This is a genomic window from Streptomyces sp. NPDC046985, assembly GCF_040644415.1.
In the GTDB taxonomy this organism is placed as follows: Bacteria; Actinomycetota; Actinomycetes; order Streptomycetales; family Streptomycetaceae; genus Streptomyces.
Window position 1 is genome coordinate 9120 of sequence record NZ_JBEYWK010000006.1, and the last position, 57671, is coordinate 66790.

Consider the following 57671-nt stretch of genomic DNA (forward strand, 5'->3'; position numbering starts at 1 on the left):
GGGTCCGTGGGGGTTGAGCGCGCCGTTCCCCGCGCCCCTGAAAAGCACCCGGGCTCGGGTGTGGTGTGACCTGCGGGTCCGTGGGGGTTGAGCGCGCCGTTCCCCGCGCCCCTGAAAAGCACCCGGGCTCGGGTGTGGTGTGACCTGCGGGTCCGTGGGGGTTGAGCGCGACGCCTGAGAGGACCGTGGGTTTCAGGGGTGCTCTGTCTGCTTGATGGCGTCTCTGTAGGTGCGGGCTGCTGCTCTCAGGGCTGCTTCTGGGTCTACGCCCTGGGATTCCGCGTGGGCGGCGAGGGTCAGCAGGTCGTAGCCGATGCCCTCGCCCTCGGGGAAGGGGACCTTCAGGCCCGCCGTGCGCACGCGGGAGGCCAGTTTCGCCGCCAGGGCCAGTCCGGGCTGGCCGAGGGGGACGCCGTCGGTCACCGAGGCCCGCTGCTTCTCCTCGGCCTTGGTGCGCAGCCAGTGCTCTTTGACGTCCTCCGGCGTCGCGGCCGTCTCGTCGCCGAAGACGTGCGGGTGGCGGTGGATCAGCTTGGCGACGATGCCGCCGGCCACGTCGTCGACGGAGAACGGCGCCTCGGGGTCCTCCTCGGCGATGCGGGCGTGGAAGACGACCTGGAGCAGGACGTCCCCCAGTTCCTCCCGCAGCTCGTCCCGGTCGCCGTCCTCGATCGCCTCGACCAGCTCGTACGCCTCCTCGATGGCGTACTTCGCCAGGCCGTGGTGGGTCTGCCGGGACGACCAGGGGCACTCGGCGCGGATCCGGTCCATCACCTGCACGAGGTCGAGCAGCCGGGCGCCGGGCAGGTCGTAGGAGGCGGGCAGCAGCTCCAGCTCCGGCATGGCCACCCGGCCGGACCCCGCGAGCCGGGCCAGACCGTCGGTCAGCGCGGGCTCGCCCTCGCCGGTGGCCACGACCACGACCGTGCGGCCGCCGGCGCAGGCGTCCACCAGTTCCTCGGCGGTCGGCGACGCCTCGGCCACCGCCACGCCCGCCTCGCGCAGGTACGGCGTCTGCGGGTGGGCGCCGTCCGCGCACAGCACCCGGTCGGCCGCGCGCAGCGCCTGCCAGGCGGGCCAGGACAGCAGCCCGGGGGCCACCCGGTGGCTGGTGGTGAGCAGGACGATGCGGCCGGGGGCGGCGGCGCCGGGTGCGAGAGCCTGGTCGGCGGTGGTGTTCACGCCTTCGAACGTAACGCACGGCGCCGACGGCCCCCGCGGTCGTCCACAGGGCGGGTTCGTCCCCAGGAGGTTGTCCCCAGGGGGCCGTCCACAGGACGCGGTCGTCCACAGGGCGCGGTCGTCCCCAGGGTGGGGACGCCTCACTCCCGGCGGCCTGGGGACGTCAGGTCGTCCGCTGCGCCGCCGAGACGTCCCGCAGCCACGGCGTCTTCGCCGCGACGCCGCCCTTCTGGACGTCCCAGGCGCCGTAGCGCGGGTTGAGGTCGATGTGCAGCTTTCCGGACTCGGCGGACAGCGCCTTCCAGAAGGCGGGCTGGCTCGTCTCCGTGTGCAGCCGCGCGGCCAGCTTCTGCGCCTCGACCTGGAGGCGCAGGCTGTCGTCGAGGCGCTGCGGCGGCACTCCGTACTGCTGGAGCCAGGCCGTCTCCAGGCCCTTGGCGCCCCCCGCCTGCTGTTCGAGACCGGCCCGCAGGGCCTGGACCTCCCGGCGGGTGGCGGTGACGCCCGCGTCTCGCGCGGCGCCGTCCAGCACCCGGTCGAGCACCATCTGGTGCAGGGTGTCCCGGCCGAGCGAGCCGGTCCGGGCGACGGCCTGCTGGTACTGCGTCTCGTCCGGCACCGCCGCCCGCTGCGCCCGGCGCACCTCGTCCACCCGGCTCTGAAGCTGCGCGACGGTGATCCGCTGGCCGCCCACGACCGCGGCCGCGCCGGGATGCGCGGCATCGCCGCAGGCGGTCAGGGCGGGGGCCGCGGCGGCGATCACGGCGGTGAGGACGAGCGCGGTGCGACGGCGGCGGTGCAAGGAAGCCTCCCGAGGAGATTGTGCGGCGGTGCACAAAGTCTTGCGGTGATCGATGGTAGGCAGCGGCCGTGCTCCGGCCAACCCATTCGACCAACGATTCCCCGGTGTTTCGGGCACTGCCTCGGCGTCGCCCCCGGCGCCGCCCCTGCTGCCGCCCCTCGGGATCCTCGGTCCGGCCTCCTCGACTCCGGTCGCGCACCGGCTCTCTCCGCCCCGGTCGCGCAGGGGCTCTGTCAGCTCCCGTCGCGCAACAGCGCGCTCAGCTCCGGTCGCGCACGGGCTCTGTCAGCTCCGGTCGCGCACCGCCCGTTCGACCGCCGCGGTCACGTGGTCGCGCAGGCCGTCGCCGACGGCGACCGTGGTCACGTTCCGGCTCGCGTGGCCGCCGCCGACCAGCACGAAGGCGACCTTGCCGTGCTGCGGCGCCGTCTGGGCCGCCGCCGTGACCTCGGGGCCGCCGACGGCGAGGACGACGTCGCAGGACCGCTGGAGCATCCCGTTGAGGAACGGCCGCGCGTTGCCCGCGCTCTGCTCGCCCGTCACCGCGGAGTAGCTGACCCGCGCGTGGGTGGCGCGGGAGGCGTCCTGCATGCCCTGCCAGACGTCCGCGGCGGCGCCGGCGGCGATGCCGCTCTGGCCGGTGAGCAGGCAGGCGTCGGTCTCGGTGTAGTGCCGGGCGCGGGTGTCGGGGATCGGCGGCCGGTCGTCGTGCCGGGACAGCAGGACGGCGGTCACCACGAGCGCGCCGACGACGGCTACCGCGGCCGCCGCGAGGGCGATGGCGCGCCCGCTCAGCGAGCGCAGCCACACGACGGCGGCCCGCCCCACGACGGCGAGCCGTCCGCCCGCCGAGGACTGCGCCTCCCTCGTCGGGCGCGCCTGCGTTACCTGCCTGACCTGCTTGGCCACGTCGTCCTACTCGCTCTCGTTTCCTACGCCGGGGGCGGCCCCGCTGTCCGTACGCGGGGGCCGTCCGCCGGTTCTCACCGCTCACCCCGGCGCCGCTCACCCCGGGGCCGCTCACCCAAGCGCCGCTAGCCCCGCCGCCGGGCGGCCGGACCGGGGCGCCCGGCGAACGGGGCGATCGTCGAACAGGGCGCCCGTCAGCCGGTGCACCGGTCAGCCGGTGCGCCCCTTAAGCCCGTACGCCCTCAGCCGGTGCGCCTCGTCAGCCGGTGACGGCGACGGGGCCGTCCCACGCGTCGCGGTCGACGGTGAGGGTGACGCCGCCGTGCGCCTCCTTGCTGTTCACCATGTACTGGTGGGCCCGGCTGTGGTCGGTGAACTGGGTGGCGCCCCAGGGCCAGTCGGCCGTGGTGGTGTTGTTGCTGTCCCAGAGCGCGTACCAGAGGTTGCCGGGCAGGTCGGTCTTGTTGCTCGCGGTGGCGATGGCCTTGGCGCTGGAGCTGGTGAAGCCGTAGTAGGCGGCCCGGTAGGTCTTGGCGCGCAGTTGCTTGTCGAAGGCGCGGACGTAGGTGAGCACGGCGTCGTTGCACGACGTGTCGGCGGTGTTGTACGGCTCCATGTCGAGGTAGAGCGCGCTGCCGGCCTTCATGCCGAGCGCGGACGCCTTGGCCACCGCGTCGCTCGCGTCGCTCGTGCCGAGGGAGGCGGCGGTGGACGTGCTCAGCTTCTCCGGGTTGGAGCCGGTCTGGCACGGCGGCTGGGCGCCGACGTAGATCGGGATGAGCTTCCAGCCGCTGGAGCTGACCGACTTCACCCAGGAGGCGGTCAGGTTGGGCTGGGCGCAGCCGCGGTTGCGGCCGCCGACGTAGACGGCGGCGGCGCCGTAGAAGCCCGTGTTCCACGCCTTCATGGCGGACAGCGAGGGCGCGGTGCAGGTGTCGAAGGCGCGGCCGGTGAACGTCTTCTGGGCCGGCCAGGAAGTGGCGGCCATCGAGGTCTGGGCCGCGATCCCGGCGCCCGCGAGGACGGCCGCGCCGACCACTGACCACGTGACGTACCTGCGCTTCTTGGACTGCCGGTGCTCGGCCATCCCCACCCCTTGTCATGTGCGTCCGCGCGCTCGCGCGTCCGTGCGTCGTGCTTGAAGCGGCGCACGCCGACGTCGACGGCGTCCGTCCGCTGGATACGTGTGAATACGGTGCTGGCGCCCCGTGAGCGGCGCGCGCGGTCGTGTCGCCGACCGCTCCCCTGTCGCCGCGAGAGCATCGCACGGTAACCGACGCCGCCTCCGCACTAGGAAAACGGAGCGCCACGATCATCACATGATTCCCTCAAGCAACGGCAAAGCATCTGTGTCACACGCGGCGGCCGCACCCCGCGTCCGTCGACTCCGCGCTCTTGACCGGGCGTTGACCCCTGCCTGACCCGGACATGACCGGTCGGGGCGCCGGGCGTCGTATGGTCCGCTGGCCCCTCCCCGGCTCACCGGCCGTCTCCGGCCCCTTGCGAAGGACTCAGATGCACATCCCGTCCCGCGCCGTCCGCGCAGCCCGTCTCCTCGGCGTGGCCGCGCTCCCCCTCGCCCTGGCGGCCTGCGGATCCGCGGACGCCTCGTCGGCCACGGCCCCGGCGTCCCCCTCCTCCGTCTCCGCCGCCAAGGACCCCGACGCCGGTCTGCTCACCGGCGCCCAGTTGAAGAAGGCCCTCGCCCCGGCGTCCTCCTTCGCCGCCGGCTTCACGCTCACCCCGGGCGGGGCGCGGGACACCGGCGACACCTTCACCTCCCCCTCGTCGGCCGCCGCCGCCGCGCCGGATTGCGCGAAGCTGAACGGCACCGGCTGGATCGAGGTCACCGGGGTCTCCGGGGTGTCCTTCGCGCAGAACGACTACGTCGACAAGAACACCTCCGAGGACGTCGCCCAGGAGATCGACGCCTACCGGGGCACGGCGTCGGCGGACGTCCTGAAGGGCCTGGCGCGGAAGGCCGCGGCGTGCACGGGCTTCACCGACTCCGACACGCACTCGAAGGTGAAGGTCGCCGGGGCGCGGACGCCGGGGGTGGGCGACGCGGCCTACACGGTCACCCTGACCGACTCGGCCTGGGAGAACGGCGCCACGCTCATCGCCGCCCGGGTCGGCACGAACGTCGTCAGCGTCATGTCGACGGACGGCCACGACGACGGGGCGGCCACGGCGCGGAAGCTGGTGCGCGAGGTCGTCGCGTCGCTGAAGTCGCTGCCGCAGACGTCCTCCTGACGGCTTCGGCTGCCCTTGCGATGTCCTACTCTGGCCCTCTGCACTGCCGTTGGGGGCGGAGATGGACACGACCGAGAAGCGCCTGGAGGCCGGCTGGCTCCAGCGGATCGCCTGGGCGGCCCTGTCCTGCGGCTCCCTGGGCCTGCTGGTCTGGGTCCCGTTCCTGTACGCGGCGATCCGTCGCGGCCGCGCCTCGGACTGGGGAGCGTTCGCGGTCTTCGTCTTCTACGAATGCGTCACGCTTCCCTGGGGCGCCCGGACATCGCGGGGCGACGGCGACCCGATCCTGGGCACCGTCGCCTTCCTGTGCCTGCTGACGGCGTCGGCCATGCTGCTCTTCGCGGTCTTCGACCCGAAACGGCCGGTGCAGGCGGCCCGCAAGGCGCCCGCGGGACACGGCTACGGGACGGCGCCGACGCCGCCCGGACCCGCGCAGGGCGGGCCGTACGGGTATCCGTACCGGGGCTAGCGGGTGCCGCCTGCCGCCCGTTCGACGGCGCGGCCGTCAGCGCGGCCGTCACCAGGCGGGGAGCGCAAGCCGGTCGCCGGGGCGCGGGCCTGATGGCAGTCCGTCACCAGGCCCGCGGCACGGGGTCAGCGTCTGCGGGACCACCCCGCGCCGATTCCGGCCACGTGCAGAGCCAGAGCCATCAGTCCGAGCAGCATCACGTTCGTCGAAGAGAACACGTGGTTGGTGCTGAGGTCCGAGGCGTTGATCAGAAACGACACGAAGAACAGCACCGCCGCGACTATGCCGAGCATGAGTCAAGCTCCTCTCATAGGGGTGAACCCCGTATGCCCGGCCACCGTCGCCGTAGACATGAGACCGCGTCCGCGAGCGCGGCCGGATTTCCCAGACCGCCCTCCTGCGGCGCCGCCTCATGAGACCTCGGGCGCCACCGCCGGTGGGGCCGCTCGCACGCGCCGCTACAGAGCGTACGCGCGCGGCGCCGCATCCTCGAGATACCAGTGCCAGAACTCCCGCCGCTTCTCGGAGTCCCCGGACTCTTCCCACACGGCGCCGCCGGCCATGGCTACGGAAGCAAAGAAAGACGGATCCCAGTCCTCTGAATCCATGTCCATTTCACTGAGTTCCGGATCGGCGGAGAATTCCCCTACGAGCGCGTCCCGGTTCACCGCCCAGCAGGCGAGGCCCGCCGCGACGGCCGGGAAGTACGCCGGCCCCAGCAGCATCTTGTTGTCAAGAAACGTGTTGAGGGAATTCAGCTCACTTCGGTGTTCAGTCAAGGAGAGCACCGGACTCTCCACAGTGGCATCCGGCCGAGGCGAGGCGAACGGGAGATCTTCCGTGAAACGACTCCTCCACACCGGCCAGACCTTGACCGCACACGCAGCGGACAGCGCCACATACGACCGCCACTGATCATGACCAGCGAACTGCTGAAGCTCGGCGTGGAGTCGGCGCCTCAATGAGTGCTCCAGTTCTCCCTCAGCCGACACTCCCTCAAGGTACTGGCGGCAGATGTCTCCCACGGTCCTGTCAGGCATGCGTTTCCCTTACGATTGCGTCCAGTGCCCGTTGACGTCAAAGTGATTCACGCCGCTCGGATCTGTTACTTCCTGCGCGACTCCTCGATGCTTGGCCAGCGCTCTGAACCAGTCGACACAGTCGTCGCACATATCCCGGTCGACCTCAATCGGCTCATTCGGCCGAGCGACCGCGGCCTGCCTCTCGGCATGAGAGGCGAAGTAGCGACCGTCCACCCCATGGTCCCTGAATCCGGCTGGTGTTCGCGCCGCTCCGATCTCCTCCGTGACCCCGAGCACGTCCTCGGGCGGCACCCTGGTGTAAGCCGGGTCCACCTTAGTTTTGGTGGCCCATCCGCTCAGGAAGCTAGCGTCGTCCCCGCCGCTGCCCGTGAACGTAACCTCGCACAGCCGGGCGGCCACCTGCTCGCGCACGATGCTGAACGCCTCCTGGATCGCCTGGTCGCGTTCGCGAGCGTGCGGGGACCACATCGCCGGCCCAGGCGCCGACTCGTCAGCGTCCGGAGAAATCGATCACCAAGTCGCGCTGTTTGTCCAGCGCTCGTCGGCAGTTCTCATTCGCACGTTCAGCGTCCGGGGTAACCCTTGGAATGCGCTCTTCGTTGAGGATCGCCTCGTAGCAGGACGACAGAATGCCCAGGACCTCACGGCTGCCCAATGGGCGATTCCGCAGACAGTCCGCATACTCGGACACAGCCATGACGAGCGCGGCGAGGCCCGGCGCCGGGTCTTCGCCGACCAAGTCGTGGAGGACGTCGAAGAACCCCTCCTCATCTCGAACTGCGACGCTGAGGCCAGGGTTCCGCAGGTTAGCTCTGAAGTCTCGCAGGGCATCCCTGATGAAGCTGACAGTATGAGCGGAGAAAGACGCCTCAAACGAGGGATGAAAGCTCTCCACCGCCTCTTCAACGCCCCTCAGGGCCAGCTCCCTTCGCTTTTCTCCCGACATGCCGGAGATCAGCGAATCCCAGCCTGCACTCTCATCATCCCACAGCAGCATCGCTACCTCTTGTCGTGAATCAAATAATCGGCTCCGGGTGCGCTCATACCCCAGCTTCTCCGCCAAGGCTCGCATCTCGGGAGTGGTCGCGTTGTTGCTCACAGGAGCGGGCGGCGGCCCCACAGGGCCAGAGCGCGCGCGGCCCGCGACAGTGAGCTGCCCTGATCACCCTCGGCCGCGCGCGCCGCATCCCGCCCACGCGCTGGCCGACTTCATCCGCACCGCCTCGACCAGGAAGCCGCCGCCTGATGACCACGCCCCGCGACACTCCCGCCTCCCGCCGCACCCGCGCCAACGGCGACGGGACCTTCACCAGCGCAAGGGCAGCCGCGGGGAGGTCGCCGGATGCGTCCTCGCCCCCGGCAACACCCGCAAGCGCATCCGCCCGACCTTCTTGGCCGCGCCCTTGACACGCCATTTCAGATGAGCCTATTTTGCGAGGCCGATGCTCCGTTGCCCACTCCACGTGGAAGCGAATTCAAGCGTCAACGGCTCAGCGCTTACTTCCCTGCGCTCCCGATCGGATCTCCGGGAACATCTCCGACTACGCCATCCGAAAGTGCAAGGAACCATGACGGAAGAGTTCGCTCCGAAACACCTTCCCTCTCAAAGTCGACAGACCCGGAGATCTCAACAGCTCACCAGCAGGCCAAGCAGGGCGATCGGGAACTCCGACGGGCTCCGCCTCAAACGGCGCCCCTCACTTGCAAGATCGTAACGACGAATCCAGTTCAAGATGCCTCTCGCCGCTTCATCTGGTTTCCTGCACCCTCCCGCACAAGCTCGTCCTCCGAACCCAGAAGCTGCCTCAACTTCAGCTCAGCTTCGGAGCCGGGCGTTCCACCAAGCGCCCAGATCGCTTTTGTGGCCAGTGCCCGATTTTCATCGTATTCGAGATAATCTGGAATCCTCTGCGCACCTGGTCACGTACCCTCTCCCGATGCTGCTCGGCCTGGCGGCCTGCTGCGCGGAGTGCGCTCGGTGCGCGGTGTCATCCGCTGGGCGAATGGCCAGGGCGCCGGCGTCCTGGCCGCGCTCGAAGTCCCCGGCGGGGATCTGGCGCGGTTGCCGGCGGCCACCACGCTCACCCGCACCCTCGCCCGGATCGACGCCGCCGCACTCGATGCGGCCGTCGGCGCCTTCGTGCAGGCCCACGCCGCCGACCCGCGGGCCGGGATCGCGGGGGATCCGCCCCTGCTGCAACTGGCCGCGGACGGCAAGACGGTTCGCGGCGCCCGCGACGCCGACGCCCTGCAACTTCACCTGCTCGGTGTCCACCAGGTCGACCCCGGTGTGATGCCCGCCCAGCGCGAGATGCGCCACAAGCCCCACGAGACCGTGCACTACACTGCCGCCCTTGACCTGATCGCCGACATCACCGGCCCGATCGTGACCGCCGATGCCCTGCACACGGTGGCCGATCACGCCCGCTACCTGCACCGACGCGGTGCCTTCGGCCTCTTCCCGGTCAGGGAGAACCGCGCTGCCCTGCTCGCTCGGCTCGACGCGCTCAACTGGGACGAGACCACGAACCCGTAGATCAGCATGGTCCGTACTGAGGAGACCAACAGCGGCCGCCACGAGACCCGCATCGTCCGGGTCCAGGCACTGGAGAACGGCCAGGTCAACTTCCCGCACGCCACCCGGGCTCTGCTGGTTGAGCGGTACACCACCGGCCGGGGCGACGGACATGTCTACGCGGACGCCGAACTCGGCATCACCACCGCACCCGTCCAAGCCGCCGACGCGGCCACCCTCGCCCGCTGTGTGAGAGGCCAATGGGCCATCGAATCCCAGCATTTCGTCAGAGATGCGACCTTCGGTGAAGACGCCAGCCGGGCCCGTGCCGGCAGCCTTCCCCGAGTCCTCGCCACCTTCCGCAGCCTGGCGATCAGCCTCACCCACCTCGCCGGATGGAAGAACAACGCCGCCGCACACGACCACTACCGAAACCACCCGGCCGACGCCCTACGCGAGCTCGGCCTCGCGGGCTGAGCACGCATCACACCTGACGCCACCGCAACGACGGTGGATATCGTGCAGATGGTCGGGCGGGCGCTGCGCATGGCACCGGGGGCAGAGAAAATCGCCACCCTGATCGTGCCGGTATTCCTCGGTCGGGACGAAGACGCAAACGAACTGCTCAACTGCGGGCATCGGCCGGCCGATCCGGCAGTCAGAAGTGACTGAGCTGATAGACGAGGGTGCCGAATCCGATGACAGACATGATGCCAGCCACAACCCTGAACCGGTCCGGCGTCATTCTCGAATTTCCGACAGCGGAGGTCGACTGGCCCAGCAAATCGTAGACCCGCAGGCCGAAGTTGCGGTAATCGAATGCACCGAGAAGACCGAAGCTTGTTGCAACAACGATACAAACAAGCCTGAAAGCGAAACCTGCCCAACCCGTGGACGCGGCAGCCGATGCGACGGCGGATATCACAGAGTCTCCCACATGATCACCGACTCCTGTCCGCATAGGATGCCGAGCGTTGCTGAATCACATCAATCTATCAGCCCCCGACGTCGCTGCATCGATCGCGGTGGAGACGCAGGGGGGCCTAGTTTAATTACTAAGCGGCGGCACTGTCTAGAAAATTGACTCGTAGAGGTTGGCCACACTCGACGGCATATCGGCGATTCTGGTAATATCGGTCGTCCCTGAAGCGAAACTTGCACCGAATGCCTCTGCCACACCCCAACCGGCGGAGATGGAGTTCACCGCGTCACCTCTGGAATTCTTCGTCGCGTATGTTCCGCGCCAGCCGCCCCTGAACGGCCCGAACGCTCCATCGATCCCGGATCCTGCCCCTCGAAGTTGTTGCAGGGAGTCGGCGTTGCTGAACAGACCGTTTGCCGTTAGCCCTGCTCCGATACCCGGGCCTCCGAACGCCGCATCGCCCTCCCCACCCGCTGCCTCCACTCTCTGAAGCCCCACCACGAACAACAGCAGCGCGAGCGTGAGGCTGCGGGCACGGCGTGGCGGTACAGCGGCCACCTGTTCACTACCGCGCTGGGCCGACCGATCGACCCGACCGACCTCACCCGCACCTTCACCGCGCTTCTCCGCACGGCCGGCCTCCGCCGCATCCGCTTCCACGACCTCCGCCGTTCGACGGCAACTCTGCTCCTGGAGCAGGGCGTCGAACTCGTCGTCATCAAGGAACTTCTCGGCCACGCCCACATCAGCGTCACCGCCACCGTCTATGCCCACGTCCGGCTCCGCCTCCAGCTAGACGCCATCGACACCCCCAGCACCGCGCTCGACGGTCCTGCTGGCTACGAGCCGACCCGCGACGACGCACTGTGTGGAGCCATTGTCCGCTGACGTTGCCGTCAACTACTGCCGTCAAACGGCAAATCAGCCGTCCGCGAAGACGACCTGCCCTGCAACGTCGCCCGCAACATCAAGGCCCCCGCACCCCGCCCTCGGCGCTTCAAGCCCTTCACAGCGAGCGAGGCCCGGCAGTTCCTCCACGCAGCCAGCAACGACCGGCTGAACGCCCTGTACGAACTCGCCCTGCGCACCGGGCTCCGCAAAGGCGAACTCCTCGGGCTGCACTGGGTGGGAAGACCTCGACCTCGACGGCGGCACCGCCAACATCCATTGCTCCCTCCAGCGCACCCCCACAGGCGGCCTGACCATCCTGCACACCAAGACCCGCGCCGCCGAACGCCGCATCGCCCTCCCCACCGAATGCATCAACTCCTTCAAGACCCACCGGGCACGACAGCATGAAGGACGCGAAGCTGCCGGAACAGGCTGGACAGACAACGGGCTCGTCTTCACCAGCCCCACCGGTAGACCTCTCGATCCCACCAACCTCACCCGCCGCTTCCGCCGTCTCCTCCACCGCGCGCAGCTCCGGACCATCCGCTTCCTCGACCTCCGACACTCAACCGCGACCCTGCTCCTGGAACAGGGCATCGACCTCGTCGTGATCAAGGAACTCCTCGGCCACGCCCACATCGGCCTCACCGCCGGCGTCTACGCCTACGTAAGGCTCCGCCTCCAGCGCTAGGCCATCAACACCCTGGGTGACGCCCTCAACCGAACCGACACCGACGACCCACCCGCCACAGCCGCCGTCCGCTGACGTTGCCGTCAAGAACCGCAGAAGCCTCGCCAGATAACTCTGGCGAGGCTTCTCGCTTTGCATCTGACTTTCAGCTTCAGTCAGACTCCCGCCAGCGCGTTACGGCCCGCTGACACAGGGCGAATGCGAAGGACCCGAAATCATCCCCAAGCCTCTCCATGCTCTCGCGATCCACAACTCCAGGATTCCAGACGAAGACGGGGTACTCGCCTTTCTGATTCACACGAGAGGAATCGAGGACGACCAGGCCACCCATTCCATCGAACATGACAAAGATCAGATCGGATGGCATTCCATATTGACTGCGCGCATCCAGAGTCTCCGCTACGGAACCCAACAGTTTCAGCCCCATTGCGGGTGTCTGATACACGCCGGGGAATTCCTCACCAGCGATATCCCAGGTCCCGAACTCTTCGATCAGACGGCGGTACGAGGGAGGGAAAGCCACACCCAGATCACTCTCGGCGGCGACCATCGTCCCTGCGTCACAGCCGTCGGCATGGTTCGCGATGTCATCGTTCCCGCGAACCAGCTCGATCAGTCGCTCACTCGCCTCGACAGCGTCCATCATCCACCAAATCCTGCCGCTCGGTCCTTCCAGTACTGGGATTTCCAAGCGTTGAAGGCATCTCGATCGATTCCACTGGGGATCTTGGTGCCTGCCTTCCAGTGCAGCTGATTGTAGTTCCCAAAGTGCATCGAGTGCGTCACCTCGGCGATCGGCCCGTCCTGCGTCTGGAGCATGTGATGAAGGTTCAGCGGCTTCCCGTCCGGACCCATCGGGGCCAGCCCCTGCTGCATTCTCTTGAGATTGCTTCGACCGTACTTGTCCGCAGGCGAAGAGTAGTCCGGATTCACCAGATCATCCCGCTGATAGATACGCTGACCGTTGTATTCGGTCGGCGACCAGAATTGGCAGTTTGAGTTGTGAACCAGGACCGGTGTGGCCCCAGCCTGCACATAGTACGTATGCAGGCTGCCGACCGTCAGGTCGTAGGTCGTGGTGTTCGCGTGGTAGAGGCGGACGCCGGTGACCTCGGTCGTGCCGGTGGGCGTCTGGAGGACGTCGCCCGGCTTCAGGTCCTTCGCGTCGACGAAGGCCGACTGGGTCTTGTCGTAGAAGGGGTGGTGGAAGGTCGTCGTCAGGTGGGCTTCCCGGGCGCCGGCCTGCGCGGCCTGGGCGCCGGTCCGCGTCTCCCGCGTGGACGGCGCCTGGGCGACCGCCGCCACCGGCGCCGTCGCCGGCTGGTGCGCGGCGCCGTGGCCGTGGGCGCCGGACAGCGCGCCGAGCACCGCCGCCGAGGCCGCCAGGCCGAACGCCGCCTTGCGGGCCGCCTTGCGGGCCGCCTTGCGGGCCGCCTTCTTGGCGACCGACGCGGCCGCGGCCTTCATGCCCGCCTTCACGCCCGCCTTCGCGCCGGACTTACCACCCGCCTGCGCCGACCTCGCCGTGTCCTTGACCGTCACGTCCACGAAGTCGTGGTCCGTGTGCGTCACGATCACGTCGGTGACCTTGTGGGCCTCCGTGCCCGCGGCGCCCGGCACCGCGTTCGCGATCGTGTCGCCGACCTCTATCTGGTCGATGGCCTTCGTCGTGCCGTCGGCCATCAGCACCCGGGTCGCTCCCGTGAAGCTGTGCGGGATCGGGCAACTGCCGCCGGACTCCTCGGCGGGACCGCCCGCCTCGTCCGAGTGCGACTGGGTCCGTGAGCCCGCTCCCTCCGAGTCCGCCCGTGAGGCGGCCGCCTCCGTGGCGTCCGTGGCCGCTGACTCCTCGGCTTCCGCCGCGCCCTTGCCGAAGAGGCCGCCGACGACCTGCATCGCCTTCGGGGCGACCTTCGCCAGGAGCTTGCCGCCCAGGCTGCCCAAGGCGCCGCCGAGCGCTCCGGCGACCGCGCCGGTCAGCGCCGACTCGCCGAACGCGCCCACGCTGCAGTCGCCGCCGCCGTTCTCGGCGCACTTGAAGCCCTGCTCGACCAAGGCGCCCGCGGCGCCCGCGGCCGCCGCGCAGCCGATCGAGCCGACGCCGGCCGTGACCGCCTCGCAGCCCGCGAACACCGCCGTGGACACCACGAAGGAGGTGATCGCCGCGGCATGGTGCTTGACGAACTTCGCCGCCGACTTCGCCGCCTTGACCGTGGCGTGGTAGGCCGTCCTCGCCGCGTGGGCGACCGCGTGCGCGGCCTTCCTGACCGCGTGCGCGACCTTGTGCGCCGCCTTCTTCACCGCGTGCACCACGCGGTGCACCGCGCGCGAGATCCGGTGGTAGGCCGAGTGCACCGCGTGGACCACCCGGTGATACGCCCGTCTGACGCGCCGCGCGGCGTAGTGGTACACGCGCCGCACCGCCCGCACCGTGGCGTGGTAGTAGTCCCGCACCCGGTGCGCGATCTTGTGGGCGGCGTGCTTGACCGCGTGCACGATCTTGCGTGCCGCGTGCTTGACCGCGTGGTAGACCTTGTGCGCCGCGTGCTGGACGGCGTGGCTCACCTTGTGCACGGCCTTCTTCGCCCCGCACACCACGTCATACCAGGAGCAGTTGCCCGACTCGTCGGTGCCCGCGAGCGGGTTGTCGTCGACGTAGGCGAACGGGTTCGCCGCCACCGAGTTCGGCACCGCGTCCAGCGAGACGCTGTCCTTGTTCAGGAACTGCCCGGTGCCGGGGTTGTACCAGCGCGAGGCGGTGCCCACGTCGCCGGAGCCGGGCTCGGTCCAGCCGGACTGGAAGCCCAGATGGCCGGCGACGGTGTCCGTCGGCGAGACCACCTTGCCCAGCGGGTCGTAGGACGCCGATCCGGCCAGCGAGGTCGCCCCCGCGGTGAACGTGCCGACCACGTCGTTGTGCTGGTCGGTCAGCGCCAGCGCGCCGCTGCCGCCGCCCGCCGGCTTCACGCCGACGACGCCGCCGGAGGGGTCGTAGGTGTAGGTGCTGTCGCCGTCCGAGGCGATCGTGTTGTCGGCGCCGGAGTAGGCGAACGTCCGCGTGGAACCCGGCTGGGAGGTGTCCCGGTCGGAGACGTTCCGGCCGAGCGCGTCCAGCGTGTACGACTGGGAGCCGGCGGTGATCTGGCCGCCGAAGGCGTCCGTGCGGAAGGCGTTGACGCCGCCGCCCGCGGACGAGTCCCGCGTCATCGTGCCGCGCGCCGAGTAGTCGTAGGTGTGCACGCCGTCCGACGTCAGCTCGTCGCGTTCGTCGTAGGTGTAGACGTTCGCGCCGTTGCGGACGCGGTTGCCCGAGGCGTCGTAGGCGTACGACGTCGTCTTCGTGCCGTCGTTCCACGACGTGAGGCGGTTGGCCCAGTCGTAGCCGTAGGTGTTGGTCGACGCGCCCGACACGCCCGTCGTCTTCTTGTAGGTCAGGTTGCCGTTCTTGTCGTAGTCGTAGGCGAAGCTCGCCAGGGTCGACGCGCCCTGGGTCAGCGCGTCGCTGGTCAGCTCGTGCGCGCTGTTGTAGCCGAAGGTGCGGGTCTGGCCGGTCGCGCCGTACTTGACGGTCTTGATCTGGTTCAACTGGCCGTAGGTGTAGGTGAGCTGGTTGCCGGTGGCCGCGTCGTTCAGGGTCGACAGCCGGCCCGCGGTGTCGTAGCCGTAGGTCGTCGTGCCCGCCGCGTCGGTCCGCGAGGTCATCGCGCCGTCGTCGTTGTAGGCGAAGCCGGAGGCGCCCGCCGAGCCCGACGCGGTCAGGACGTCGCTGCGGTCGTCGTAGGTGAACGCGTCGTGCGTGGCGTCCTGGTGGTCCGCCGCTCCGGCGATGCCCGCCTCATCGGTGTCCGCCGACAGCACCCGGCCCGCCTGGTCGTAGCTGAAGCTCCGCTTGGCGGTGGCCGCGTCGGCGCCCGAGCCGGACATCGTCTTGAGCTGGCCGTCGACGTCGTACGTCAGCGCGGTGGTGACCCCGCCGGGCAGCGTCACGTTCGTCATCTGGCCGTCGGCGTCGTAGGAGTACGTCGTGGTCGAGTCGGCCGCCGAGGTGTACTTCGCGGTGGTCGGCTCGATCACCTTCTCCTGCTGGCCCCACGGGGTGTACGAGTAGCGCCAGTTGTTTCCGCGGCCGTCGGTGAAGCGGGTCCGGTTGCCGGCCGCGTCGTAGCCGAAGGTCGTGGTGATCGACGTGGTGGCGTCGACCGGCTGGATCTCCTGCGTGATGGTGCCGGCCGCGTCGTAGGTGAAGCGGTTGGTGTGGCCGTTGGCGTCGGTGGCGGCGGTCATGTTGCCGACGCCGTCGTAGATCTGCGAGTTCTCCCACAGCTTGGAGCCGAGCGCGTCGTAGGACCGGGTGGCCGTCGGGTCGCCGTCGGCGTTGTAGTCGGTCGTGGTGTACGTGCCGTCGGCCAGCGTCTGCTTGGACCGGTTGCCCTGGAAGTCGTAGGCGTAGCCGGTGGTGTTGCCCGCGCCGTCGGTGACCGAGGTGACGTCGCCGGCCCGGTTGTAGCCGTACGACGTCTTCACGCCGCCGGGGGACGTGGTCGACGAGGCGTGCGCGCCGTAGGGGTTGCCGGCGGTGACCGCGTAGGAGGTGGACGCCGTCAGCGTCCGCGTCGAGGGGTAGCGCTCCAGCGTCGTCTGGGTGAGCTGACGGCCCAGGAAGTCGTACGTGGACTGGGTCTGCGCGCCGGTCGGGTCCGTCGCCGAGAGCTGCTCGCCGTCCGTGTCGTACACGGCGTGCGTCTTCGTGGTGTCCGGCGCGGTGCTCTGGACGAGATCGCCCAACTGGTCGTACAGGTAGGCCGTGGTCTTCCCGCCCGGCGTGGTGACGGAGGTCTGGTTGCCCTCGCTGTCGTAGGTGTAGACGGTGGCGCCCGCGTTGGGCGTGGAGGCGCCCGCCGGGGTGTAGGGCGGCAGGGTGTCGGAGACCTTGTTGCCCTCGGCGTCGTAGGCGGTGGTGGTGACCAGGCCCCTGGGGTCCTGCTCCTCGACCGCCTCGCCGAAGGTGTTGAAGCCGCTGGTGGTGACCGGGCGGACGGTGCTCGCCGTGGTGCCGTCCGGCTCCGCCTGCACGGCGGGCGCGGTGGTGACCACGAGGTTGCCCGCCTCGTCGTAGGCGTAGTCGGTGGTGTGCTGCTCGGCGTCCGTCATGGACGTCGGCAGACCCCGCTTGTCGTAGGCGTACTTGGTGGTCTGCGCGTCGGAGGAGCCGACCGTGCCGCCGGTGCGGCCCTTGCCGTAGAGCGAGGAGACGTCGGCCGCGGACAGCGCCCGCTGGTAGACCTGCACGTTCCCGACCTCGCCGGCCGTCACGTCGCCGGTGACGCCGCCCGCGGTCTTCGTGCCGCCGATGGACAGCGGACCGGTCCCGGTCCACGGCGAGGGGTCCGTCGCCGACCCGGACTGCGCGCCGTTGACGTACAGCTTCATCGCGCCGTTGCTCGCGTCGAACACGCCGACCAGGTGGGTCCAGGTGTTCAGCGGCGCCGCGGTGGACGCCTTCGCGTCGTAGTAGGCGGACGGGGAGACGGCGTCGGAGCTGGCCGCGTGGAAGCGGAAGGCGTTGTCGGCCTTGGAGTACTGGAGGTAGAACGAGGCCCGGTTGGCGCCGCCCTGGGCGACGAAGGTGCGGTACGTGGAGGCGTCGGCGAGGTTCACCCAGGCCGAGACCGTGTACGAGGCGCTGGTGTCCAGGACCGGGCTGCTGGTGGCGATCACGTCGCCGGCGCCGGTGGCGGAGCCGCTGAACTGGGCCGCGCCGTCCGCCCAGGTCACGCCCGAGCCCACGGTGGCGGTGGCGCCGCTTCCGGAGGCGTCGGTGACCTGGCCGCCGGACGTCTGGTCGAGCTTCCACCAGGCGGCCGGGTGACCGGAGGCGTCCCCGTACAGCGTCTCGCTGAGCAGGTTGCCCATGTCGTCGTAGGTGCTGGTGGTGGTGCGGTCGTAGCCGCTGGCGTCGTGGTCGTTCTCGCTGGCGACCTGGTCGTCCGGCGTGTACTCCAGGGTGGTGACGCGGTCCACGCCGGTCGGGTCCAGCTCGCTGGACGTGGTCCGGGAGGCGGCGTCCACGGTGTACTTGGCGACGGTCTCGCCGTTGTCCGTGGTCGACTGCAACAGGTTGCCGGCCGCGTCGTAGGAGTCGGACTCCAGCGCGTACGTGCTCTTGCCGTCGGCGCTGGTCCGCTTCACCGTCGCGGTGAGGCCGTCGTCGGTGTAGGTGTACGCCGTGGTGTTGCCCATCGCGTCGGTGATCGACGCGAGCCGCCCGGCCGGGTCGTAGGCGCGGGAGGACTCGGTGAGCAGCGCCGGCGCCTGCGGGTTGGTCGGGTCCCCGGTGTACATCAGGCCCTGCGTGAGCAGTTCGCCGTTGTCGTCGTACGTGTACCGGGTCTCGTTGCCGGCGCTGGTGACCTCCTTGGTCTTGTTGCCGGAGAGGTCGTAGGAGTACGTCGTGGTGTTGCCGTTGCTCGCGCCGGCGGCCGCGTTGGCGTCGGCCTCGGTGAGCACGTGGTCGTAGCCGTCGTAGGTCCACGTCTGCGTGCGCGAGCGGTCGCCGCCGCTGGCGTCGGAGACGGTCTGCGAGGTGGTGTTCCCGTCGTCGTCGTAGACGGTGGCGGTGACCGCGGCGTGCGCGGCGCCGGTGACCCGGTCGGTGAGCTGCGGGTCGGACTCCTGGACGACCTGGCCGGCGGCGTCGTAGGCGTAGGTCGTCGTCAGACCGCTGGGGTAGGCGTCGGAGACGACCTTCTGGCTGGTGACCTGGCCGACTCCGTCGTAGGCGTACTGGGTGACCAGGCCGACGGCGTCGGTGGTGGAGGCCACGTCGCCGTTCTTGAAGTAGGCCACCTTGTTGACCGCGCCGCCGGGGCTGACGGCCTTCACGGGCAGGCCCTTGGGGACCGTCCCGCCGTCGGCGGACGGGTAGGCGCCGGTGCCGTCGCTGTACTCGGTCGTGGTGGTGCGGCCGTTGGGGGCGCCGGGCACCGCCGGACCGGTGATCGAGGTCTGGTTGCCGGCCGTGTCGTAGCCGAGCTTCGTCAGGTACGTCGTGTCGGTCGCGGAGGAGGACCGCCCGTCGCGCTCGGTCAGGAGCTGGTCGTTGCGCGGGTCGGCGGTGGTGAGCTGGGCCGTGGTGTCGTCGGGGTAGTACGCGTAGTACTCGGTGTCGCACTTGTTCGCGGCCTGGTCCTGGCAGGACGTGGAGGAGACCACGTTGCCGCGGACGTCGTGGCCGGTGACGGTCATCGCCCCGCCGGGGTCGGTGACGGTGTGCTCGAAGCCCGCGGTGTCGTAGCCGAAGCTGGTGCGGTTGCCCAGGCCGTCGGTCTCGGTGAGCGCGCGGTCGTTGTTGGTGACGTCGTAGGAGTAGGACAGCGTCGAGTTGGTGGGCGAGGTGACGTTCACCGTCTCCACCGGCAGCAGACCGGTGGAGTTCTTCGCCGCCTGGAACTGCTCGCCCACGTCGCCCGCGGTCAGCTCGGAGCGGTAGAGCGCGACCTCGGCGATGGAGCCCTTGAAGTAGGTGGCGTAGCCGGTGCTGACGGTGGTGCTGTGGTGGGCCTCGTCCGGCCAGTTGCCGCCGAGGAAGCCCGCGCCCACGTAGGTGTAGGGCTGGCTCGCCATGGCCGCGGCGCCGCTCTGCGTGCCCACCAGCACGTCGTCGAGGAACAGCGACTGGCTGGCGGCCGAGGTGGAGATCACCGCGTGGTGCCACTTGCCGTCCGCGACGGACGCGGCGGTGCCGAGCGGCTTGACGGAGCCGCCGGAGAAGTAGAACTCGCCGTAGAGCTTGCCGCTGCTGCCGACGTACAGGATCGGGGTGTACGCGGTCGGGGTGGTCGCCCCGGTCAGCGGGTCCCGGGAGGCGGCCAGCAGCACGCCGCCCGCGGTGGAGGTCTTGAACCACAGGGACGCCGACTCGGCGCCCGAGCCGGGCACGGACCCGTTCGGCAGGGCCAGCGAGGACGCGGTCCCGTCGAAGGCGGCCGCCTTCTTGTCGGTGAACGGTCCGGACCCGCCGAGCACGACCGAGTTGTACGTGCCGTTGCCGCCGCGCACCTCGTCGAGGGCGGCGGAGGCGCCCGCCGCCTCGCCGAGGCGGAAGTACTCGCTGGGCGCGCCGCCGAGCACCGCGCCGCGGTAGGTGTCGCTGGAGCCGGCGATGGCGGGCGCGCCGAGCTTCCAGACGCCGCCGTTCTCGTCGGTGAGCTGGGTCAGCGCGGCGCTGTCCGGGTCGTACTGCATCGCCGCGAAGGACTTGCCGGACGGCCGGGTCACGGCGTTGAGCAGACTCGCGCCGTGGGTGCCGTAGGTGTAGAGCGCGTTGACGTCGGCGGGGACGAGCGGACGGCTGTACCAGGCGACGTCGGCGATGGACCCGTTGAAGTAGGTGGCGTAGCCGTCCGGTTCGGTGGTCGAGTGGTGCGGGTTGTCGGGCCAGTCGCCGCCGAGGAAGCCGGTGCCGAGGTAGTTGAACGACTGGTTCTTGCCGACGGCGGTGGCGCTCTTGATGGAGACGGCGCCGGTGCGCGAGCCGACCTTGGCGTTGTCCAGGTACAGCGACTGGGAGTTGCCCGCGGCGGACAGCACCACGTGGTGCCACTTGCCGTCGGCGACGGACGCGGTGGACACGATCGGGTTGACGCCGCCGCTGTACCAGAACTCGGCGTTCAGCTTGCCGTCGGAGCCGACGTAAATGGACGGGGTGTAGAAGCCGGACGACTGCCCGGAGCCGATCGCCTGGGAGGCGTAGGAGTAGAGGACGCCGGGGCCCTGGGAGGTCTTGAACCACAGGGAGAGGGCGCCGGAGTCGGTGTCGTTGCCGAGGTTCTTGGGCAGCGAGACGTCGGACGACGTGCCGTTGAACGAGGCCGCCTTGGCGGCGGAGCCGGTCAGCGGGCCGGCGCCCTGGCCGAGGGCGACGTTCTCGTACGCGGCGTCCGTGGCGCCCTGGTTGGTCAGCACGGCGTCCTTGGCGGTGGCGCCGGAGGTCTCCGACAGCGGCCAGAAGGCGTGCGGGTCCAGGTCGAGCGAGGCGTTGCGGTAGCCGGAGCCGGAGGCGTACCCGTAGACGGTGCACTTCGTGGCGGACAGCGGCGAGCAGACCTTGGTGAGCTGGTCGCCGGTGAAGCCGTAGGTCCAGGTCTGCGCCGTGGCGGGGTCGCCCGGGGTGACCGGGTCGGTGGCGACGGTCGCCACGTGCGCGGCCTGCGCGCCCGCGGGCGTGTTCCAGGTCAGGAACAGGGAGCGGCCCGAGATCGCGGACAGCATCTTGGTGATGTGGCCGCTGCTCCAAATGAGGTTGATCGAACGGCCGTTGGCGTCGGTGACCGCGGTCAGGCCGTAGCCGCCCGCGCCCAGGGACTGGGTGAAGGTGTAGACGGTGTCGTCCTTGTCGGTCAGCGTGTAGCCGCCGGTGACCGACTTGAAGGTGGCGAACCGTCCGGCGCCGGAGGAGAAGCTGCCGTCGCCGTTGGCGCCGTAGCCGACCTGGGAGCCGTCCGGGTAGGTGACGTAGACGCTGGAGACGGCGCCGGCGGCGGTGTACTGCTCGGTCGCCTTGGCGTCGAAGATGCTCGACCAGCCCGCGCCGAACGCGCCGGTCCAGCGCGGGTCACGGGAGTTGTAGTCGCGTTCGACGTCCAGGGAGGGGCCGACGGTGGAGACGGAGGCGTCGGTGTCGGAGGTCGTGTAGTTGCCGATGGACGCGTCGAAGCCGTGGTCGCTGCTGTTCTGCGACAGCCCGGAGGTGATCACGGGTTGCGGCACCTGCACGGACAGGGCGTACGGGTCGGCCGGGGAGTAGAGCTTCGCCGTCGGGTCGTATCCCTGGACCCACCATGTGTAGGCGGTGCCCCAGGCGAGCTTTCCGGCGGGCACGGTCCAGTCGCCCGTGGACACCAGCCCCGAGTCGACGATCTTCGTCGTGCCGGAGGCGTCGTAGACCTGGAAGCGGTACTGGTCGCCGCTGCCGTCCAGGGAGTTGGCGGCGCTGGCCCACGCGGTCAGCTCGGGCTGGGTGGTGCCGACGACCGCGTTGTCCTGCGGGAACTGCCCGTAGAGCTGGGGTGCGGTGTTGCCGGTGTAGGTGACCTCGATCCAGGGGCCCTTGCGCGGGTCGTTGAAGGAGCCGAACTGCTTCCAGTGCAGGGCGTCGGTGGTCGACGCGTACACCGCCAGGCCGTTGTCGGCGGTGGTGCCGTTGAACCAGCCCTGGATGGCGGAGGTGGACAGGGAGACGGTCACGTCGTCGCCGACGGTGCGGTCGGCGGCCGTGTTGGCGCAGGCGTGCGGCACGCTCGGGGTGGCGTTGCCGATGGAGGCGCCCTTGGCCGGGCCGGGGTAGGAGGTGACGGACTCGGGCGTCCAGGCGCCGGTCACCAGGGCGACGTCGAAGCGCTCCGCGGTGCAGGTGGAGGCCCAGGTGTCGAACAGGTGCAGGTTCGCGGCGGTGACGGTGGCCTTGCTGCCGTCCCAGGCGGTGTCCCAGTGGTTGACGAAGCCGATCGCCGAGTGGGCGCCGGAGTCGTAGGAGCCGACCTTGACGGTCTGCTCGTAGGAGTGGTCGCCGGGGGCGCCGGACTCGGCGTAGGTGGTGGTCCAGCCGTCGTCGACGGTGGGGTCGACGGTGACCGGGAAGACGCGGCGCGGGTCGTGCAGCCAGCGGTCGTCCAGGGTCACCCGCAGGGCGTAGCCGCCCTGGGCGCGGACCAGTTCGGTGGTGACGGCGCGGGTGGCGGTCGGGTCGCCGGAGCGGCGGTCCACGTGGGAGTCGTAGGCGTAGGCGGGCGGGACGCGCTCGACGGTCTTGCCGGAGGCGTCGCGCAGGTCGATCCAGCCGGTGGCGCGCTGGACGGGGGTGAGGCCCTTGAGGTCGAGGGGGAAGGTCCAGGAGTTTCCGGCGACCGCGGAGTGCAGGACGACGGACTCCTTCACACCGGTGGCGGTGGGCGAGACCTTCAGGTCGGTGGCGTTCAGGACGCCGCCGTAGGTGACGGTGGAGCCGTCCGCGGCGCCCTGGACGGGGGCGGCGCCCTTCAGGCCGTAGGCGACGCGGTGGCCGGCGCCGTCGGTGAGGGCGGCGAGCGCGGGGTCGGTGGCCTTGGCGCCGAAGTCGACGGCGACGGAGTTGGCCTTCTCGTGCCAGCGGCCGTCCGGTCCGGCCCGCACGCCCACGTCGATCGAGGCCCAGCGGCCCTTGCCGACCTGGTAGTTGACCGGGGTCGGGGAGATCCGGCGGGTGATGGAGCCGTCGGCGTTGTCGAAGACGGTCTCGGTGCGCGTGGACTTGGCCGCGTCCCGCTTGCTGGTCTTGGCGTTGAAGGCGCCGCCCCGGCTGCGGCCCTTCTGCACCGCGCTCTGGTGCGGGTGGTAGGCGGCGAGTTCGCCGCGGCCCTTGCCGGGGGCGTGGCCGGCGCCGCGGTGCGCGGCGGTGGCGGACGCGGAGACGTGGTGCCGTCGCCCGGCGGCGGTGCCGGACTTCTGGTGCGGCAGCCTGCCCCAGTGCGGGTCGGTGAACCAGGAGGCCAGCGAGGACAGGCTCATGCCGGGCAGCTCGACGCGGCCCAGCTCGGCGCCCTCGGCCAGCGCCTGATCGGTCGTCAGCATCAGGGCCAGCGCAGCGAGCAGCAGCACGGCGACGGAACGCCGGGTGCGCAGGGCACGGCGGCGGACGGGACGGGCGAAACGCCCGGTGCGCGACGGACGCGTGCGGCGGCTGATCGGCCACAGAGACACGACTTGGACTCCAGCAGTCAGGAAAGGCACAGAAACGCGCCGATCTTGCCTGCTGCGATCATCTTACGAACACACCCATAAGGTGATCTTGCCTTGCTCTTGACTGCCTCTTGCTTCACTCGACCGATTTGCCGGCGCGTGCGGCTTTGCTTCTTGTATCTGTCTTTACAGGACCGTCACATCATCTGTACCAGACGCTTACCTGATGGTTATTCATGTGACGGGCCCTCGCCTCGTCCGGCGCCGGTCTCTTACCCAGTCGCCCGGGTCACCCGGTCACCCGGCGCACTGCTTCAGCATCGCCGCCTTGTCGGCGGACGTGACCGGCAGGTCGTACTTCAGGGACACCTGCGCGACCCGGACCGCGTAGGAGCAGCGGACCTGCGCGACCGGCGGGAGCCAGCTCGCCGGGCCGGAGTCGCTCTTGGCGCCGTTGGTCGGGCCGTCCACCGGGATCAGGTTGAGCGGGTCGTTGGCGATGTCCTCCCGCTTGCCCTTCGCCCAGTGGGCGGCGCCCATCTGCCAGTCGTAGGAGAGCGGCATCACGTGGTCGATCTGGACCTGCGTGGCGCGCGCCTTCTTCCAGTCGATCGTCTTGCCGGTGTACGGGTCGTGCAGGGTCATCGCGACGACGACACAACGGGAGCCCTCACGGAAACGCACGTCCTCGCCGTCGCGCTTCAGCAGGTCGTTCCGCGAGTCGCAGCCGTTGTGCGCGAACGGGACGCTGCCGGGGACCGAGTCCGTCCAGGCGTAGCCGAACTGCTCGCGGGAGTAGCCCGTCTTCGGGCCGCGGCCCTTCGTGGCCACCTTCTGTATCAGGGCGCGGGCCTTGGACTTGTCCGCGGCCGAGGTGATCGCGGCCAGGCCCGGCTTCGTCCCGTCCGGGTTGTCCAACGGGTTGACGGACCGGCCGTCGGCGGCCGGAACGGCGGACCCGGAGGCGCCGGCGCCCGCGGACGGCGGCACGCCCTTGCAGCCGGTCAGCGTGAGCCCGGCGGCCAGCAGGGCGGCGGACGCGAGGACGACCCGCCTGCCTCCGGCGCCGCGCCCGGCGTCCGCTCCGCTGCGGTAAGTGCCATCGGAATCAGGGTGCTTGACGGTCAGTGACTCCGCGGCGGCCGCGGCCGCCCTGTCCTTCAGACGCCTCACTCCGCGCCCCTCCCCTTGCCGTCATGCGCCGCCCGATGCGGGCCTGTTGTGCTGGTGCCCACAGTAACCAGGAAGATGTGCGGCGCAGTCGGCGCAGTCGGCGCACTGGGCACACTGGGCACACTGGACGCACTCGGCGCATGGAGGGTGGGCGGAAGGCGCCGGGCGGATCGGCGGGTCCGGTCGCGCCCGGCCTCGTCGGGCGGGACGCGACCGGGCGGGCGACCGGGGCTGACCGCCGGCCGGGGAGCGGCCAGGGGGCGGCCGGGACCGGCGGTGGCGGGCGGGCGACCGGTCGCGTCCCGCCGCGGCCGGGACCGGCGGTGGCGGGCGGGCGACCGGTCGCGAGGGCTACGAGCCCAGCACCGAGGCCAGGAACTCCGCCGCCCAGCCGAGCAGTTCGCGGCCGACCAACGGCTTGCCGCCCACCTTCGCGGTCTTCGGGCGGGGCACGAGGATCTGGTGCACGGACGGCTTGACGACCGTGCCCGGGTACAGCCGCTTCAGGCGCAGTTCCTGCGACTCGCGCAGTTCCACCGGCGCGAAGCGGATGTTGGGCCCCTGGAGCACGATCTCCCCTACGCCGCAGGCACGGGCGAGCATCCGCAGCCCGGCCACCAGCAGCAGGTTCTCCACCGGCTCGGGCAACGCGCCGTAACGGTCGACGAGTTCCTCGCGGACCGCCTTGACGTCCTCCTCGGAGGAGGCGGAGGCGATGGCCCGGTACGCCTGGAGGCGCAGCCGCTCGCCGGGCGCGTACTCGTGCGGGACGTGCGCGTCGACCGGAAGCTCGATCTTGACCTCCAGCGGCGCCTCCTCCTCGATCTCGCCGGTCTCGAGCTGGCGGCGGTAGTCCGCGACCGCCTCGCCGACCATCCGCACGTACAGGTCGAAGCCGACGCCCGCGATGTGGCCGGACTGCTCGCCGCCCAGCAGGTTTCCGGCCCCGCGGATCTCCAGGTCCTTCATCGCCACGTACATGCCCGCGCCCATCTCGGTGTGCTGGGCGATGGTGGCCAGCCGCTCGTGGGCGGTCTCCGTCAGCGGCTTCTCCGGCGGGTAGAGGAAGTAGGCGTAACCGCGCTCGCGGCCGCGGCCGACCCGGCCGCGGAGCTGGTGCAACTGGGAGAGGCCGAAGTTGTCGCCGCGCTCCACGATCAGGGTGTTGGCGTTGGAGATGTCGATGCCCGACTCGACGATCGTCGTGGAGACCAGCACGTCGAACTTCTTCTCCCAGAAGTCCACCACCACCTGCTCCAGGGCCGCCTCCGACATCTGGCCGTGCGCGGTGGCGATCCGCGCCTCGGGCACGATCTCGCGCAGCTTCGCCGCCGCCCGGTCGATCGACTCCACCCGGTTGTGGATGTAGAACACCTGGCCCTCGCGCAGCAGTTCGCGGCGGATCGCCGCACCGATCTGCTTCTCCTCGTACGGGCCGACGAAGGTCAGCACCGGGTGGCGCTCCTCCGGCGGGGTGGTGATCGTCGACATCTCCCGGATGCCGGTGACCGCCATCTCCAGGGTGCGCGGGATGGGCGTGGCGGACATGGTCAGCACGTCCACGTTGGCGCGCAGCTTTTTGAGCTGCTCCTTGTGCTCGACGCCGAAGCGCTGCTCCTCGTCGACGATGACCAGGCCCAGGTCCTTGAACTTGGTCTCGGAGGAGAACAGGCGGTGGGTGCCGATCACCACGTCCACCGCGCCGTCGCGCAGTCCTTCGAGGACCGCCTTCGCCTCGGCGTCGGTCTGGAACCGGGACAGCGCCCGCACGGTGACCGGGAACTGGCCGTAGCGCTCGCCGAACGTGCCGTAGTGCTGCTGCACGAGCAGCGTCGTCGGCACCAGCACCGCGACCTGCTTGCCGTCCTGGACCGCCTTGAAGGCGGCGCGCACCGCGATCTCGGTCTTGCCGTAGCCGACGTCGCCGCAGATCAGGCGGTCCATCGGGACCGTCTTCTCCATGTCCTCCTTGACCTCGGCGATCGTGGTGAGCTGGTCGGGCGTCTCGGCGTAGGGGAAGGCGTCCTCCAGCTCGCGCTGCCAGGGGGTGTCGGCGCCGAAGGAGTGCCCGGGGGCCGCCATACGGGCCGAGTACAGCTTGATCAGGTCGGCGGCGATCTCCTTGACCGCCTTCTTCGCCCGCGCCTTCGTCTTCGTCCAGTCCGCGCCGCCCAGCCGGTGCAGGGTGGGCGCCTCGCCGCCGACGTACTTGGTGATCTGCTCCAACTGGTCGGTGGGGATGTACAGGCGGTCGCCGGGCTGGCCGCGCTTGGCGGGGGCGTACTCCACCACCAGATACTCGCGGGTGGCGCCCTGCACGGTGCGCTGCACCATCTCGATGTAGCGGCCCACGCCGTGCTGCTCGTGGACGATGTAGTCGCCCGCCTCCAGGGTCAGCGGGTCGACGGTCTTGCGGCGGCGGGCCGGCATCCGGGCGCCGTCCCGGCTCACGGTGCGCTGCCCGGACAGGTCGGTCTCGGTGAGCACCGCCAGCTTCAGCCCCGGGTCGAGGAAGCCGTGGTCGATGCAGCCGCACGCCACGTGCACCACCGACGGGGCGGCCTCGCCCAGGTCGGGGTCCAGGCGCGCGGCGACGCCCTCGCCGCCCAGCACCTCGACGGTGCGGGCGGCGGGGCCGTGCCCCTCGGTGACGAAGACGGTGCGCCAGCCGTCGGCGAGCCAGCCCTTGGTGTCGGCGAGCGCCTTGGCGGTGTCGCCCCGGTACGCCTCGGGCGCCCGCATGCCGAGCTTGAGCACGTCGCCGTCGTAGGCGCTCTCGTCGGCGGCGAACGGCGAGACGGACCACCACATCATGTCCAGCTCGCGGGCCCGGTCCCGGACGTCCGCGATGGACCGCAGGGAGGCCGCGCCGACGTCGATGGGCGCGTCCCCGCCGCCCGCGGTGGCGGCCCAGGACGCCTGGAGGAACTCCTCGGAGGTGGCCACCAGGTCCGCGGCGCGGGTGCGCACCCGCTCGGGGTCGCAGACCAGCGCCATGGCGCCCCGGGGCAGCACGTCGATCAGCAGCTCCATGTCGTCGACGAGGACCGGCGCCAGGGACTCCATGCCCTCCACCGCGATGCCCTCGGCGATCCTCCCCAGCAGCTCGCCTAGCTCCGGGTGCCGCTCGGCCAGGTCGCGGGCGCGGGCGCGGACGTCCTCGGTGAGCAGCAGCTCGCGGCAGGGCGGCGCCCACAGGCCGTGCTCGGCGACCTCCAGGGAGCGCTGGTCGGCGACCTTGAAGTAGCGGATCTCCTCGACGTCGTCGCCCCAGAACTCGATGCGCAGCGGGTGCTCCTCGGTGGGCGGGAACACGTCGAGGATGCCGCCGCGCACGGCGAACTCGCCGCGCTTCTCCACCAGTTCCACCCGCGTGTACGCGGCGGCGGCCAGGGCTTCGACCACCTTGTTCAGATCGGCGCTGCGGCCGGTCCGCAGGGACACCGGCTCCAGCTCGCCCAGGCCCTTGACCTGCGGCTGGAGCACCGAGCGGACGGGCGCGACGACGACGGAGACCGGGCCGGTCTCCGGGTCGTCCGCGCTCGGGTGGGCCAGGCGGCGCAGCACCGCGAGGCGGCGGCCCACGGTGTCGCTGCGCGGGCTGAGGCGTTCGTGCGGCAGCGTCTCCCAGGAGGGGTACTCCGCGACGCCCTCGGGCGGCAGCAGCGACCGCAGGGCCGCGGCCAAGTCCTCGGCCTCCCGGCCGGTCGCGGTGACGGCGAGCACCGGGCGGCCGGCCTCGCGGGCCAGGGCGGCGATCGCGAAGGGACGGGCCGCGGCCGGGCCGACCAGGTCGACGTGCATGCGGTTGCCGTCCGCGGCCGCGGTGACCGCTTCCGCGAGGGCGGGGTCCTTGACGACGGCGTCGAGCAGACCGTGCAGGCTCATGGAGGGCTTTCCATCCGGTGGTGAACAGGGGGCGGGCGGAGGGTGAGCGGAGAGGCGGGCAAGGCGAGACAACGCGAACGACCCGACGCGTGGGACGGGCCGGGGTTCTCCAGCCTACGACGACGAAGGGGGACACGGGCTCCGGTCCCGGGGGACGGGGGGCGGGCTGCGGTCGGGTGCGGTGGGGGCGGCGGGCTTCCGGTCCGGTGCGGCGGGGGCGCGGGCCACGGTCGGGGGCGGCGGCGAAGGCGCGGGCGCAGGCGGCGGTCGCTTACGGCGAGGGGCGGCGGGCTTCCGGTCCGGTACGGCGGGGGCGCAGGCCACGGTCGGGTGCGGCGGCGGAGGCGAGGCTGCGAGCTGCGGCCAGGGACGACGGTGGGCGCGGGCTGCGGTCGCGTACGCCCCCTGTCGGCCACTCGCCCGCCCCGACCGCGCGCACGCCGGAGCCCGGGGTGCGGACACGCGCACCCCGGAGCCCGGTGCGCCGGTCCGCGCACACGGGAGCCCGGTGCGCGGGTGTCCGCGCACCGGGCTCCTCTCACCGCCTGCCGTCCCGGGCGATCCGGGTCCCCGGCGCCGGGCGGGCCGGGCGGTGGAGCGGTGGGGGCGGGGCCGCTCTCCACCCCCACCGCGCCCCTCCCCCGGCGCCCCCGGCGCCCCCGGCGCCCCCGGCGCCCCCGGTGGGTCTACTCCGTCGCGATGGCGTTCAGCACGTTCATCCGGCCCGCGCGGAAGGCCGGGACCAGGGCGGCGAACAGCCCCACGAAGGCCGAGCCGGCGAAGACGGCGAGGATCGTCGGCCAGGGGATGTCCAGGATCTTCAGCCCCTGGAGGGCCAGCAGCCGTTGCGCGGTCGCGCCCCAGCCCATGCCGAGGCCCAGGCCGAGCAGGGCGCCGAAGACGGCGATCACCACGGACTCCAGGCGGATCATCCGGCGCAACTGCCTGCGGGAGAGGCCGATGGCCCGCATCAGGCCGATCTCCCGGGTGCGCTCGACCACGGACAGGGCGAGGGTGTTCACCACACCGAGGACGGCCACGATGATCGCCAGCGCGAGGAGCCCGTAGATCATGTTCAGCAACTGGCCGATCTGGTCCTTCAGCGACTTCTTGTAGTCGGTCTGGTCGCGCACGGTGAACTGCGGGTAGCCGTGCAGCGCGGACTTCAGCTCCCGGTAGGCCGCGGCCTGCCGCCCCTTCTCGGCGGTGGCGAAGACCAGTTCGTCGAGCGGCATCCGGTCGGCGGGCACGTACTTCGCCGCCGTGCCGAGAGACGCGTACTTCGCGCCCTTGTCGATCGCGGAGTCGTCGCTGGTGATCGCGCGGACCGTCAGCCGTGCGGTCCGGCCGTCCCGGAAGGCGGCCGTCACCGTGGAGCCGATCCTGACCCCGTGCTTCTTCGCGAAGCCCTCGGGCAGCGACATCGAGTCCGGCCGGTAGGCGTCGGCGAGGGCGCCCGCGACGGTCTCGGTGCGCAGGTCCTGCGTGTAGGTCGGGTCGGCCGCGTTGATCGTCTCGCCGCGGTCGGTGCGGCCGTCCGGGGTGGTCAGGGAGACGTCCAGCAGCTTGTACTCGGTGACCCGCTTCAGGCCCGGGACGGACTTGACGGCCTTGACCGCCTGCGAGGTGATGACCTGCCCGTTGTCGCCCTGGACGATGAAGTCCGCGCCGACGGTCTTGTCGAGCTGGTCGGTGGCGGAGGCGACCATGGAGGAGCCGACCACCGACAGGCCCGCCACCAGGGCCAGGCCGATCATCAGCGCGGCCCCGGTGGCGCCGGTGCGGCGCGGGTTGCGCAGCGCGTTGCGCTCGGCCATCCGCCCGACCGGGCCGAAGACCCGCAGCAGGAGCGCGCCGAGGACGCGGACGAGACCGCCGGCGAGCACCGGGCCGATGACGACGAAGCCGATCAGGGTCAGCACCACGCCCAGGCCCAGCCACGCCGAGCCGGCGGCGGCCTTGGCCGCGGCGCCCGCGGCGAACAGGCTCGCGGCGCCGCCGGCGGTGAGGACCAGGCCGAGCACGGCGCGCACGGCGCCGGTCCTGGCGTCGGCCGGGGCGCCCGCGTCGCGCAGGGCCGCCATCGGGGAGATCTTGCCCGCGCGCCGGGCGGGCAGATACGCGGAGAGGACGGTGACGACGACGCCGAGGGCCAGGCCGACGACCGGGGTGGTCCAGGCGATCGTCAGGTCGTCGGTGGACAGGTGCATGCCCATCTTGCCCATGAGCTTCATCAGCCCGACCGCGATGCCGACGCCCGCGCCCACGCCGAGCACCGACCCGACAGCGCCCAGCAGCAGCGCCTCGACCAGCACCGAGCGGTTGACCTGGCGGCGGGAGGCGCCGATGGCGCGCATCAGGCCGATCTCCCGGGTGCGCTGGGCGACAAGCATCGAGAAGGTGTTGATGATCAGGAAGACGCCGACGAGGAAGGCGATCCCGGCGAAGCCGAGCATCGCGTACTTCATCACGTCCAGGAAGCTCTCGACGTTCTTCTGGCTGGCGTCGGCGACCTCCTTGGAGGTCTGCACCTTGTAGCCGTGGCCGAGGGCGGCGGCGACGTCCTTCTTCAGGCGCGCGTCGGCGACGCCCGCGGCCGCGTTGACCTCGATGTTCGTGTACACGCCCGGCCGGCCGACCAGGGCCTGCTGGGCGGTCGCGGTGTCGAGGTAGAAGATCGCCGCGCCGGGGTTGGTGACGGTGAAGGCGGCGATGCCGCAGACGCGGGCGCGGTGCGTGCCGACCGCGGTGATCACGCCGATCTCGGCGCCCGGCTTCAGACGGTGCTTGGCGGCGGTGTCGGCGTCCACCATGATCTGGTCGGGGCCGTGGGGCGCCGTGCCGGTGGTGATCTTCATGGTGCGGGCGTCGCCGCCGTTCCAGTTCCCGACGATGGTCGGGGCGCCGCTGGTGGGCGACAGCTTGTCCTCGCCGGGGCCGACGACGGTCACCGAGGTGGAGAACACCGTCCCCTCCGCCGACTTCACGCCCGGGACCCGGCGCACCCGGTCGAGCACGGAGGCCGGCATGACCGGCGGGCGGCCGGTGCGCGAGGCGGTCGCGCCGTCGTCGGCGGCCCCCTCGGCGCTGACCTTCACGTCCGAGGACGTGGCCTGGAACAGCTTGTCGAAGGTGGTGTTCATGGTGTCGGTGAACACCAGGGTGCCGCTCACGAACGCCACCGACAGCAGCACCGCGACCGCCGAGAGCGCCATCCGGCCCTTGTGCGCGAGCAGGTTGCGCAGGGAGGTCTTCCAGACGGTCATGACGTGCGTCCCCGGGCGTCGAAGTCCTTCATGCGGTCCAGCACCTGATCGGCCGTCGGCTGGAGCATCTCGTCCACGATCCGGCCGTCGGCGAGGTACAGCACCCGGTCCGCGTGGGAGGCGGCCACCGGGTCGTGGGTCACCATCACGATGGTCTGGCCGAGTTCGTCGACCGACTGGCGCAGGAAGCCCAGGATCTCGGCGCCCGCGCGGGAGTCCAGGTTGCCGGTCGGCTCGTCGCCGAAGATGATCTCCGGGCGGGCGGCGAGCGCGCGGGCCACGGCGACGCGCTGCTGCTGGCCGCCGGAGAGCTGGGCCGGCCGGTGCTTCAGCCGCCCGGCGAGCCCTACGGTCTCCACCACCCGGTCCAGCCACTGACGGTCCGGCTTACGCCCGGCGACGTCCATGGGCAGCGTGATGTTCTCGATCGCGGTCAGCGTCGGCAGCAGGTTGAACGCCTGGAAGACGAAGCCGATCCGGTCCCGGCGCAGCTTCGTGAGCTTCTTGTCCTTCAGCCCGGTGATCTCGGTGTCGTCGAGGTGGATGCGGCCGCTGGTGACGGTGTCGAGACCGGCGAGGCAGTGCATCAGCGTGGACTTGCCGGACCCCGAGGGGCCCATGATCGCGGTGAACTGCCCGCGAGCGATGTCCACGTCCACGTGGTCGAGCGCGACGACACGGGTCTCGCCGGACCCGTACGCCTTGACGACCTGCCGCGCCCGCGCGGCGACGGCCGTAGTCCCTCCAGTGCCCCCGTGCCTGGGAATGGTCACAGCCGTTGTCACGGTACGTCTCCTCTGTCGGTCGGCAGCCGAGCCGTCGCCGCCGCCCGGCGGCCGGGCGGCGGCGAGGTGCTGTGCCGAGAAGTCTGGTCGGCGAAGGGGCGCGGCGCGCTGGTGCCGGACCCCGTCCGCGACGGGGGAAAACCCCACCCCCGTAGGTGCGGCGCGCCGCCCCCCGCGGCATGAGGCCAGCTTAGGGACGGCCCGGTCGCCCGCTCGTCCTCCGCCGGTACGACGCTTCCCCCTAGCCGGTGTACGGACCACCCCTAGGGGGCCCCTAGGGGGCCGTCCCCCCGTCGGGGCTGCCACCGGGGGCACACCGGGGGGACACCCGGGGGGCACACCGACGGCGAGGCGCCCTTCCCCCCTCAGCCCGGCGACACTCCGGGCCCGCCTTCCCCTCGCATCCCGAACACGTCCGCACACGAAAGGGCCGGGTCCGGTCACACGACCGGGCCCGGCCCCACGCTGCGTCAGCGGCGCCCCCGCCGAGGGGGTCAGGCGCTCAGAGCAGTCCGTCCCACATCTGCTCCAGCAGCACCGACCACCAGCTCTCGGGCGAGCCGAGCGCGGCCGGGTCGAGCGCGGCCAACTGGGCCTGGAAGTCGACGGTCCAGCGGCCCGCCTGCTCCTGGTTCAAGCCGTAGCGCAGCCGCCACATCCGCCCGAGCAGCGCTAGGCACCGCACGAACTCCAGCAGACCGGTGTTCACGAACTGCGGCGCCACGGCCGCACCGCCCGGACCCGCCTCCACCGGCACCGCCACGATGTTCGCCGTGCCGTACTGCACGCAGACCGCCTTGCCGAAGTCGGTGCCCATCACGAGGTACGACCCCGCGTCCGGCGCCGGACGCACCCCGCGCTCGGCCGCCAGCTCCGCCAGCGTCGGCACCGGCCGCCCCGGCTGGGCCTGCGCCCAGAAGAACGGCCCCATGTCCAGCGGCAGGCCCGCCACCACGAGCGTGTGCGCCACGATCGGCGGCACGCCCTGCCGGGAGACCGCCGCCTGCTCGAACCGGAACACTCCCGGCCCGAAGGCCGCGGCCAGCTCGTGGGCGACGCCCTCCGGGGGAAGCGGCGGCGCGGACTGCACCGGCGGCAGCGGCGCGCGCACCGGCACGGGGCGGGCGGGACCGTCCGCCACTTGGTGCAACTCCCCCTGGTGAGCGAGGAGTTGCCGCATGCCCTGCTGACGGCTCGCGTGGTCGGCGCCGTACGGCGCGATCGACGCGATCCGCGCCTGCGGCCACTGCTCGCGGATCATCCGCGCGCAGTACGCCCCCGGCAGCAGGCACGACTCCAGCTCGGTGTGCAGTTCGAGCACCTGGTCCGGCGGCACGTTCATGGCGCGCAGCTCGTGGAAGATCTGCCACTCCGGGTGCGGCGTGCCCGGCGCCGAACGCCGGATCACCTGCTGCTCGGAGCCGTCCGGGGCGCGGTAGCGCAGCACGGCCTGGTAGCCGGGGCCCACGGTCGGCTGCCCCTGCTGCGGATACCCGTAGGCCGGGGGCGGCGGACCGGGCACGACGGGGGGCTGACCCGGCTGACCGGATACGACGGGGGCGTGGCCTAGCTGGCCGTGCTGACCGGGTACGACGGAGGGCTGGCCTAGCTGGCCGGGCGCGGGCGGCTGGCCGGGCTGGCCCGGCTGATAGAGCTGGCCGGGCGCGTGCGGCTGGGCTGACGGCGGCATCGCGCCCGGCGGAGCGGGCGGCGGGGCCTGTGCGGCGGCGCCCTGGGGCACGCCGGGCGCCGCGGGAGGCGGCAGGGGTGCGCCGGGCCGGCCGGACGACGGCCCGGCCAGCATCGTCGCCGCGTGGTGCACGGCCCCCTGTCCGGCGCTGGGAGCGCCCGGCGTCCCCGGGGCAGCGGGGGTCGCGTGCCCGCCCGGCGGCTGCGGCGGCCGCGGCGCACCGGGTGCGCCCGGAGCGCCGGGCGGCTGTGGGACGCCGCCGCCCTGGCTGGGGTCGGCGAGCATCGTGGCCGCGTGGTGGACGCCGCCCGGGGGCGGCGGCGTGGGCGGACCGGACACGGGCTCGACGCCGTCGGGGCCATCGGGGTCGAGCGAGGCGGCGAACTGGGTGGGCATGTACCCGCCCGCGCCCGGTCGCGCGCCGGGCGTCCCGGGGGCGCCCGGCGGCGGAGGCGGGGTCGCCCCTCCCCGGCCGCGACGCGGCGGAGGCGCCGCCTTGCTGGTGGCCGCGTCAGCGATGTCACCGGCGTTCGGCGCGGGGGGACGGGCGGGATCGCCCGGAGGCGGGGTCGCCGGGGCGCCCGGCGATCCGGCGCCCTGCGGATACCCGTACGAGGGCGCACCGGCCGGGGGCGTCCCCGGACCGGCAGGAGTGCCGACGGCGTCGACGCCTTCCGCCGCGTCGGGCGTCGCGGCCCCCGGCGGAGGCGGCGGAACGCCCGGCCCCTGCGGCACGGACCCGGACGCCGGACCGGTCGCAGCCGGAAGCGGCATCCCCGGAACGGACGAACTCTCCGTAGCCCCGGCCCCCGAGGACGCTCCCGCTCCCCGCGGATAGCCGTACCCGGCACCGCCCGCGAACGGCGGTGTCCCCGAACCGGCGGCCGACGACGGAGGCAGCCGAGTCCCAGGCGCTCCCGAGCCGACCGGCGGCGGTGTCCCCGGCGCACCCGGGCCGACCGGCGGCGGTGTCCCCGAACCGGCGGCCGACGACGGAAACAGCGGAGTCCCCGGGCCAGCGGCCGACGACGGACGCGGCGGCGTCCCGGGCGCCCCTGGGCCGACCGGCGGAGGAGGCGGAGTCCCTGGGCCGACCGCGCCCTCGGACGGCGGCGTGCCTGGCGCCTGGGGCGTACCCGGCGCGCCCTCCCGTTCTTGGCCGTACGGCGGCGCGGACGAGAACGGCGGTGTGCCGCCCGGAGACGCGCCTGCGCCGTGGGCGGCGTCCGGACCGCCGAGCCGGTCGTGGCCACCGGCGTCGGCGTCGGCGTCACTGACGGCCGGCGCCACCGTCGTATACGGGAGTCGGCTGCCGCCCGCCATCAGCGCGGTCTTCGCGTCCGATGCGGCGGCGGGCGGCGCCGCGTCGTCGCCGACGTCGCTCAGCGGCGGCGCGAACACGGTCGCGGGCAGCGGCACGGAACGGTCGTCCCCACCGTCCGCGTTAGTGTCCGTGCCCGCCCACGGCGTCCCCCCGGCAGACGTGTCCGCCGAGACGCCCGCCGCCGGTGCGCCCGCATGAGACCCGACAGACCGGCCCAGCGGGGCACCCGCGTCAGGTCCAGCGGATCGTCCCGCCGAGGCACCCGCATCAGATCCGTCAGACCAGCCCGCCGAGGCGCCCGCCTCAGACCCGGCGGATCGTCCCGCCGAGGCGCCCGCCGCCGGTGCGGCTACGTCAGACCCGTCGAACCGGTCCAGCGGTGCGCCCGGGTAGGACCCATCGGACCGGCCCGCCGAGGCGCCCGCCGCCAGGACGCCCGCCTCAGACCCGGCGGATCGTCCCGCCGAGGCGCCCGCCGCCGGTGCGCCTACGTCAGACCCGTCGAACCGGTCCAGCGGTGCGCCCGGGTAGGACCCATCGGACCGGCCGGCCGGGACACCCGCCTCAGACCCATCAGACCGGCCCGCCGGGGCGCCCGCCGCCAGGGCGCCCGCCTCAGACCCGGCGGACCGCTCCGTCGGGATCCCTGCCTGCGTCCGGGCGAGCGCGTCGCCTCCCCGGGAGGCACCGGCAGCTTCCCGGGAGGCCCCGGCGCCGTCGCCGGGTCCTCGGCGGTCCGGGATGCCCAGCTTGTCGGCCGCCTCCTGGAGCCATTCCGGCGGACTCAGCAGGAAGGACGTCTGGTTGAGGTCCACCCGGGCGGGCGGCGCCGGCGCCGCGTCCGCGACGGCGTCCGGACGGCCGTACTCCTCCTCGTACCGGCGGATCACCTCGCCCACCGGCAGTCCGGGCCACAACGTGGCCTCGCCGCTGTCCCGGGCGATCACCAGCCGCTGCGCGCCCCCGTCCGCCCGCGGCCCGTCCACGCGGTCCTCGGCCCACACCACGAAGCCGAGCCCGAACTCCCGTACCCGCACCTCGCGGTGCTGGTACGACGGCACGTCACCGTTGATCCACTCCTCGGCGCGCTCCTGCGCCTGTGCGAAGGTCACCATCGCTCGACCTCACTCCCCCGCCGGCACGTCGGACGCGTCGGGCTCGTCGGGCTCATCCGGCGCCACGGCGACGGCGCGGGCGAAACCGCCGTCCACCATCAGATCGGCCACCGTCTCCAACTCCGGCGGAGACCCCGCCAGCCGGGACAGGAACGCGTCGAAGTCGTCGCCGCACGGCAGCAGCAGCCGCTCCACCCGCTCCGACTGCGACCAGGCGGGCTCCGCGTCGCGCACGTCGTCGTAGGCGCAGAACCACACCGACCCGGTCCGCTCGCCCCTCGTCTTCACGGCCAGCAGTCCGCCCTGCACGAACGCCACCCCCAGATAGTCCTTGGTCAGGTGGTCGCGCAAACACTTGTTGACGTACACGAGGTCGTTGACGGCCGCCTCCTCGCGCACCGTGAAGAACGGCTGGTCGATCAGCAGCCCCCACCGCGGGTCCAGCGCCGTCCCGACCGGCGCGCAGCCGCCCGCCGCCTTCAGGAACGACCGGTACGCGCCCGGCAGCCGGTACCCCAACTCCTCCTCGACGCCCTGCACCTGCGGCTCCGACACCGCCGCGCCCGACTTCGGCAGCCCGAAGTGCGCGGGCTGCGTCTCCTGCAACGGCCGGGTGCCGCGCTTGGCCTGGTCCACGTGCGCGGTCGCAATGCCGCCGTGGTGACGCAGCAGCGCCTTCACCTCCACCGGGACCAGCTCCAGCCGGCGGCCGCCCGCCACGTGGTGCCACGTCCAGCCGTGCGGGGTCGCCACGCTGGGCACCGTGTCCCAGAGCGCGTGCCCGGCCGCGGCCAGCGCCGCGTTCGCCGAGACGTAGTCCGTCAGCCGCAGCTCGTCGACGCCGAAGCCCTCCGGCGGATCGGCGATCTCCGCCGCCGCCCGCGCGTACGGCGAGAAGTCGGGGCGGCCGCGCTCGTCCACCCGCACCCCGCCCGGATGACGGGCCGCCCGGACCGGGTCCGGGAAGTGCACGACCTGCCCGGCGTAGGCCGCGTTCGGCGGCGCGGCGTCTCCTGCGGCCTGGCGGCCGGGTGGCGCCCCCAGCCCGAGCCGACCTGTCGTCATGACGGTTGCCCCCTGCGGCACTCTGTACGGCCCGCGGCGACCGGGACCCTTCCCGGCCCGCCAGGCGCGTATCCACTACATCGCTCCCTCGCGGCGACCGCGCGCGGCGCGGCGTGCCGACAGCCTATGCGGTACGCCGACACCGGTCACCGGGCCTCCGGGCGCCGGCCGCCGCCCCGGCGGCCCCCGCCGCGCTCCCCGCGCCGCTCCGCCGTGACCAGCCGTCACCCCGTCGTGACGCACCGCCCCGTCCCTGGCGTGTCGCACCGCCCCAGCTTCCGCACCCGCCCCGCGATTTGGCAGTCTGTGTCCCTCGGGGGGATGCTCGGAGGGGAATGATGATCATGAAAGCGACGCAGACGGAACCGCACACCGGCGCGTCCGGCGACCCGAGGATCGGCTGGAGCGGCGCCTCGACGCCGCCCGCCCCCGTCCTGCGCCACCGCCGCGACGGGATACTCCCCACCGTCGCCGCCGCCCTCTCCGTGCGCGGCGCCACCCTGACCGGCACCGCCGCCCGCGGCGAGGAGCCGCCCGCCCTGCACCCCCTCGTGCAGGACTTCCTCGACGCCCTCACCAGCGCCCAGCGCGACCGCTTCACCGGCCGCTGCGCCGAGGCCATCCTCATCTCCCGGCACATCGCCGCCGCCGAAGCCGCCCGCGGCAGACGCGCCGCGCGCAAGCCCCTCACCAACGGCGAGGCGCGCAAAGCGCTCCGGCACGCCAAACTCACCGCCCGGCGCATCCGGGAGGACGGCGACCCGCTGCACGGCGGCTTCGCCGCCCCCTGCCGCGCCTGCGCCGCGCTCAGCGCGCACTTCGGCGTCCGCGTCGTCGACCCGGCGGACGGCGCCTGACACCCGCGCCCCGGGCCGCGTCCGCGCCCGGGGCCCCCGCGTCCCGGGCCCCGGCGCCCCACCGCCGCCGCCCCGAACCCCCGCCCCGACGAACGAAGAGCCGATGCACGCCGACCGCAGCCCCCTCCCCCGGCCCGCCGCTCCCCACGGCCAGGCGGCGCCCCCGTCCCGCTTCCCCGCGCCCGTCGAGGCCGCCCTGCGCGCGGCCGGCTGGCAGCCCGGACGCTGGGACATACGGCAGGCCGAGTTCTGGGCCGACGCCCTGCGCGACCACGCCTCCCCGGCCGGGCACCGGCACAGCGTGTTCCCCGCGGCCGTCGAGGCGTGGGCCGAGTTCGGCGGACTGCGCGTCGCCCCCGGCGGCCCCGGCCGCCAGGTCGCCCCCGCGGCCCTCGACCTCGACCCGCTGCACGGCCTGCACATGGCCCGCACGCTCGGCGACCTCGGCCGCGCCCTCGGCAGCGACGTCTGCCCGCTCGGCGCCGAGGCCGACGGCCTGTCCCTGCTGGCCGTCGACGCCGAGGGCCGCGTCTACGCCCTCGACCACACCGGCGACTGGTACCTCGGCGCGGACGTCGACCAGGCCCTGACCACGCTCCTCAGCGGCACAGCCCCCGTCCGCCTCACCGCGGGCTGACCCCTCGGCACACCGGCCGCGCCAGGCCGCGCCCGCCCTTCCCTCCGGGCGGGCGGCGTCCGATACGGCGCCTCGGCGGCGTCGTCAGATCACCCGAGCACGTCCCGTACGCGGGTGACCCTCCGCTGTGCGACGCACACCGCACCGAACGCGCCCGCTGACCCGGCGCGAAGGAGGTGAAGGAGCGAACAGGGCCTGCAACTGGCCTGGGACTCCCCCGCAGCCGCCGCCGGAAGCGCCCCCGCGCCCCGTCCCCGCCCCGCGCCCCTCACGCGGACGCCGGGATCACCGCCGACACCCGGAAACCGCCCGCGTCCGTCGGCCCCGAGACGAACGCGCCGCCCAGCGCCGTCACCCGCTCCCTCATCCCGAGCAGGCCGTTGCCGCCGGACGGCAGCCGCGCCGCCGACGCGGAGGCCGGCTCCGCCGGCGGCTCGTTCTCCACCTGCATCGCGATCTCCGCCGCCCGGTGCGCGAGCCGCACGTGCGTCTTCGCCCCCGCCGCGTGCTTGTGCACGTTTGTCAGCGCCTCCTGCACCACGCGATAGGCGGTCTGCTCGATCTCATGGCCGTACGACCGCGCCTCCCCCTCCACCGACAGCTCCACGACCATGCCCGCGGCCGCCGACTGCCCGACCAGCTCCTCCAACTCCTCCAGCCGCGGCCCGTCCCCGTGGGCCGCCGCGCCGGCCGCGCGGGAGGTCGCGACGGCCGCGGCGGCCCGCACCGCGACCAGCGGCGCCGCCGCGGCCGCGGGCACGGACGCCCGCTCCCGGCGCTCCCGCCCCGCCTCGCCGCCGCTGCGCAGCACGCCGAGCATCTCCCGCAGCTCGGTCAGCGCCTGCCGCCCCATGTCCCCCACCAGCGCCGCGTTGCGCACCGCCTTCTCCGGGTCCTTGCGCGCCACGGCCTGCAACGCGGCGGCGTGCACCACCATCAGACTCACCCGGTGCGCCACCACGTCGTGCATCTCCCGGGCGATCCGCGTCCGCTCCTCGGCGCGCGCCCACTCGGCCCGCTCCTCCGCCCGCTCCGCGAGCAACTGCAACTCCCGCTCCAGGCTGTCCGCCCGCTCCCGCAGCGACTCCATCAGCCGCCGCCGGGCCCCCGCGTACAGGCCGAGGAGCAGCGGAGGCGCCGTCAGGCCCAGCGAGGTGGTCACGGCGGCGAACGGCACGAACCAGTCCCCCAGGGAGAGATCCCCCCGCGCCACGTCCTGCCGCACCCGCACGAACGTCACGATCATCGTGCCGAGGAAGGACATCCCCGCCAGCGCGGCGATGACCCGGCGCGGCAGCTCGCACGCGGCCAGGGTGTACAGCCCGACGATGCCCATCAGGAAGCCCATCTCGGCGGGCGTGACGGCGATCGCCACCAGCACCACGGCGACCGGCCACCGCCGGCGCAGCAGCAGCACGGCCCCCGCCAGCGCCCCGAACGCCACCCCGGCCCACACCGGCAGCCCGGCGTCCCGCGCGAACGGCGCCCCCTCGGCCGCGCACTCCGCCGCGGACGCCAGCGCCAGCCCCCCGTCGAACGCGGCGCTCCGCCACCGCACCCACCACCAGGGCCCGGCCAGCCCCCCGGCGCGCTCTTCCCCCGTCTTGGTCATACGCCCAGCCTACGGGCGCACGCCGTGGCCCTCCGGGGAGTTTTGAGCGCACACGTCAATCACACTCCGTGATCGAGAGGTGGCCAAGTTACTCGACATCCCTCGAACTGGTGAACATCTTTCGTTCGACTGCGGAATACGATCTTCCGCCCGAACAGTGAGCACATGGAACATCTGAGCGGCAAATACGCCGATTTCGAGGGCTTGCGCGAACAGGCGGTGGCGCTGCGGCGAAGCGGGTCCAGCCTTCGGCAGATCCGCGACGAACTGCAAGTGCACGACAAGGGGACGCTTCAGCGCCTCATGGAAGGCGAGCCGCCTCCAGCCTGGACGAAGCGACCGCGCGCCAAGGACGCCATGCGCGACAGGGCGCGAGCGTTGCGCGAGCAGGGGTGGACGTATACCCAGATCCGGGAAGAGCTGGGCTGCTCAAAGAGCTCCATCTCACTCTGGGTGCGAGATCTGCCCTCCCCGGAACGCTCCCGACCCGACACGACAGCAGCGCGACGCGGGACGAAGCGCGCCGCCGAGAACCGCGCTGCGGCACGAGAAGCACTGGGCGACGCGGCCTACGCCGAGATCGGCCCCCTCGCTTCGCGCGAGCTGTTCTTGGTGGGCGTGGGGCTCTACTGGTCCGAGGGAGCAAAGGCCAAGGCAGGAGCACACCGGCGCGTCATCTTCGTGAACAGCGACCCGAACATGATCAAACTCTTCCTGCTCTGGCTTGACTTGCTCGGCGTGTCCCCCGACCGTCGCCGCTTCTCGGTCACCATTCACGAGTCGGCGGACATCGCTAGGGCCGAGTCCTTTTGGGCGGCCCAAGTCGACATCGAGGTCGACTCGTTGCTCAAGACGAGCCTCAAGAGGCACAACCCCAAGACCAACCGAACGAACACCGGAGAGCGGTACTACGGGTGCCTTAGAGTCGCCGTTCTCCAAAGCGCCGACCTGCACCGTCGCATCGAGGGCTGGTGGTACGGCATAGTAGGAGCTGCACCCGCTACTGATCTCACAAATCGGACATAGCGGTAATCCCGGGTCGTCTAAGGGTAAGACGTCAGATTTTGGTTCTGATCATGGGGGTTCGAGTCCTCCCCCGGGAGCATTCAGGTTCGGGTCCTGACCCCCACCGGGTCAGGACCCTTCGTCCTCTCCGGCCGCGTTGGCCCAACCGCCCCCCGGTATCCTGCGGACGTCCAGCACTCCACAGCCGAAGGGCATCCCGTGAGCGCCAATCGCCCGGCAGCCGTAGTCGTTCTCGCAGCGGGTGAGGGCACCCGTATGAAGTCGGCCACACCGAAGGTCCTGCACGACATCTGCGGTCGTTCCCTGGTCGGTCATGTGCTGGCCGCCGCACGCGAGTTGGAGCCCGAGGATCTCGTGGTCGTGGTCGGGCACGCGCGGGAGCGGGTGACCGAGCACCTCGCGCAGGCCGACCCGGGCGCCCGTACCGCCGTGCAGGAGAAGCAGAAGGGCACCGGGCACGCCGTTCGGATGGGCCTGGAGGAGCTGGGCGGCCCCGTGGACGGGACCGTGGTCGTCGTGTGCGGGGACACTCCGCTGCTCACCGGCGGGACGCTGGCCCGGCTCGCCGCCGCGCACGGCGAGGACGGCAACGCCGTGACCGTGCTGACCGCCGAGGTCCCGGACGCGACCGGCTACGGCCGGATCGTGCGCGACGGCGCCGGCGGCGCGGTGACCGCGATCGTGGAGCACAAGGACGCCACCGACGAGCAGCGGGCGATCCGGGAGATCAACTCCGGGGTGTTTGCGTTCGACGGGCGGCTGCTGGCCGAGGCGTTGGGGCAGGTGCGCACGGACAACAGCCAGGGCGAGGAGTACCTCACCGACGTGCTGGGGATCCTGCGCGAGGCCGGGCACCGGGTGGGGGCGTGCGTGGCGGCCGACCACCGGGAGATCGCGGGGATCAACAACCGGGTGCAGCTCGCCGAGGCCCGGCGGACGCTGAACGACCGGCTGCTGGAGGCCGCGATGCTGGCCGGGGTGACGGTGGTGGACCCGGCGACGACGTGGGTGGACGCGACGGTGACGTTCGAGCAGGACGTGACCGTGCTGCCGGGCACGCAGCTTCACGGCTCGACGCATCTGGGCGAGGGCAGCGTGGTGGGCCCGAACAGCCGGCTGACGGACACGCGGGTCGGTGCGGGGGCGCGGGTGGACAACACGGTGTCGGACGGCGCCGTGGTGGGTCCGGAGGCGTCGGTGGGTCCGTACGCGTATCTGCGGCCGGGCACGCGGCTGGGGCTGAAGTCGAAGGTGGGCACGTACGTCGAGACGAAGAACGCCCGGATCGGCGAGGGGACGAAGGTCCCGCACCTGTCGTACGTGGGCGACGCGACGATCGGCGAGTACACGAACATCGGCGCCGCGAGCGTGTTCGTGAACTACGACGGGCAGGACAAGCACCACACGACGGTGGGATCGCACTGCCGCACCGGTTCGGACAACATGTTTGTGGCGCCCGTCACGATCGGGGACGGCGCCTACACCGCGGCGGGCTCGGTGATCACGAAGGACGTGCCGCCCGGTTCGCTGGCCGTGGCCCGCGGTCAGCAGCGCAATATCGAGGGCTGGGTGGCCCGCAAGCGGCCGGGGAGCGCGGCGGCGAAGGCGGCCGAGGCGGCGCCCGAGGGGCCCGCGGACGAGGGCTGAGCGGAAACGGACGCTCCGAACACGGCGTACCGTGAGAGGAGCACCCGCACCCCCACCAGCCGAGACGCACCCCGCACGGTGCCGAGACCGTCTCGGCCTCCAGCCCCGCATCCCCTCCGAGGAGACACTGCTGTGACCGGGATCAAGACGACCGGCGAGAAGAAGATGATGTTCTTCTCCGGCCGCGCCCACCCCGTGCTTGCCGAGCAAATCGCCCACGAGCTGGGTGTAGGGGTCGTTCCGACGAAGGCGTTCGACTTCGCGAACGGCGAGATCTACGTGCGCTACCAGGAGTCGGCCCGCGGCGCGGACTGCTTCCTGATCCAGAGCCACACCGCTCCGATCAACAAGTGGATCATGGAGCAGTTGATCATGATCGACGCGTTGAAGCGCGCGTCCGCCCGTTCCATCACGGTCATCGTGCCGTTCTACGGTTACGCGCGTCAGGATAAGAAGCACCGCGGCCGCGAGCCCATCTCGGCGCGCCTGGTGGCGGACCTGATGAAGACGGCCGGCGCGGACCGCATCCTCGCGGTGGACCTGCACACGGACCAGATCCAGGGCTTCTTCGACGGTCCGGTGGACCACCTGTTCGCGCTGCCGCTGCTGGCGGACTACGTGGGCGGCAAGGTGGACCGCGCCAAGCTGACGGTGGTCTCGCCGGACGCCGGCCGGGTGCGGGTGGCGGACCGCTGGTGCGACCGGCTCGGCGCGCCGCTGGCGATCGTGCACAAGCGCCGGGACAAGGACGTGGCGAACCAGGTCACGGTGCACGAGGTCGTCGGCGACGTGAAGGGCCGCATCTGCGTGCTCGTGGACGACATGATCGACACGGGCGGCACGATCTGCGCGGCGGCGGACGCCCTGTTCGCGCACGGCGCGGAGGACGTGATCGTGACGGCGACGCACGGCGTGCTGTCGGGTCAGGCGACCGACCGGCTGAAGAACTCGAGGGTGAGCGAGTTCGTGTTCACCAACTCGCTGCCGACGGCGAGCGAGCTGGAGCTGGACAAGATCACGGTGCTGTCGATCGCGCCGACCATCGCGAGCGCGGTGCGCGAGGTGTTCGAGGACGGCTCGGTGACGAGCCTCTTCGACGAGCAGTAGGCGCCGCGCGGGCAGGGCGCCGCGCGGCGCTCCTCCCGGCCGGTGGAGATCGTTTTGGGAGCGGCCTCCCCTTCCGAGTACACTGCTCCAGTTGCTCGGCGAGGGAGGCCGTGGCCGTCTGCGGACGGATACGGCGGTCCGTAATCGACGCGCTCTTCGTAGCAGGCCGTTCGTGTGGCCGGGTGACCGCATCCCCTACTTCTACGAGGAGTGACGAGCATGTCCGAGGTCAAGATCACCGCCGCGACCCGCACCGAGTTCGGCAAGGGCGCCGCGCGCCGCATCCGCCGTGAGGACAAGGTTCCCGGCGTGCTGTACGGGCACGGTTCGCAGCCGGTGCACCTGACGCTGCCGGGCCACGACCTGCTGATGGCGCTGCGCACGCCGAACGTCCTGATCGCTCTGGCCATCGACGGCGAGACCAACGAGCTGGCGATCCCGAAGTCCGTGCAGCGCGACCCGCTGAAGGGCTTCCTGGAGCACGTCGACCTGCTGCTGGTCAAGCGCGGCGAGAAGGTCAACGTCGAGGTGCCCGTGCACGCCGAGGGCGAGCTGGCCCCGGGCGGCAACCTGCTGGAGCACGTCCTGCCCGCGCTGCCGGTCGAGGCCGAGGCCACGCACATCCCGGAGCAGGTGACCGTGTCCGTGGAGGGTCTGGAGGCGGGCGCCTCGGTGCACGCCAAGGACATCGCGCTGCCGAGCGGCGTGTCGCTGGCCGTCGACGAGGACGCGGTCGTCCTCCAGGTGCTGGCCGCGCAGGTCGAGGAGCTGCCGGAGGACGAGGAGACCGAGGAGACCGAGGGCGAAGAGACCGTCGAGGCCTGATCCCCGGCTCGTCGTCGCGGTCGCCGGCCGCCGCCTCCCGCGCTTGTGGCACGGGGGCGGCGGCCGGCGCGTATCAAGGAGAGATGGACGTGAGCACGGACGCGCGGGCGCCTTGGCTGATCGTCGGCCTGGGCAATCCCGGACCGGAGTACGCCATGAACCGGCACAACGTCGGGTTCATGACGGTGGATCTGCTGGCCGCACGCATCGGGGGCCGGTTCAAGCGGGCCGGCAAGGCGCAGGCGCAGGTCGTGGAGGGGCGCATCGGCCCGCCGGGGCCGGACAGCCGCCGGGTGGTGCTGGTGAAGCCGATGTCGTACATGAACCTGTCGGGCGGCCCGGTGAACGCGCTGCGGGAGTTCTACAAGGCGCCGGCGGCGAACATCGTGGCCGTGCACGACGAGCTGGACGTCGACTACGGCGCGCTGCGGCTGAAGCTGGGCGGCGGGGACAACGGGCACAACGGTCTGAAGTCGATGACGAAGGCGATGGGCGCCGACTACCACCGGGTGCGGTTCGGGATCGGGCGGCCGCCGGGGCGGATGCAGGTGGCGGACTTCGTGCTGAAGGACTTCTCGTCGGCGGAGCGCAAGGAGCTGGACTATTTCACCGACCGGGCGGCGGACGCGGTGGAGTGTCTGGTGGCGGACGGGCTGGAGCGGGCGCAGAGCACGTACAACTCCTGACGTGCCGTCGGGCGGCCGCGGGTCGCCGGGCCCCGGGGTCGGCCGGGCCTGGAGCCGACCGGGCACGGGGCCGGCCGGCCCCGGAGTCAGCCGGGCATGGAGCCGACCGGGCCCGGAGTCGGACGGGCACAGAGTTGACCGGGCGTGGGGGTATGGCCAATGATCCCCGCCATGCACGCCGCTCCGTCCGCCTCTCGTCCCCGTCGGCGCCCGCGCGCCGCGCTGCGGTTCGGGCGGGCGGCGGCGTCGGGCGCGGTGCTCGCGCTCGTCCTGATCGCGGGGGTGTGGGCGTCCTGGAGCAGCGCGCCGTACGTGATGCTGACCAAGGGCCGCGAGCGCGGGACGATGGTGGTGACGCGGTGCGCGGGCGGCGCGTGCAGCGGGCCGTACCGGCCGCGCTCGCCCGGCTCGGCGGCCCGCCCCGAGGTGATGCTCGCGCGGGCGGCGACGGTGCGCCAGGGCCGCAGTTACGACGTCGTGGTGAAGCCGGGCACCGACGAGGTGCTGCGGTCGGGTCCGGCCGGGGTGCTGTACGCGTGGGCGCCGCTCGGCGGTGCGCTGCTGCTGGCCTCGGTGCTGGCGGCGGGCGGGCTGCGGCTGACCCGGACCGCGTGGCTCATGGCGGGGGCGGGGACCGCGCTGCTGACGGCGGCGTTTCTGGCCCAATGACGCGGCCCAATGAGACGGCCCAATGATGCGGCGCAGTGAGGCAGCCCGGTGAGGCGGCCCAGTGACGCGGCGCGATGAGGCAGCGCAGTGAGCGGCGCAGTGAGGCGTCTCGCGCGAGGGCGCCCCGGGTCGCACGGACCCGGGGCGCCCTCGTCGTCGGGGCCGGCGGTCAGCCTGTGTTGCGCAGTCCGGCCGCCACGCCGTTGACGGTGAGGAGCAGGGCCCGCCCGAGCAGCGGGTCGGGCTCCTCCTGCGCCGCGGCGGCGTCGCGCTGCCGCTTGAGCAGGGCGACCTGGAGGTAGGAGATCGGGTCGAGGTAGGCGTCGCGGATGGCGAAGGTCTGCTTCAGGTCCGGCTGGGCGTCCAGGAGTTCCTTCTCGCCGGTGATGCGCAGCACCTCGGCGACGGTGAGCGCGTGCTCGGCCTCGATGGCGTCGAAGACGTGCCGGAGGCGGTCGGGGACGAGGGTGTCGACGTAGTGGCGGGCGATGCGCAGGTCGGTCTTGGCGAGCGTCATCTCCACGTTGGAGACGAAGTTGCGGAAGAAGTGCCACTGCTCGTGCATCTCGTCGAGCACGGCGCCCCCGTCCAGCCCGAGGCCCGCCTCGCGCAGCGCCTTGAGGCCGGATCCGACGCCGAACCAGCCGGGCACGATCTGCCGGGACTGGGTCCAGCCGAACACCCAGGGGATGGCGCGCAGTCCGTCGAGCGAGACGCCCGAGCCGGGGCGGCGGGAGGGCCGCGAGCCCAGGTGCATGTCGGCGAGCTGGTCGACCGGCGTGGAGGCGAGGAAGTACGTCGGCAGGTCGGGGTCCTCGACGAGCTTGCGGTAGGCGGCGTGCGCGGCGTCGGAGACGACGTCCATGGCGGCGTCCCAGCGGGCCAGGGCCTCGTCGGACTGGCGGGGCGCGGTGTGCAGGGCGGACGCCTGGAGGGTGGCCGCGACGGTCAGCTCCAGGTTCTCCCGGGCCAGGGAGGGGAGGAGGTACTTGTCGGAGATGACCTCGCCCTGCTCGGTGACCTTGATCTCGCCCTCCAGGGTGCCCCAGGGCTGGGCGAGGATGGCGCTGTGGGTGGGGCCGCCGCCGCGGCCGACGGTGCCGCCGCGGCCGTGGAAGAGGCGCAGCCGCACGCCGTAGCGGTGGGCGACGTCGCGCAGCCTGCGCTGGGCGCGGTGGATCTCCCACTGGCTGGTGGTGATGCCGCCGAACTTGGAGGAGTCGGAGTAGCCGAGCATGACCTCCTGGACGTCTCCGCGCAGCGCGACCAGGCGCCGGTAGGAGGGGTCGGAGAGCATGTCCTCCAGGATGGCGTCGGCCGCCTTCAGCTCGTCGGTGGTCTCCAGGAGCGGCACGATGCCGATCTTCGCCCAGCCGGCGTGCAGGTCGAGCAGTCCGGCCTCGCGGGCGAGGACGGCGGCGGCGAACACGTCGTCGGCGCCCTGGCACATGGAGATGATGTAGGACTCGATGACCTCGGGTCCGAAGGCGTCCAGGGCCCGCTTGACGGTCTCGAAGACGCCGAGGGTCTTGGCGCCGGCCGCGTCGACGGGCGCGGGGGCGGGGGCGAGCGGGCGGCGGGAGCGCAGTTCCTTGGCGAGCAGCTTGGCGCGGTACTCGCGGGGCATGTCGGCGTAGCGCCAGGACTCCTCGCCGAGCCGGTCGAAGAGCTGGCCGAGGGCGTGGTGGTGGGCGTCGGCGTGCTCGCGCACGTCCATGGTGGCGAGCTGGAGGCCGAAGGCGGCGAGGGTGCGGATGGTGCGGGCCAGGCGGCCGTCGGCGAGCAGGGCGCCGCGGTGCTCGCGCAGCGAGTCCTGGAGGAGGCGGAGGTCGGCGAGCATCCCGGCGGTGCCGAGGTAGTCCCGGCCGTCCTCGTGCCGGGCGCCCCGGGCCAGGCGCTCCTTGGTGTTGACCAGCTTCTGGCGCACGGCGGTGGCCTTGAGCCGGTAGGGCTCCTCGGCGTTGAGCCGCTTGTAGCGGGGGCTGATCTCCGGCAGGTTGTCCAGGTCCCTCTGGAGGGAGGCGAGCAGCTCCGCGGTGGCGCCGGCGTAGCGGATGGAGTTGGACAGCAGGCCGCGCAGCTCGTCGATCATGTCGAGGGCGTCGTTGATGCCGTGCTCGTGCTGGAGGATCAGCACGTCCCAGGTGACGTCGGGGGTGACGTTGGGGTTGCCGTCGCGGTCGCCGCCGATCCAGGTGCCGAAGGTGAGGGGGCGGGCGTCGTCGGGCAGCCTGACGCCGACGCGCTCCAGTTCGGCGGAGAGGTCCTCCAGGACGTCGCCGACGGCGTCGGCGTGCAGTTCGTCCAGGTAGTAGATGGCGTTGCGGGCCTCGTCGGCTGGCTCGGGGCGGACCACCCGCAGTTCGTCGGTCTGCCACACCAGGTCGATGTTCTCGGCCAGCCGGGTGTCCAGGCGGCGGCGGTCGGACTCGGTGACCGGGGCCTCCAGCAGCGCGGCGATGCGGCGCAGCTTGTTGAGGACGGAGCGGCGGGCTGCCTCGGTGGGGTGGGCGGTGAACACCGGGCGGACGTTGAGGTTCCGCACGCTCTCGCGCAGGTGCTCGGGGTCGGCGTCCTTGAGCCGGTCGGCGGTGCGGGCGATCAGGCCGCCCTCGGCGGCGCGGCGGACGCGCAGCTCGCGGCCGCGGTGCACCTGCTCGGTGACGTTGGCGAGGTGGAAGTAGGTGGAGAAGGCGCGGACCAGCTTGGCCGCGGTGTCCAGTTCGGCGCCGCGCAGCAGTTCGGCGGCGGCCTCGCCGTCCTCGCGGGTGAGGCGGCGGACCTTCTCGACCAGGTCGAGAAGCTCGGGGCCTTCCTGCCTGACCAGGGTCTCCCCCAGCAGGTCGCCCAGTCGGCGGATGTCGGCGCGCAGCTCGCTGCTGGTCGTCGTCTGGTCGTCGGCACTGCTCACAGGTGCGGCTCCTTGCAGTGATCAGGAAGTGTGTCGCGCCGACGGCCGCCCGGACGGGCTGCGGCGGGCGACGGGTGGGGTCGTCTGGGATGGGTACCTTGCCGGATGCCGGGCGCCGGGCGGCGGCCGCCGCTTGCGGGCCGGGCATCCGGGAAGGAATCTTCTTCAGCGGACCGCGCTGTCCGACCACCCCAAGTCTAGGCGCCGGGGGGGACGCGCTGGCCAGGGGCTCTTGCCGCCGGGCGGCGCGCTGCCATACTTACGTCGCCGTAGGTTACGCAACCGTAGACGCGGGAGCCGATGGTCTCCCCGCTCCCCCCTCCGGCACCGCTCCCGACCCTCGACCCCACAGGGGACGCCCATGACCACACGCTCCTCCGATGTCATCGACGACGCCCCGGAGGCGGCCGCCGGCTCGGCGCCGTCGGCCACCCTGGGCGGCGAGCAGAAGCGTTCGATCGAGCAGATCATGCTGCTGCTGTTCATCACCGTCCCGTTCCTGGCGCTGATCGCGGCGGTGCCGCTGGCGTGGGGCTGGGGGGTGAGCTGGCTGGACCTCGGCCTGCTGGTCTTCTTCTACTACCTCGGCTGCCACGGCATCACGGTCGGCTTCCACCGGCACTTCACGCACAGCTCCTTCAAGGCCAAGCGGCCGTTGAAGATCGCGCTGGCCGTCGCGGGGTCGATGGCGGTGGAGGGGCCGCTGGTGCGCTGGGTGGCCGACCACCGCAGGCACCACCGGTTCTCCGACCACGAGGGCGACCCGCACTCGCCGTGGCGCTACGGCGAGACGGTGCCGGCCCTGCTGAAAGGCCTGTGGTGGGCCCATATCGGCTGGATGTTCGACGAGGAGCAGACCCCGCCGGACAAGTACGCGCCGGACCTGGTCAAGGACCCGGCGATGCGGGCGATCTCACGCCAGTTCGCGCTGTGGACGGCCGTGTCCCTGCTGCTGCCGCCGCTCATCGGCGGCCTCGCGACGATGTCGTGGCAGGGCGCGTTCACCGCCTTCTTCTGGGGGTCACTCGTGCGGGTGGCGCTGCTGCACCACGTGACCTGGTCGATCAACTCGATCTGCCACGCGGTGGGCAAGCGCCCCTTCAAGTCCCGGGACCGCTCGGGCAACGTGTGGTGGCTGGCGGTCCTGTCCTGCGGCGAGTCCTGGCACAACCTGCACCACGCGGACCCGACCTCGGCGCGGCACGGCGTGGAGCGCGGGCAGCTCGACTCCTCGGCGCGGATCATCCGCTGGTTCGAGCAGCTCGGCTGGGCGTACGACGTGCGCTGGCCGTCCCGCGCGCGCATCGATGCGCGCCGCGCGGTCGGCGAGGGCGGCTCCCGCCGCCGGAAGAAGGCCCCCGAGGCGGCATGATGGACGCCGTGGCGACCGACTCCAGCACCCCCAGCGACGACAAGCCGCGGCGCGCGCGGCGCACCCGCATGACCGGCGCCGAGCGCCGCCAGCAGCTCCTGGAGATCGGTCGCACCCTGTTCGCGGCGAAGGGCTTCGAGGGCACCTCGGTGGAGGAGATCGCGGCGAAGGCCGGGGTCTCCAAGCCGGTGGTGTACGAGCACTTCGGCGGCAAGGAGGGCCTGTACGCGGTGGTGGTGGACCGTGAGATGCGGCGGCTGCTGGACATGGTGACCGGCTCCCTGACGGCCGGGCACCCGCGGGAGCTGTGCGAGCAGGCGGCGTTCGCGCTGCTGGACTACATCGAGGAGTACACGGACGGCTTCCGCATCCTGGTCCGCGACTCCCCGATCCCACAGTCCACGGGGTCCTTCGCGTCGCTGATCTCCGACATCGCCACCCAGGTGGAGGACATCCTCGGCCGCGAGTTCAAGTCCCGCGGCTTCGACCCGAAGCTGGCGCCGCTGTACGCCCAGGCCCTGGTCGGCATGGTCGCCCTGACCGGCCAGTGGTGGCTGGACGTGCGCCGCCCGAAGAAGGCGGAGGTCGCCGCCCACCTGGTGAACCTGGCCTGGCACGGCCTGGACGGCCTGGAGCAGAAGCCCCGGCTGATCGGGCACCGCAAGGCGTAGGGCCGTCCCGCCGCGCTTCCGGGCCCCGGTGAGCGGGGCGGGAGCCCGGCCCCGTCAGCGGGGACGCGAGAACCCCGGCCCGTCAGCGGGGCTCCAGGAACTCCAGCCGGTTGCCCACCGGGTCCTCGGAGAAGAAGCGGCGCCAGCCGGGCAGGTCGTCGTCCCAGACGACGCGGGCGCCGCGGTCGGCCAGCCGGGCGGCGTACGCCTCGATGCCGGTCACCCGCAGGCCCGGGTGGGCCTTGCGCGCGGGCCGGAAGCCCTCCTCGGCGCCGAGGTGCACTTCGGCGGCCCCGGCCCGGAACCAGCAGCCGCCCCGGGCGGCCAGGACGGGCGGCTTGGGGACCTCCGCCATGCCGAGGACGCCGCCGTAGTACGCGCGCAGCCGCTCCTCGGACCCGGGCGGCGCGGCGAGCTGGACGTGGTCGAACGAGGTGATCACGCCTCACGCCTCCTTCACGGCCACCGCGAAGACGCGGCGGAAGGGGAACGGGGTGCCGTGCGGGCCCGCCGGGTAGGCGGCGCGCAGCGCGGCGCGGTACTCGGCGAGGAACGCCTCGCGGGCGCCGGGGTCGTCGGCGAGCGCGGTGAGGACGGGGCGCAGTCCGGTGCCCTTCACCCAGTCCAGGACGGGGTCCTCGCCCGCCAGCAGGTGCACGTAGGTCGTCTCCCACACGTCCGCCGTGCGGCCGGGTCCGGCCAGCCGCTCCAGGTACGCCTCGGGGGCGAGCACGGCGTCCTCGTGGCGCAGCACGTCCGCGAGGCGGTCGCGCCAGCGGGCGGAGCCGGCCAGGGAGCGCATCAGGCGGTGACTGGGGGCGGCGAAGTTGCCGGGGACCTGGAAGGCGAGGACGCCGCCCGGCTTCAGCGCGGCCATCCAGTCGCTGAGCCGGGCGGCGTGGCCGGGGACCCACTGGAGGGCGGCGTTGCTGACGATCAGGTCGTGCGGCGCCTGCGGCGTCCAGGTGCGGGCGTCGGCGGGGCGGAAGTCGAGCCGGCCGCCGCCGGGGGTGGGGCCCTCGTGCTCGGCTGCGGCCTTGTCCAGCATCTCGGGCGCGTTGTCGTAGCCGGTGATGTGCGCGGTGGGCCAGCGGTCCGCGAGGTGCGCGGTGACGTTGCCGGGGCCGCAGCCCAGGTCCGCGATGCGGGGCGGGTCGGTGGGGAGGGCCGGGACCCGGGCGAGGAGGTCGGCGAAGGGCCGGGCGCGGTGCCCGGCGTGGCGGAGGTACTGGGCGGGGTCCCAGACGGGACGGCCGGCGGGGTCGGCGTTCTCTGCTGCGGGCATGGCGGCCTCCTTGGCGTCTCCGGGTCGTTCCCGCCCCGGTGTCCGCGGCGCGTCTGTCGTGCGTCCGCGGTGCGTCTGGCCTCATCCCACCGGGAAAACTATCTCGATGTCAAGATTGTCAAAGTCAAGAGACTTCATGTCGACACAACCACTACACTGATCGCATGGAGGACGAGGTCGATCGGCTGGTCGCGGCGTGGCGCCGGGAGCGCCCGGACCTCGACGTGGAACCACTGGAAGTGCTCAGCCGGGTCAGCAGGCTGGCCCGGCACCTGGACCGGGCGCGCCGTCTGGCCTTCGCCGAGCACAGCCTGGAGCCCTGGGAGTTCGACGTCCTGACCGCGCTCCGGCGCGCGGGCGCCCCCTACCAGCTCTCCCCCGGGCAGCTCCTCACCCAGACGTTGGTGACGTCGGGCACGATGACCAACCGCATCGACCGGCTGACGAAGAAGGGCCTGGTGGAGCGGCTGCCCGACCCCAGCGACCGGCGCGGGGTGCTGGTCCGGCTGACGGACGGGGGCCGCGACCGCGCGGACCGGTCGCTGGCGGGCCTGCTGGAGCAGGAGCGCGCGATCCTTTCCGAGCTGTCCTCCGCCCAGCGCGCCGAGCTGGCGGCCCTGCTACGCCAGTTGACCGCCCCGTTCGACAACGTTCCCGGATAGCTCCGCGGCGCTCCCGGACAGGTCCGCGGGCCCGACCCCGGCCCGCCGGGCCAGCGCCACGGCGGCCAGCGTGGAGTGCACGCCGAGCTTGCCGAGCACGTTCTGCATGTGGGTGCGCACGGTGTGCGGGGACAGGTACAGCCGCTCGGCGACCGCCTTGCGCCCCAGCCCGGCGACCATGCAGCGCAGCACCTCCCGCTCGCGCGGGGTCAGCGACTCCACCAGGCGCTCGCTCTCGGTGCGGTGCTTGCGCGCGGCGGTCAGCTCGCGCAGCACCCCGGTGAGCAGGGCCGGCGGCAGGTGGGTCTCGTCGCGCAGCACTCCGCGGATGACGGTGAGCAGCCGGGACAGGGAGCAGTCCTTGGCGACCCAGCCGCAGGCGCCCGCCTGGAGGGCGAGGGCGGCCCGCCGCGGGTCGTCCCGCCCGGCGAGCACGACGGTGCGCACCCCGGGCTGGGCGCCGCGCACCCCGGCGACCAGGGAGATGCCGTCCACCAGTCCGTCCGCGTTGCCCTCCTGGACGGGGACGGCGGGACGGCCGCCCGGCACGTTCCCGCCGAGGTCGGCGTCGACGAGGAGGACGTCGAAGCGGCGGCCCTCGGCGGCCGCCCGGTCCAGGCAGCGCAGCGCCGCCGGTCCGGAACCGGCGGCGGAGACCTCGACGTCCGGCTCGGCGGCCAGGGCGGCGGCGAGCGACTCGGCGAAGATGCGGTGGTCGTCGACGACCAGAACGCGGACACGCACCACTGAAACCCCCTTCCCCACGCTCCGGGCGGAGCAGGGGATTCGCGTCGTCCGGGACCGCCGGCACCGGCACGGCGCCCGAACCGGCAGCCGCACCCGCGCGACCGCCGCCACGCGGATCTGCTACCCCCGCTTCGGGCGCCGTATCCGGACTTCTCGCCCTGTGAACGGCGCCGGGCCCCCGCCGCCGTTTCTCAGCGTACGGCGGGGGGCCGTGCGGGGAAGGCACTTCGCGCAACTGATCGGCCGACGCGTTTAGGGTGTTCCGCATGTTCCGTATCGAGGCAGGAATCGACAGGCGGCGCCGCGATCTGCTCCGCTCCCGCCTCCGCGAGAGCAACACGGCGGCCTCTCCCGTGCTCGCCGCCCTGCGGACGTCCCCGGCCGGCCGCGAGGACCCGCTGCACGTCTGGGCGCTGGACGAGGACAGCGCCCTCGCGGGCGGCCTGGTCGGCCACACCTGGGCGAGCTGGCTGCACGTCGCCTGCCTGTGGGTGGACGCCCGCCACCGCGGCGCGGGCCTCGGCTCCCGCCTCCTCGCCCGCGCCGAGCGCACCGCCCGCGACAAGCGCGACTGCGTCGCCGCCCGCCTGGAGACCTGGGACTTCCAGGCCCCGGACTTCTACCGCCGCCACGGCTACGAGGTGCTCTGCGCCCTCCCGGACTACCCGCCCGGCGTCACCGAGTACACGCTGGTGAAGCGATTGCGGTGAGCCGGGCGCGGCCCCCGGAGACAGTGCGGGCGCCGCGTCCGGTGGCCCGGACGACAGTGCGGGCGCGTCAGCGCGGGCGTCGGGCGCCGCGCCCGGGGCGGCGCCCCGGGCGACAGCGCCGGCGCGTCAGCGCAGGCGGCGGGCGCCCGGGGACGGGACCGCTTCGAAGACGCGCGGGGGCGTCAAGTCCGCCGCGGCGAAGGCCGCTTCGATCGCCTTGGTGAGGGCGGGGACGTCCGCCTCCTCCGCCAGGACGATCGCCGAGCCGCCGAAGCCGCCGCCCGTCATCCGGGCGCCGAGCGCGCCGGCGGCCAGGGCGGTCTCGACGATGAGGTCCAACTCCGGGCAGGAGATGCGGAAGTCGTCGCGCAGGGAGGCGTGGCCCTCGGTCAGGACCGGGCCGATCGCGCGGGGGTCGCCCGACTCCAGCAGGGACACGACGCGTTCGACGCGCTCGTCCTCGGTGACGACGTGCCGGACCAGGCGGCGCGCCTCCTCGTCGTCGCCCAACCGCTCCAGCGCCGCGTCCAGTTCCGCGTACGGCACGTCCCGCAGGGCGTCGACGCCGAGCAGCGCCGCGCCCCGCTCGCAGCCGGCGCGGCGCTTGCCGTACTCGCCGTCGCTGTGGGCGTGCTTGACCTGGGTGTCGACGACCAGCAGGCGCATCCCGCGGTCGGCCAGGTCGAAGGGGATCTGACGCTGCGACAGGTCGCGGGTGTCGAGGAACAGCGCGTGACCGGACTCGCAGCAGGCCGACGCCGTCTGGTCCATGATGCCGGTGGGAGCGCCGACGTAGACGTTCTCGGCCCGCTGGCACAGGCGCGCCAACTGCCAGCCCGGCAGGCCCAGTTCGAACAGGTCGTTCAGAGCGAGGGCGACGACGACCTCCAGGGCCGCCGAGGAGGACAGGCCGGCGCCCGAGGGGACCGTGGAGGCCAGGTGCACGTCGGCGCCGGCGAGGGCGTGGCCGGCCTCGCGCAGCGCCCACACCACGCCCGCGGGGTAGGCCGTCCAGGTGCGGTCCGAGCCGGGCGCCAGGTCCTCGACGCGCAGTTCGACGGGGCCGCCCGGCACGTCCTGCGAGTGCAGCCGCAGCACGCCGTCCTCGCGGCGGGACACCGCGGCGACCGTGACGTGCGGCAGCGCGAAGGGCATCACGAAGCCGTCGTTGTAGTCGGTGTGCTCGCCGATCAGGTTGACGCGGCCGGGCGCCGCCCACACTCCCTCCGGCTCGCTCCCGTACAACTGCGTGAAGACCTCGGCGACGTGCTGTGACTCCATCACTTCCCCCTCGCGGTGTGCTGCGCGAACTCCCAGGCGTCCGCGACGATGCCCGCGAGGTCCGCGCGGGACGGCTGCCAGCCGAGCCGGGCCCGAGCGGCGTCGGCGGAGGCTACCAGGACCGCCGGGTCGCCTCCCCGGCGCGCTGCGGGGACCTCGGGGATCGGGTGGCCGGTGACCTGCCGGGCGGTCTCGATCACCTCGCGCACCGAGAAGCCGTTGCCGTTGCCCAGGTTGCAGATCAGGTGCTCGCCGGGGACGGCCGCGTCCAGCGCGAGGAGGTGGGCCTCGGCCAGGTCCGCGACGTGGATGTAGTCGCGTACGCAGGTGCCGTCCGGGGTCGGGTAGTCGTCGCCGTAGACGGAGATCGCGTCCCGGCGGCCCTGGGCGACCTGGAGGACCAGGGGGATGAGGTGCGACTCGGGGTCGTGGCGCTCGCCGCAGCTCCCGTACGCGCCGGCCACGTTGAAGTAGCGCAGCGAGACCGCGCCCAGGCCGTGGGCCGCCGCCTCGCCGGTGATCATGTGGTCGACGGCGAGCTTCGACGCGCCGTAGGGGGAGGTCGGCGCGGTCGGGTCGGTCTCGGTGATCGGGGTGCGCACCGGTTCGCCGTACGCGGCCGCGGTGGAGGAGAAGACCAGCTTGCGCACGCCGGCCTCGCGCATCGCGCCGAGCAGCGCGAGGCTCCCGCCGACGTTGTTGTCCCAGTACTTCTCCGGCTTCACCACCGACTCGCCGACCTGGGAGAACGCGGCGAAGTGCAGCACGGCGGCGAAGGAGGAGTCCAGCCACTTGGCGGCGTCGCGGACGTCGCCCTCGACGAAGCGGGCGCCCGACGGCACGGCCTCGCGGAACCCCGTCGAGAGATCGTCGAGCACCACGACCTCGTGACCGGCCTCCAGCAGGTGCTGGGCCACCACGCTGCCGACGTATCCCGCGCCGCCGGTCACCAGGTACTTCCCGCTCATGAACTCGCCACCTCTCGCAGTCTCTCGGCCGCGCGCTCCGGCGGCACGTCGTTGATGAACACGTTCATGCCGGACTCGGAACCCGCGAGGAACTTCAGCTTGCCGGAAGTGCGGCGGATGGTGAAAAGCTCGAGGTGCAGGGCGTAGTCCTCGCGGACCACGCCGTCGAACTCCGCCAGCGCGCCGAACGGGGCCTGGTGCCAGGCCGCGATGTACGGCGTCGGGGAGCCGCCTTCGGATCCCGCCGTCCCGTCGGCGCCGTTCGCGCCCGTCCCGCCGTCGAAGATGCGGTCGAAGCGC

At 72.4% G+C, this 57671-nt stretch carries 42 protein-coding genes, 1 tRNA gene and 3 pseudogenes (1 of these 46 only partly in view); 21 read left to right on the forward strand and 25 right to left on the reverse strand.

Annotation, left to right across the window (positions count from 1 at the left end):
• Positions 1-192: 192 nt before the first annotated feature.
• From ABZ861_RS09325 to ABZ861_RS09340, 4 genes are all read right to left on the reverse strand, one after another.
• The gene (locus ABZ861_RS09325) at positions 193-1182 is read right to left on the reverse strand and encodes a nucleoside triphosphate pyrophosphohydrolase (RefSeq protein WP_361626267.1); all 990 of its coding nucleotides are present in this window, start codon (positions 1180-1182) and stop codon (positions 193-195) included.
• Positions 1183-1345: 163 nt separating this feature from the next.
• On the reverse strand, positions 1346-1984 hold the full coding sequence (locus ABZ861_RS09330) for a SurA N-terminal domain-containing protein (RefSeq protein ID WP_361626270.1): 639 nt from the start codon (positions 1982-1984) through the stop codon (positions 1346-1348).
• Between the two features lie 285 nt (positions 1985-2269).
• Entirely contained in the window at positions 2270-2893 is a 624-nt protein-coding gene (locus tag ABZ861_RS09335; RefSeq protein WP_361626273.1) for a hypothetical protein, read from the reverse strand.
• Between the two features lie 259 nt (positions 2894-3152).
• A complete protein-coding gene (locus ABZ861_RS09340) occupies positions 3153-3980 on the reverse strand; it encodes a glycoside hydrolase domain-containing protein (RefSeq protein WP_361626276.1) in 828 nt (275 codons plus the stop codon).
• A 428-nt stretch (positions 3981-4408) separates the two neighbouring features.
• Between ABZ861_RS09340 and ABZ861_RS09345 the strand changes: the two genes are divergently transcribed.
• Complete coding sequence (locus ABZ861_RS09345; protein ID WP_361626279.1) at positions 4409-5146, forward strand: hypothetical protein; 738 nt, start codon at positions 4409-4411, stop codon at positions 5144-5146.
• Between the two features lie 61 nt (positions 5147-5207).
• Entirely contained in the window at positions 5208-5615 is a 408-nt protein-coding gene (locus ABZ861_RS09350; protein ID WP_361626282.1) for a hypothetical protein, read from the forward strand.
• A 125-nt stretch (positions 5616-5740) separates the two neighbouring features.
• Here ABZ861_RS09350 and ABZ861_RS09355 read toward each other — a convergent pair whose 3' ends face one another.
• From ABZ861_RS09355 to ABZ861_RS09370, 4 genes are all read right to left on the reverse strand, one after another.
• On the reverse strand, positions 5741-5908 hold the full coding sequence (locus ABZ861_RS09355) for a hypothetical protein (protein ID WP_361626285.1): 168 nt from the start codon (positions 5906-5908) through the stop codon (positions 5741-5743).
• Positions 5909-6073: 165 nt separating this feature from the next.
• On the reverse strand, positions 6074-6655 hold the full coding sequence (locus tag ABZ861_RS09360) for an Imm5 family immunity protein (RefSeq protein ID WP_361626288.1): 582 nt from the start codon (positions 6653-6655) through the stop codon (positions 6074-6076).
• 9 nt (positions 6656-6664) lie between these two features.
• A complete protein-coding gene (locus ABZ861_RS09365; protein ID WP_361626291.1) occupies positions 6665-7069 on the reverse strand; it encodes a hypothetical protein in 405 nt (134 codons plus the stop codon).
• 79 nt (positions 7070-7148) lie between these two features.
• Positions 7149-7721: a hypothetical protein gene (locus ABZ861_RS09370; protein ID WP_361626294.1), complete on the reverse strand. Its 573-nt coding sequence runs from the start codon at positions 7719-7721 to the stop codon at positions 7149-7151.
• 182 nt (positions 7722-7903) lie between these two features.
• On the opposite strand from ABZ861_RS09370, the pseudogene ABZ861_RS09375 reads away from it, so the two are divergent.
• The 4 genes and pseudogenes from ABZ861_RS09375 to ABZ861_RS09390 all read left to right on the forward strand — a co-directional run.
• A pseudogene (locus ABZ861_RS09375) lies at positions 7904-8040 on the forward strand (site-specific integrase); the annotation flags it as partial.
• A gap of 596 nt (positions 8041-8636) precedes the next feature.
• Positions 8637-9194, forward strand: coding sequence for a hypothetical protein (locus ABZ861_RS09380; RefSeq protein ID WP_361626297.1), 558 nt, complete (start codon positions 8637-8639; stop codon positions 9192-9194).
• Between the two features lie 6 nt (positions 9195-9200).
• Complete coding sequence (locus ABZ861_RS09385; protein WP_361626300.1) at positions 9201-9650, forward strand: hypothetical protein; 450 nt, start codon at positions 9201-9203, stop codon at positions 9648-9650.
• 33 nt (positions 9651-9683) lie between these two features.
• Positions 9684-9845, forward strand: a complete 162-nt coding sequence (locus ABZ861_RS09390; RefSeq protein ID WP_361626303.1) for a hypothetical protein — start codon at positions 9684-9686, stop codon at positions 9843-9845.
• Here ABZ861_RS09390 and ABZ861_RS09395 read toward each other — a convergent pair.
• Positions 9832-10098, reverse strand: coding sequence for a hypothetical protein (locus tag ABZ861_RS09395; RefSeq protein ID WP_361626306.1), 267 nt, complete (start codon positions 10096-10098; stop codon positions 9832-9834). The two genes, ABZ861_RS09390 and ABZ861_RS09395, sit on opposite strands and share 14 nt — an antisense overlap.
• A gap of 426 nt (positions 10099-10524) precedes the next feature.
• On the opposite strand from ABZ861_RS09395, the pseudogene ABZ861_RS09400 reads away from it, so the two are divergent.
• Both ABZ861_RS09400 and ABZ861_RS09405 read left to right on the forward strand, forming a co-directional pair.
• A pseudogene (locus ABZ861_RS09400) lies at positions 10525-10983 on the forward strand (site-specific integrase); the annotation flags it as partial.
• 12 nt (positions 10984-10995) lie between these two features.
• A pseudogene (locus ABZ861_RS09405) lies at positions 10996-11752 on the forward strand (site-specific integrase); the annotation flags it as partial.
• A gap of 76 nt (positions 11753-11828) precedes the next feature.
• Here ABZ861_RS09405 and ABZ861_RS09410 read toward each other — a convergent pair.
• The 8 genes from ABZ861_RS09410 to ABZ861_RS09445 all read right to left on the reverse strand — a co-directional run bounded on the left by ABZ861_RS09410 (position 11829) and on the right by ABZ861_RS09445 (position 37698).
• A complete protein-coding gene (locus ABZ861_RS09410) occupies positions 11829-12323 on the reverse strand; it encodes an SMI1/KNR4 family protein (RefSeq protein WP_361626309.1) in 495 nt (164 codons plus the stop codon).
• Positions 12320-23413 carry a LamG-like jellyroll fold domain-containing protein gene (locus ABZ861_RS09415; protein WP_361626312.1) on the reverse strand — a complete coding sequence of 3698 codons (11094 nt, stop codon included), beginning with the start codon at positions 23411-23413 and terminating at the stop codon, positions 12320-12322. The genes ABZ861_RS09410 and ABZ861_RS09415 overlap by 4 nt, the downstream gene beginning before the upstream one ends.
• Positions 23414-23689: 276 nt before the next feature.
• Positions 23690-24421: an HNH endonuclease family protein gene (locus ABZ861_RS09420; protein WP_361626997.1), complete on the reverse strand. Its 732-nt coding sequence runs from the start codon at positions 24419-24421 to the stop codon at positions 23690-23692.
• A gap of 495 nt (positions 24422-24916) precedes the next feature.
• Complete coding sequence (mfd, locus tag ABZ861_RS09425; protein WP_361626315.1) at positions 24917-28453, reverse strand: transcription-repair coupling factor; 3537 nt, start codon at positions 28451-28453, stop codon at positions 24917-24919.
• A 686-nt stretch (positions 28454-29139) separates the two neighbouring features.
• Positions 29140-31719, reverse strand: a complete 2580-nt coding sequence (locus tag ABZ861_RS09430) for an FtsX-like permease family protein (RefSeq protein ID WP_361626318.1) — start codon at positions 31717-31719, stop codon at positions 29140-29142.
• Positions 31716-32504, reverse strand: a complete 789-nt coding sequence (locus ABZ861_RS09435; RefSeq protein WP_361626321.1) for an ABC transporter ATP-binding protein — start codon at positions 32502-32504, stop codon at positions 31716-31718. The genes ABZ861_RS09430 and ABZ861_RS09435 overlap by 4 nt, the downstream gene beginning before the upstream one ends.
• Positions 32505-33006: 502 nt before the next feature.
• Entirely contained in the window at positions 33007-36633 is a 3627-nt protein-coding gene (locus tag ABZ861_RS09440; protein WP_361626324.1) for an SUKH-4 family immunity protein, read from the reverse strand.
• A gap of 9 nt (positions 36634-36642) precedes the next feature.
• Entirely contained in the window at positions 36643-37698 is a 1056-nt protein-coding gene (locus ABZ861_RS09445) for an SMI1/KNR4 family protein (protein ID WP_361626327.1), read from the reverse strand.
• Positions 37699-38033: 335 nt separating this feature from the next.
• Between ABZ861_RS09445 and ABZ861_RS09450 the strand changes: the two genes are divergently transcribed.
• Positions 38034-38555, forward strand: coding sequence for a YwqJ-related putative deaminase (locus ABZ861_RS09450; RefSeq protein WP_361626330.1), 522 nt, complete (start codon positions 38034-38036; stop codon positions 38553-38555).
• A 103-nt stretch (positions 38556-38658) separates the two neighbouring features.
• Positions 38659-39192, forward strand: a complete 534-nt coding sequence (locus ABZ861_RS09455) for an SUKH-3 domain-containing protein (protein ID WP_361626333.1) — start codon at positions 38659-38661, stop codon at positions 39190-39192.
• Positions 39193-39460: 268 nt separating this feature from the next.
• Here the strand turns inward: ABZ861_RS09455 and ABZ861_RS09460 are convergent, their stop codons facing one another.
• Positions 39461-40804, reverse strand: coding sequence for a histidine kinase (locus tag ABZ861_RS09460; RefSeq protein WP_361626336.1), 1344 nt, complete (start codon positions 40802-40804; stop codon positions 39461-39463).
• Positions 40805-40969: 165 nt separating this feature from the next.
• On the opposite strand from ABZ861_RS09460, the gene ABZ861_RS09465 reads away from it, so the two are divergent.
• The 7 genes from ABZ861_RS09465 (at position 40970) to ABZ861_RS09495 (ending at position 46764) form a co-directional block, all read left to right on the forward strand.
• Complete coding sequence (locus ABZ861_RS09465; protein WP_361626339.1) at positions 40970-41830, forward strand: helix-turn-helix domain-containing protein; 861 nt, start codon at positions 40970-40972, stop codon at positions 41828-41830.
• A gap of 6 nt (positions 41831-41836) precedes the next feature.
• A tRNA-Gln gene (locus tag ABZ861_RS09470) sits at positions 41837-41907 on the forward strand.
• Between the two features lie 121 nt (positions 41908-42028).
• Complete coding sequence (gene glmU, locus ABZ861_RS09475) at positions 42029-43477, forward strand: bifunctional UDP-N-acetylglucosamine diphosphorylase/glucosamine-1-phosphate N-acetyltransferase GlmU (protein ID WP_361626342.1); 1449 nt, start codon at positions 42029-42031, stop codon at positions 43475-43477.
• Positions 43478-43609: 132 nt separating this feature from the next.
• The gene (locus ABZ861_RS09480; RefSeq protein ID WP_361626345.1) at positions 43610-44584 is read left to right on the forward strand and encodes a ribose-phosphate diphosphokinase; all 975 of its coding nucleotides are present in this window, start codon (positions 43610-43612) and stop codon (positions 44582-44584) included.
• Positions 44585-44803: 219 nt separating this feature from the next.
• Complete coding sequence (locus ABZ861_RS09485) at positions 44804-45409, forward strand: 50S ribosomal protein L25/general stress protein Ctc (RefSeq protein WP_361626348.1); 606 nt, start codon at positions 44804-44806, stop codon at positions 45407-45409.
• 83 nt (positions 45410-45492) lie between these two features.
• Positions 45493-46095: an aminoacyl-tRNA hydrolase gene (pth, locus tag ABZ861_RS09490; RefSeq protein ID WP_361626351.1), complete on the forward strand. Its 603-nt coding sequence runs from the start codon at positions 45493-45495 to the stop codon at positions 46093-46095.
• Between the two features lie 171 nt (positions 46096-46266).
• On the forward strand, positions 46267-46764 hold the full coding sequence (locus tag ABZ861_RS09495) for a hypothetical protein (protein ID WP_361626354.1): 498 nt from the start codon (positions 46267-46269) through the stop codon (positions 46762-46764).
• A 169-nt stretch (positions 46765-46933) separates the two neighbouring features.
• Here the strand turns inward: ABZ861_RS09495 and ppc are convergent, their stop codons facing one another.
• Complete coding sequence (ppc, locus tag ABZ861_RS09500) at positions 46934-49675, reverse strand: phosphoenolpyruvate carboxylase (protein ID WP_361626357.1); 2742 nt, start codon at positions 49673-49675, stop codon at positions 46934-46936.
• A 361-nt stretch (positions 49676-50036) separates the two neighbouring features.
• Between ppc and ABZ861_RS09505 the strand changes: the two genes are divergently transcribed.
• A complete protein-coding gene (locus ABZ861_RS09505) occupies positions 50037-51047 on the forward strand; it encodes an acyl-CoA desaturase (protein ID WP_361626360.1) in 1011 nt (336 codons plus the stop codon).
• Complete coding sequence (locus ABZ861_RS09510; protein WP_361626363.1) at positions 51044-51718, forward strand: TetR/AcrR family transcriptional regulator; 675 nt, start codon at positions 51044-51046, stop codon at positions 51716-51718. The genes ABZ861_RS09505 and ABZ861_RS09510 overlap by 4 nt, the downstream gene beginning before the upstream one ends.
• An 82-nt stretch (positions 51719-51800) precedes the next feature.
• Here the strand turns inward: ABZ861_RS09510 and ABZ861_RS09515 are convergent, their stop codons facing one another.
• Together ABZ861_RS09515 and ABZ861_RS09520 are read right to left on the reverse strand one after the other, a co-directional pair.
• Complete coding sequence (locus ABZ861_RS09515; protein ID WP_361626366.1) at positions 51801-52160, reverse strand: VOC family protein; 360 nt, start codon at positions 52158-52160, stop codon at positions 51801-51803.
• A 3-nt stretch (positions 52161-52163) separates the two neighbouring features.
• Positions 52164-53003, reverse strand: coding sequence for a trans-aconitate 2-methyltransferase (locus ABZ861_RS09520; RefSeq protein WP_361626369.1), 840 nt, complete (start codon positions 53001-53003; stop codon positions 52164-52166).
• A 164-nt stretch (positions 53004-53167) separates the two neighbouring features.
• Between ABZ861_RS09520 and ABZ861_RS09525 the strand changes: the two genes are divergently transcribed.
• Positions 53168-53665, forward strand: coding sequence for a MarR family transcriptional regulator (locus tag ABZ861_RS09525; RefSeq protein ID WP_361626372.1), 498 nt, complete (start codon positions 53168-53170; stop codon positions 53663-53665).
• On the opposite strand, the gene ABZ861_RS09530 is transcribed toward ABZ861_RS09525, so the two are convergent.
• Positions 53624-54412 carry a response regulator transcription factor gene (locus ABZ861_RS09530; protein ID WP_361626375.1) on the reverse strand — a complete coding sequence of 263 codons (789 nt, stop codon included), beginning with the start codon at positions 54410-54412 and terminating at the stop codon, positions 53624-53626. The two genes, ABZ861_RS09525 and ABZ861_RS09530, sit on opposite strands and share 42 nt — an antisense overlap.
• A 266-nt stretch (positions 54413-54678) precedes the next feature.
• Between ABZ861_RS09530 and ABZ861_RS09535 the strand changes: the two genes are divergently transcribed.
• Positions 54679-55122, forward strand: a complete 444-nt coding sequence (locus tag ABZ861_RS09535) for a GNAT family N-acetyltransferase (protein ID WP_361626378.1) — start codon at positions 54679-54681, stop codon at positions 55120-55122.
• A gap of 126 nt (positions 55123-55248) precedes the next feature.
• Here the strand turns inward: ABZ861_RS09535 and galK are convergent, their stop codons facing one another.
• The 3 genes in view from galK to galT are tightly spaced (each overlapping or abutting the next) and all read right to left on the reverse strand, a layout consistent with a single transcriptional unit that may run on beyond the window.
• A complete protein-coding gene (gene galK / locus ABZ861_RS09540; protein WP_361626381.1) occupies positions 55249-56403 on the reverse strand; it encodes a galactokinase in 1155 nt (384 codons plus the stop codon).
• Positions 56403-57371: a UDP-glucose 4-epimerase GalE gene (gene galE, locus ABZ861_RS09545; RefSeq protein ID WP_361626384.1), complete on the reverse strand. Its 969-nt coding sequence runs from the start codon at positions 57369-57371 to the stop codon at positions 56403-56405. The genes galK and galE overlap by 1 nt, the downstream gene beginning before the upstream one ends.
• Positions 57368-57671, reverse strand: partial view of a galactose-1-phosphate uridylyltransferase gene (galT, locus tag ABZ861_RS09550; RefSeq protein WP_361626387.1) — the final stretch only. Its footprint extends 800 nt past the window's final position; only the last 304 of its 1104 coding nucleotides appear in the window; its start codon lies beyond the right edge, outside the window; its stop codon occupies positions 57368-57370. Before galT ends, galE begins: the two co-directional genes overlap by 4 nt.

Bases quoted from the DNA above. Each gene is read 5' to 3' on its own strand.
- ABZ861_RS09505 (WP_361626360.1), top strand. From the start codon at position 50,037: ATGACCACACGCTCCTCCGATGTCATCGACGACGCCCCGGAGGCGGCC.
- ABZ861_RS09510 (WP_361626363.1), top strand. From the start codon at position 51,044: ATGATGGACGCCGTGGCGACCGACTCCAGCACCCCCAGCGACGACAAG.
- ABZ861_RS09520 (WP_361626369.1), bottom strand. From the start codon at position 53,003: ATGCCCGCAGCAGAGAACGCCGACCCCGCCGGCCGTCCCGTCTGGGAC.
- ABZ861_RS09465 (WP_361626339.1), top strand. From the start codon at position 40,970: ATGGAACATCTGAGCGGCAAATACGCCGATTTCGAGGGCTTGCGCGAA.
- ABZ861_RS09445 (WP_361626327.1), bottom strand. From the start codon at position 37,698: ATGACGACAGGTCGGCTCGGGCTGGGGGCGCCACCCGGCCGCCAGGCC.
- ABZ861_RS09485 (WP_361626348.1), top strand. From the start codon at position 44,804: ATGTCCGAGGTCAAGATCACCGCCGCGACCCGCACCGAGTTCGGCAAG.
- ABZ861_RS09340 (WP_361626276.1), bottom strand. From the start codon at position 3,980: ATGGCCGAGCACCGGCAGTCCAAGAAGCGCAGGTACGTCACGTGGTCA.
- ABZ861_RS09460 (WP_361626336.1), bottom strand. From the start codon at position 40,804: ATGACCAAGACGGGGGAAGAGCGCGCCGGGGGGCTGGCCGGGCCCTGG.
- ABZ861_RS09360 (WP_361626288.1), bottom strand. From the start codon at position 6,655: ATGCCTGACAGGACCGTGGGAGACATCTGCCGCCAGTACCTTGAGGGA.
- ABZ861_RS09385 (WP_361626300.1), top strand. From the start codon at position 9,201: ATGGTCCGTACTGAGGAGACCAACAGCGGCCGCCACGAGACCCGCATC.
- pth (WP_361626351.1), top strand. From the start codon at position 45,493: ATGGACGTGAGCACGGACGCGCGGGCGCCTTGGCTGATCGTCGGCCTG.
- ABZ861_RS09345 (WP_361626279.1), top strand. From the start codon at position 4,409: ATGCACATCCCGTCCCGCGCCGTCCGCGCAGCCCGTCTCCTCGGCGTG.
- ABZ861_RS09440 (WP_361626324.1), bottom strand. From the start codon at position 36,633: ATGGTGACCTTCGCACAGGCGCAGGAGCGCGCCGAGGAGTGGATCAAC.
- ABZ861_RS09430 (WP_361626318.1), bottom strand. From the start codon at position 31,719: ATGACCGTCTGGAAGACCTCCCTGCGCAACCTGCTCGCGCACAAGGGC.
- ABZ861_RS09525 (WP_361626372.1), top strand. From the start codon at position 53,168: ATGGAGGACGAGGTCGATCGGCTGGTCGCGGCGTGGCGCCGGGAGCGC.
- ABZ861_RS09410 (WP_361626309.1), bottom strand. From the start codon at position 12,323: ATGATGGACGCTGTCGAGGCGAGTGAGCGACTGATCGAGCTGGTTCGC.
- mfd (WP_361626315.1), bottom strand. From the start codon at position 28,453: ATGAGCCTGCACGGTCTGCTCGACGCCGTCGTCAAGGACCCCGCCCTC.
- galK (WP_361626381.1), bottom strand. From the start codon at position 56,403: ATGGAGTCACAGCACGTCGCCGAGGTCTTCACGCAGTTGTACGGGAGC.
- ABZ861_RS09495 (WP_361626354.1), top strand. From the start codon at position 46,267: ATGCACGCCGCTCCGTCCGCCTCTCGTCCCCGTCGGCGCCCGCGCGCC.
- galE (WP_361626384.1), bottom strand. From the start codon at position 57,371: ATGAGCGGGAAGTACCTGGTGACCGGCGGCGCGGGATACGTCGGCAGC.
- ABZ861_RS09355 (WP_361626285.1), bottom strand. From the start codon at position 5,908: ATGCTCGGCATAGTCGCGGCGGTGCTGTTCTTCGTGTCGTTTCTGATC.
- ABZ861_RS09450 (WP_361626330.1), top strand. From the start codon at position 38,034: ATGATGATCATGAAAGCGACGCAGACGGAACCGCACACCGGCGCGTCC.
- ABZ861_RS09455 (WP_361626333.1), top strand. From the start codon at position 38,659: ATGCACGCCGACCGCAGCCCCCTCCCCCGGCCCGCCGCTCCCCACGGC.
- ABZ861_RS09350 (WP_361626282.1), top strand. From the start codon at position 5,208: ATGGACACGACCGAGAAGCGCCTGGAGGCCGGCTGGCTCCAGCGGATC.
- ABZ861_RS09535 (WP_361626378.1), top strand. From the start codon at position 54,679: ATGTTCCGTATCGAGGCAGGAATCGACAGGCGGCGCCGCGATCTGCTC.